The organism is Acidiphilium multivorum AIU301 (assembly GCF_000202835.1).
Classification (GTDB): domain Bacteria; phylum Pseudomonadota; class Alphaproteobacteria; order Acetobacterales; family Acetobacteraceae; genus Acidiphilium; species Acidiphilium multivorum.
Map to the genome: position 1 here is coordinate 226,467 of NC_015178.1, position 45,107 is coordinate 271,573.

The window sequence follows — 45,107 nt, forward strand, 5'->3', positions numbered from 1 at the left end:
GGGCGATGTCGTGCTGGGGACCGGCGCGCACATCCGTTGCATGGGCAAGGGCCGGAAGGAGCGCGCCACCCCGCTTCGCCGCGAGACAGCCAAGCTGCTGGCGACGTGGATCGGCAACGACAAAGATGAGGGCAAGCCGCTGTTCCCGTCGATCCGGGGCGAACGGCTGAGCCGTGACGCTCTTGAGCATCTGGTCCGCAAGCACTGCCTCACGGCGTCGCGCGCGTGCCCGAGCATCGGCACGAAACAGGTCACGCCACATACGCTGCGCCACAGCACGGCGATGGACCTGCTCCACCACGGCGTTGATCCTGCGGTGATCGCGCTCTGGCTTGGTCACGAGAACGTCGAGACCACCCAAATCTACATCCATGCCGACATGCGGATGAAGGAAAAGGCGCTCGCTCGCGTCGCCGCTCCAGCCACGCCGTCGGGCCGGTTCCGGCCCGACGATCAACTCCTCGCGTTCCTGGAAGGGCTCTGATTATGCCGAACAGCCGCATGGCCAATGCCGGGCTATCCGGCCTCCAGCGGAGGCCATGCGGCATAATCCGGATCGCGGCATTATGCCCCAGCTCATGCAGCGCCGTGATAAACCCCCCATATCCAAGCGCCGGCTTCCTCGGCCGGAGGCGGATCAAATCGCCTGGTGGCGTTCATCTGCTTTGCGATTTCGAAGGCGGCGGCCATCGGACGGCAGCGGCGATCATCAAGCGTGCTCATCAGCTGTTCCAATCACAGGTCGAGTTCAGAATGGGAGCCAAGGCGCACAAGGCGAAGCGTGCCAGCGTCGGGAAGCTGGTAGATCAGCACCAGGTCGGGCCTCACGTGGCAATCCCGATGGTCTTTCCAATCGCCGCTCAGCGCGTGATCGCGATGGCGTGGTTCCAGCGGCAGATCGGCCAGCAACGCGGACAGGACGGCGTGCAGGTCCGCGTCGAGCGTGGCGCGATGCCGACCCTTCTTCTCGCGTTTGTAGTCGCGCTTGAACTGGCCGGTATAGTCAGGCGTCCGCATTGAGATCATGGAACAGCGTATCGAGATCGGCCGCCTTCGTGACGCGGCCGGCTCGTGCGTCCTTCATCGCCTGAATCGTCGTCGCGTTCGGGATCAGCGGCTCGAAAGGCAGTGCCTTGTCCTGCGCCACCTTCGTGAGCAGCAGCCTGACCGCATCGGAGACGGTCAAACCCATGGCGGCCAACACCGTAGCCGCCTCCTCTTTGATCGCGCCATCGATGCGAGTTTGCACTAGCTGGTTGGCAGCCATGATGGTCTCTCCCTTTGGGAATGTTGTGAATGACAATGTAATTCACGGCATTCAGAAATGCAAGACTTTTGGAAACCGGATAACCCTCCCCTGTCGCGCTATTGGTCTACTTCCACCGTATCGGTGTCGGCACGGGGAATGGAAGAAAGGTCAGCGGAGCTGATGTGACGATTGTATCTCTAGCCGGGAAGTTGGCCGAGTTTGCGGTACTCCGTCCTCGATAGCGCGGTGCCCGAACGGATGTACAAGTCAGTTTAGATGGATATCGTCAGCAGAAAATTTTCGGATGATTGATTTCGCTTCTGTAGGATGATCACTCCCCCTAAGAAGAGATTTCCAAAAATCTTCATCGAAAGCACTATCCAAAAACATATATCGGCAGGCTATGAGTAGAGATACACGGTCCCATGTCGTACGGCCAGACCGGACTCTGTAATGATCTTCTAGCTGATAAAAGCTAGGCACTTCTTTCCCGAGCCCTCTATCTGATCGACTTTGTCGGGCTGGCGATGTCTCTTGCCGCGCTCAGGGTCATTCCCTAATTCCTGCTTCCGACAATTGCGGCCGCCTTCGCCAAGGCGCGGATGCGCTGGTTTTCGTCGGCCTGACGCCAGACAAGGCCGAGCGGCAGCAGTGGCATGTCGCGAAGCGGGATTGATACGATGTCGGGCCGTTGGAAGAGTGCGAGGCTGTCGAGGGTGATGTGGACGACTGTGCCCGAAGCGACCGCCTGGGCGATTTCGATCATCGATTTGACGGGGAGGATCCGCTGAATCGATTTCCCGGAGGGCGTGACCTGCGGATTGAGGACGTCCATCAGCGCAGCGGGAAAAGGCGCTTCGGCCCAAGGCACCCCATAGTCCGCAATGTCCTCGATCGACACAGATGATCTTTTCGCCAACGGATGGCGCGCTGCAACGATGACCACTCTCGGAAGAAGGTCGAGCACAGGTCCCGCGACCAGATCCGGTTCGTCGATGGCAAGCCAAGTGACCAGCACGTCGACCTCGCCGGCCCGCAAAGCGCGGTATGGGTCGAACGACTCGACTTCCGACAACATCAGCCTGCAGTTCGGAACGCGGCGCGCGAACGCCTCCATCAGCCGGGTCAGCACAGGCCCCGTGGTCGTGGCGAGCGCGCCAACGCGCAGAACGCCGTCGACGCCTCGTGCCTTGTCTCGAGCCTCATTGAAGGCGGTTTTGAGGTCCGCATAAGGCTGGCTGAGGGAATCGCGCAGGAGGGTGCCCAACGGTGTGAGCCTGACGCGCCGGCTGGTCCGCTCGAAAAGCGCGCCACCGACCTCATTCTCCAGCCCTCGGACGATCCGGCTGACTCTCGGCTGAGGCAAGCCCAGGCGCTCGGCGGTCCGCCCGAAATGCAACTCCGTGGCCAGCTTAAGGAAGACTTCGATGGCGGTGAGATCCATGGCATGACGTCCAGATCAATTCAATTTTGACCCCAGTTAAACAGCGGGTTTTCCTAAGCAATTGAAAAGGCGTGTGAAATCTGGCGTGCGCCGGAGCTGTGGCACTACAGGGCGGAATGCGCAGCCGGATCAGGTTACGGCTTGCTGGGGGGTCTGCAGACGGGGCGGCAGGGCGATGCGGGCGGCTTTGAAGGCTGTGGCCGCCGCAACGCCGGCTTCGGTGCGCAGCTGCCAGCGCTTGCCGTTCTGACTGATTTCGCCGTGCTGCAGTCTGTCGAGATCACGAAGGAGATCGGCCCATTCGACGCGCTTGCCGGCCCGGCGGAGTTTTTCGTCGAGCGCCTGGTGCAGGATCAGCGCGAGAAAAGAACAGAACACATGGCCGCGGATGGCGGCGTCGGAGGAATGGTAGATTGGCCGGGTGCGCATCGTCGCCTTCGCCACACGGAACAGCCGTTCGACATTCTGCAGGTCCCGGTAGCGGAGCACCGCCTGCAGCGGCGAGATCCTGGCATTGGAGCGCAGCACGAAGACGCCGTCGAAGCGGGCTTCCTCGGCGAGCTTGCCGGCGTCGATCTCGAACAGCTTGCTCTTGCGGCCGGGCTTTGCGTCACTGACCGGGCGCAGGAAGCGGCGATAGGCGGAGTTGCCGATCAGCGCCTTGTCGCCTCGCTTCAGCTGACGATCGAGGGCGGCGACCACCTGGCGCCTGGTCTCGGCCTCTTCGATGGCCACCGCCTCGTTGCGGCAGACGATATAGCGCTTGCCCGCGACCTTGACCTCCTTGATGAAGAGCTGTGTCTCGTCGCCACTTGCGCGCTCGAGGCAGAGCGGGATGTAGGGGCGCTCATCGGCCAGCACCACCTCGCGGACGATGCGGTCGGTGCGTTCCCTTGCGCCGAGGACGTATTCCAGCCCGCGCTCCTCCAGCGCGGCGATCGTCGCGGCGCTGATCATGCCGCGATCGGCGACAACGCAGACCCGGGTGATGCCGAAGCGCGACCGCAGGCGGTCGATCACCGGCACCAGCACCGAGACATCGGCGGTGTTGCCCGGCCACATCTCGGTGCAGATAGGCCTTCCGTCCTGATCGATCACCACGCCCAGGATCATCTGCGCGAGCTGTGGGCGGTAATCCTTGGAGTGGCCCCACGCGCCCAGCGTCTCGCCGCCGGCACCTTCGAAATACAGCGAGGTGGTGTCCATGAATACGACCGAGAGATCGGTGAACAGATCATGCCGCCGAGCGAAGAGCCGCTCTTCCACCAGATCCTTCACCGTCCGTGGCGCAAAGGGCGTGGCATCCGCCTGCTCTGCCTCCGGCAACTCCTCGCCAAGCCAGGCCATGGCGCGGTAGAGGTGATGCAGGCCGAGCTCCTCGGTGCTGGGAATGTCGTAATCGTCGAGCCATTTGTCGCAGGCGCGATCCGAGCCCGAGACCATAATCCGGTGGAGCACGGTGGCGAACACCGCGCGCTCGACCGGGAACTCGAACTGCCGCCCGGCCAGCAGCTCCTCGAACACAGCAGCGATCCCGCTCTCCTGCCACAGTCGGCCGAACAGCAATGGCGCGCCGAACCGGCGCATGCTCAGCGTGGTCGCCTCATTCTCCATGGCGGAGAGCAGCATCATCTGCTCGCAATGGCGGGCGCCGGAGGCCAGGAGCCTCGCGAGCTGGCCGCTTGCTTCGAGTTCGTCCATCCGGCCGATGGTCAGCCGCACAACCTGGCGGACCTTGCCATCGACCCGCTTGTTCTCGACGATCTGCAGGTAGCGACGGCCACCTGATGGTTTGATGCGGAAGAACATGACCCCGACTCCGGACACCACGCTACGGAGCCGATGCAAGCAAGATCAACACACAATCGCGCGATACGTGGCACTACGTTTTTAAAAGATCTTCAAACGGCTCCGAAAAAACCGTTATCTCCCAATCCTCTATCGTGCCGTTATCGTATCGTTCCGGGTTCCACTGTTGAAGTCGGGTTTGACATCGATCATTGCGCTCGGGCTCATTGATCCGCAAGCGGGATTCCGCGAGCGTTGCGGCACGGTAGGGGCCGCCTCCTCACGGTCCTCTCGCCCCCCGCGCATCTCCGACGTCAGAGCATGCTCTGAACGTGGTGTTCGCCAGCGACTTACCGGCCGAGGAGATCATTCATATTGGCGCCACAGGCGCTGGAGATTTTTGTCGTGAGTGCTGCACACTTCCCCATCGCGATCGAAGACAATGTGGCGATCCTGAAGCTCAATCGCGCAACGTGCCTGGACGTCGCGGGCAAGCATGCTTTGACGGAAGCCTTGGACATTCTGAAGGGGCGAGAAGACTTGCGCGCGCTCGTCATCGCCGGTGAACATCCGCAGGCCTTCCTGGTGAACGTGGCCGAACTCGCCGACATGTCGGCGCAGTCCGCGCGCAACTTCAGCGCCTCCGGGCATGCGCTTGCGGCGGCGCTGGAGGCCCTGCCGTTCCCAGCCGTGGCGGTGGTGGAAGGACCAGCGCTGGGTGGCGGCTGCGAAGTTGTGCTGGCCTGCGACATTGCCTTTGCAGGACGCGGAGCGAGCTTTGGGCAGATCGAGGCCTTGGGCGGGGTCATGCCTGCCTTTGGCGGGAGTTGGCGGCTCGCACGGCGCGTCGGCTACGCTCGTGCGCTGGAGATGATGTTCACCGCGGCTGTCATCGACGCTGAAACTGCCAAGGCCTACGGCCTTGTGCTGGAAACAGCGGAGCGTGGCGGCGCGCTCGACGCAGCCAAGGCCTTTGCAAGGCGGCTGTCGCCGACCCGGGCGGCCTCCGTGGCGGCGATCAAGGCCGCGGCGATCTTCGGTTGGAATCGTAGTCCGGCCGACATCAACAGGTTCGAGGAAGACCGCTTCGCAACCCTCTTCGGGCCCGAGCAATCGCAGCGCATGCACGCCTTCCTTGCCCGGCAACAGGAGCCGGCCAAGCCATGACCGACATGCTGTTCTACAACGTCTGGCGCACCGAGACTCCCGAGAACCAGGCACGACTGATCGAAGCGATGCGTGAGGAGGCGCCCAAACTGGCTGCCAAGCCGGGCTTCCTGTCCATGACGGTGCTCGAAAGCCAGGACGGACGTGTCCTCGTCGAAGGCCGTTGGGCAAGCCGCGAGGCATTCGATGCTGCGGTGAGTCACAGCGACGATGCGCAAGCGAGCCGCCGGAGTTTGGAGGCGTTCGGGACGGCGGAGCCCGGCGTCTTCACCGAGGCATTCCGAATCGGCCCAGTGGAGGCGCCGCCGGCTGACTATCCCAGCCCAACCTTCTGGGATCGATTTGCGCGACGCGAAGTCGTGGCGAACGGGCTGAAGCTCAGCGTCGTGGAGGGCGGCCAGGGCGAGCCAGTTCTCCTTGTGCCTGGCATGCTGGAAACGTGGGCGATATGGAGCCGCGTCATGCCCCGCCTGGCCGATCGCTACCGGGTGATCGCGCCGGACCTGCGTGGGTTCGGGGAAAGCGAGGGGACTGGCGCAGGCTATAACAAGGTAACCCTCGCTGCCGATCTGCTCGCGCTACTTGACGCGCTCAGTGTCGGCCGCGTGCATGTCGTGGGTCATGATTTCGGCGGTCAGGTCGCTTATGCGCTGGCCGCCGAACATCGCGATCGCGTCGCCACCCTCAGCGCGATCGAGGCCCTGCTGCCGGGTATCGCCGTCGCGCCCCGCGGCGACGAGGGCAAGTTCTGGCTGTTCCCCTTCCACATGGCGCCTGACGTGCCGGAGATGCTGACCGCCGGGCGCGAGCGCGAGTACGTGCGCGCACTCTGGGATCTCTTCGTCGAACCGGACAGCGAGGTCAGCGTTGAAGACCGCGCTGAGGTCGAGCGTGTCTTCGCCCAGCGGGGCGCCCTGACCTCCGGCTTCGGCCTTTATCGGGCGACACCTAAAGACATCGCCGACCTGACGCCGCACTACGCGAACAAACTCACCATTCCGGTCCTGGCCTTGGGGGGCGAGCACTGCTTCGAGCGCCGGACGCTGGAGACATTTCAGCAGGTCGCGACCGATGTTACCGGCGGCGTGATCGAGGGCGCTGCCCACTTTGCTCCGCTTGAGCGTAACGAGGCGACGGCCCGCCCGCTCTTGGAGTTCCTCGCAGCTCACCCGATCGAGACTGACGGCCGCAGCCAGGTCTGAAGACAACACCGGGAGGATCTCGAAATGTCGGTTGTCCGTATCTCGCTCGCCCGGTTTGACGCCAGCCAATACGACACGATCCGGCAAATGTTGGACGAGGCGCAGGCCACTCTGGCGCCGGCGATCCGGGCGCTGAAGGGGAACCTCGCTTTCTATGCCGGCATCGATCGCGAGAATTGCGCCATGCACAATGTCAGCGTCTGGGAAACATTGGACGACGCGAAGCAGATGGACACGCTACAGGTGATGCTGGACCTGGGGCCGCCCTTCGTGGCGGCCGGCGTGCGCTTCGAACGGCCGATCACCAATCACGAGACCTTATGGGCTCTGTGACGTCGAGCAACGATACCGACGTCGATCTTAGGTGTGGCGCGCCGAGCGCGATGCCAACCACCCGGCGGCCTCGTGTCGTCGCGACTTATATCGTGATCTCCGCCAGCGCGCTTTCCATCCGAATGCGACGTTCGATCAGTAGCGGCATCGCCAGGCGTCTAAAACATCGGCGGGGTCCGAGGCCCTGGAGGTGACGAGGGCTGCGTACTTGACGCCGCGCCACCGCCGAAGTGCCATACGCTAATGGCGAGCCGCCCCGCAGACACTACCCCTGCCCAAGTACCGGATCGCGAGGTCCTCGCTGGCCTGGTTGAGCGGGTGACGTTCCACAATGTCGAGAACGGCTTTTGCGTGTTGGCCCGAAGTAACGGATCGCCCCGCGCTGTAGCATAAGCGGACAAAGTGGGAACATCAGGCTGCGTGGGTGGTCGTGTCGGGGATTGGCCGGAGCGGCCGCAATCCGGCATGGTTTTCCGTCGATTTCTGATTGGCGCTCCAGATGTAGTCGCCGGTCAGGTTCACATGCTCCCAGCCGATCGGCGAGAGATGTCTGAGGAGGGTTCCGGGCACATCCTCGACCTGGCGTAGGGCCTGTATGGCTTGCGCGAGATAGCGTGTGTTCCAGAGGATGATGGCGGTGACCAGGAGGTTCAGGCCAGAGGCTCGATGTGTCTGGTTCTCGAAGGTCCGGTCGCGGATTTCGCCGAGCCGGTGAATGAAGACGGCGCGGGCCAGGCTGTTGCGGGCCTCGCCCTTGTTGAGTTCATGACTGCTTTCACGGCGCAGGCCCGGATCTTCCAGCCAGTCGAGGGTGAACAGCGTCCGCTCGAGACGGCCGAGTTCGCGCAGTGCCGCGGCAACGGCGTTCTGTCGTGGGTAGGCGGCGAGTTGTCGCAGGATCACCGACGCGGACACCGTGCCGGTGCGGATCGAGGTGGCGATCCTCAGGAGATCGGACCAATGGGCGCGGATGAGACACATGCCATTCCGACTATGTTTTCCGTACATGATTCGGCACGAAATCCGGGATTTTTCGGCGGGTCTCGGACCACCGACGGAAAACAGGTGTTTTCCGTCAGCGCGCGATTCCGGCCTCAGAACCGCGCTCTCCGCTCAAACCCGCAGAAAACCTCGATCCCAACCAATCAACGTTCCCACTTTGTCCGCTTATGCTACAGCGCAGGGCGTTTCGTTACTTCGGGCCACCTCGATCTCCGGCCGCCGGGTCGCGCGGGAACTGACCGGATTGATCAGGCGCCGCGGCAAGCCCGACATCATCGTTTCCGACCACGGCACCGAGTTCACCTCGAACGCCATCCTGGCCTGGTCAAAGGATTACCGGGTGGACTGGCATTACATCGCGCCCGCCAAGCCGATGCAGAATGGCTATGTCGAATCCTTCAACGGCCGCATGCGGGACGAGTTTCTGAACGAAAGCCTGTTCTTCGACCTCGATCATGCCCGCGGAGCCATCGCTGACTGGGTGAAGGATTTCAATACCGCGAGGCCGCACTCCTCGCTCGGCTACCAGACCCCGGCGGCCTACGCCGAGGTCCTCACCGCAACCGGCTCCAGCGCTGCGCTCCGCAATGGCTCCGCGCCTCCGCCGGTTGCTCACCCCGCGCCAAACGGCGTAACAAAATCGGTCGAGGCTCCAATCACAGCCGGATGAAAGTTCAGGGGCTGGTCAATCCGAATCCTCCCGAAAGTCGCCCGGGCGCAGTGCTAAGAAACCACGCGCACCTCGTATCTTGCTATTTTCATTGAATTATTTTCATACCGCTGTTCAAGTCGGGTCGGATGCCGGAGCGCCTCTGCTCGGTGCGACCGATTGGGCGCTCCGGCTGACCGAGCGCTTCGCAACCTGCTTCACCGATCGGCGCTCTGCCCGATCACATCGAGCACGACGTGCGGACGCTCCTGCTCCAGCAGGGTGGTCGGCATCGCGCTCGGCTACGAGGACCTGATCGATCATGACAAACTGCGCCATGATCCTCGGAGGCATCCACAATTTCAGTTCATAGTAAGAAGCTCGGAGCGGCTTGCGCGCCGTTCGGCGGAACTCCCAGGCACAGTTGACTGTTTGAACGAAAATCCGCCCTAACAGACAACTTCATCGTTTGCGCGCACTTTCGGGTGATCACGAACGTTTAATCAATTCAATCGTGATCATCTTTAACTGATGAGCAAAAGGCTGCCGTAAGGTCGGGCCGAATATCCGGCATATCAATTTCACCCCTCGTGGTCCTACTCTCGCTCTTTGAAACGTATGTTCCTGCAAGCACGTAGTAGCAAAGTCCTGCGACCACAATACCGGCTTCGAAGCTGCAGTCGCCGAGATGAAGTATCCCTGTCATTAGTGGACTTGCAAGTGTTGAAGAATTCGAAAAGAGAATGCAGGCACAAATTCCCGCGATAAATGACACTATGCCAGGCCAAAAAATCCCATTCCGGTACCAGTAGGCGCTTTCTTTCCATTGCATCATCCCGTCGCTGTCGTAATGTCCACGCCGCAGAAAATAATCTACGACCACGATAGCCGCCCAGGGCGCTATCCAATACGACATGTAAGCGAGAAAATTCTCGTAAGCCCCGACGAAATCACCAAGCAGCATTACAGCTACGCGAATTGCCAGCGTGAACAGAGCAATCACCAGGAGCGACGGCACCCGCTTGATCGGCATTCGTAACGCTAGAAGTCCGAGACCTGCCGTATAGCCATTCGGCACGTTGGCTGCGATGCCGCCAACAATGATCCCGAGCAGAAGCGGAACAACAAACCTTGCCTATCCGGTTGACTCCCATACCTACTAGATCTAGTGTTGGGCATGGATGTCCTGGCCCGTGAAGACCTGCCGTTCCCGCAGTCTCTGCCGGAATTCCAGCGTATTTTCCCGAACGACGCGGCCTGTGCCGCCTATCTCGAAAGCGCCCGCTGGAATGGAGGGTTCGCCTGCCCAAGGTGCGGCGTCGTTGGCGAGCCGTTCCGTTTCGAGGCGCGCCCGGGCGTTCTGCGCTGCCGGGCCTGTCGCAAAGACGTAAGCCTGATGGCTGGGACCGTTATGGAACGCAGTCACACGCCGCTGTCGACTTGGTTCTGGGCGGCTTACTTGATCGCCAGCCAGACGCCCGGAATGTCGGCCGTCCAATTTCAGCGGCAACTCGGCCTGTCGCGCTACGAGACCGCCTTCGGCATCCTTCATAAGCTGCGCGCCGGGATGGTGCGCCCCGAGCGCGACAAGATTGGCGACACGCCGCAAGAACACGTCGAAGTGGATGAAACGTGGGTTGGAGGACGAACCCGAGGCGATGGACGGGGTGTCCATCACAAGGTTCTCGTCGCCTGTGCCGTGGAGGTGCGCCACCGGAAACCGGGAACCAAGCTCGACAATCGGAAAGACGGTCGCTACGCGGGACGCGTTCGTCTCGCTGTTGTCCCCGACCGTAGCGCCAATTCGCTCTGCGGATTCGTCGAAAACGCCGTTGCTCCCGGATCGCTGATCGTTACCGACGACTGGAGCGGCTATGCCGGTCTCGGAAGGCGCGGGTTCGACCACCATGCAATCGCCGAATGCGGCGACCCGGAGGTGGCAGAAGAATTCCTGCCGATCGTCCACTTGGTCTTTACCAACCTGAAGACCTGGATCAACGGCATCCATCACGGGGTCAGCGCCAAACATCTACAAGCCTACCTCAATGAATTCACGTTTCGGTTCAACCGGCGCCTCTATCCCTTCAACGCGTTCCGCTCGCTGCTCGGAATCGCGGGTAGGGCAGCCGCACCAACCTTTGACGAGCTTTATTCCGGGGAATGGACACACCCTACATTTAGTGGGTGTGGGTAACAACCGGATAGGCAAGCAACAAACCATACCGGCAGAATATTCGCCAACTGAGCGACGGGATTTGCCGACAATCCGCCACCAACTAGGATTGCAACGAGGACGCCCAGGATCTCACACAGAACGACGGCTACGAACTGGCCGAGCCCAGCCGCCAGCGCGACCTTCTTCCAGCTCAACGTTTCAGGAAAATACCGACTATAATCCGATGCGTAGTTCGACCAACCGACCGGAAATGAAAACGCGAGGCTCATCGCGCTAAGCCAGTGAACCATTGAAAACACAGTTTGCTGTTGTGCCACAATATGTCCCACGGGCATCCCAAGAATTACGAAATAGGCCAAGACCGCAAAGATTACGGCAAGGAGGATCGCGATATATGATTCCATGAATATGATGGTCGCATGCCCATATATCGCAATCACGACTTCCAGAACCAGTATGATCGCCAAACCGATCCATGGGACGATCACGCCTGTAACGCCTGCCATCGCAAATAATTTATTGATAGCTTCAGTTGCCAGAATAGCGTTGATCGAGAACCAGCTCAGCGCAGTGATAACGCTCAGAATCTTCGGAAAAAATGAGCCTAGTTGTCCAAAGGACGTTCTGGATGTCACAATCCCCGCCGTACCAGTTCGCGGTCCCATGATGGATGCCATACCGACAATGATACAACCTAGAGCGTTCCCTACGAGGATCGCGGTTATGGCAGACGTAAGCGACAACCCGAACGACAAGATAAATCCGCCCGTCACCACTACGACGTAATTCGTATTTGCACCCACCCAGAGCTTGAACAACTCAAAGGCATTACCGTGACGGATATTTTGAGGTATCGGATCAATCCCGTGTACCTCAACATGCCATGTAGCGTCTGCTTTGATAGAACTTGGTGAGCTCGACATTTCAGATCTCCCTATCATCTTGTTTTTAATTGGATGGTTGTGCCGGACTACGGAGCCAGAGGTGAGAAAGGAGCCGCCCTGGCAATCCTGCTCTCCATAGTGTCGATCAATTCCTGGATTTTCGGCATAAACGCCTGCCAGCCTGGATCGGCGGCCAACGCAGCCCGCCGCCTTTCCCGCTCATCCAGACTCTCGTAGGCCCAAATGTGGATAATCTCGTTCAATGAGCCGATTTCGGTGTAGAAATAACCAACCAATGCTCCGAGATATGATTTCTGAATTGCAATACCTTCGTCCTCGACGAGATGAAGATATGCTTGAACTGTGCCGGGCCTGAGTCTGTAGGTACGTATCTCGTAGAACATATCAGTCCTTCAGCGCATGATAAACGGATCGGGAAACGGACAGGTCGAACTGTTGATCCAGACAGCCTTCGGCCGCGTATATTCCATAACCGATTCCCGACCGCCCTCGCGGCCCAACCCACTCCACCCAAACCCACCAAACGGAACAACCGGTGAGATCGCCCGATAAGTGTTCACCCAGACAACACCAGCTTTCACACTTCTGATAAGCCTATGGGCACGACGTAGATCGTTCGTGAAAATACCAGCTGCCAACGCGAAGCAGGTATCGTTTGCAAAGGCGATGCCATCGGCTTCGGTATCGAAACGCATCACGCTCAGGACGGGCGCAAAGAGCTCTTCGCGGCTACAGGGAATATCGTTGTTCGGGCACTGCAGAATCGTCGGTTCAAGATAAAATCCCCGCTCGTGTCCCGGTGGAACCTTCCCTCCAGCGGTGAGCACGGCGCCCGCCTTCACGCTGGATTGGATCACTTCCACAGCTTTCCGATGCTGTCGCGCGGTCGCGAGCGGGCCCATCTCGGTTGCCGGATCGCTGGGATCGCCAATCTTGATTTTCCCGACTCTTTCGGAGAGCATGCTAACTAGAGTGTCATGGATGCTGTTCTGGACCAGCAGCCGCGACCCGGCAACGCAGCTCTGCCCGCTTGCTGCAAAGATCCCGGCGATGATGGCGTTGCATGCATTGTCGAGATCGGCGTCATCGAAAACCAGCACGGGAGATTTGCCGCCAAGCTCCAGCGTTACGTGAGATAGATTTTCGGCACTGTTGCGCACGACGTGCCGCGCGGTTTCGGGGCCGCCCGTGAAGGCGATCCTGGAAACCAGGGGATGGCTTGTCAGACGTTGACCGCAAGGATCGCCGAATCCGGTAATGATGTTCACCACACCAGGAGGGAAGCCGGCCTGATCGACAAGTTGTGCGAACTCAAGAAGAGGTGCCGGCCCATCCTCGGATGCCTTGACCACAACAGTGCAACCGGCGGCCAGTGCGGGACCAATTTTGACCGCGGCCAGAAAGAGTTGGGAGTTCCACGGCACCACCGCCGCAACGACGCCGATCGGCTCCCGCCGTAGATATACCTCCATATCGGGTTTATCGACAGCAAGGTGCGCGCCTTCAATCTTATCGGCCAACCCGCCGAAGTAACGGTAGTATTCCGCGATGTAGGCGACTTGTGCGCTCGTCTCGCGAATGACCTTGCCGGTATCCCGCGTTTCAAGCTCGGCCAAGGCCTGAGCCTGTTCCTCCAGCAGGTCTCCCAGCCGGTAGAGGAGTCGCCCACGCGCGGTGGGGGTCAGCCCGCTCCACGAGAGGTCATGCAGAGCCCGATGGGCTGCAGTGACGGCACGGTCGACATCTGCCGCGTCGGCTTCGGGCATCAAGCTCCAAGCATCACCGGTGGCCGGGTCGATGCTCTCGAAACTCCGTGCCGCATCGACGAATTCACCATCAATATACTGCCGGAAACGTCGCATCATAGCGCCGGCTCTTCCGCTCGGGTCGGGGTTGACGTCGCGAAACGCGGCATAACCTCGTGAATGAAGCGCAGCAATGACGCCTTCTTGCGATCGAATGGCATGCCGCTGTCAATCCAGAAGCTGTACTGATCGTAACCCAGAGCCTCATAGTGCCGGAGGCGTTCCGTCACCTCATCCGCGGTCCCGATGACCAAGTTGCGTCTCATCGTCTCCGGTGCGTAGTTCGTCATAGCCTTGATCTCATCATCGTCGAGTTCGGCGATGAATCCTTCTCGCACCGGCCTCTTGTTGAGAAACCAGCTCCCGAAATAACAGTAGAAACGACTGAGATCCTCGGCAGCTCGCGTTACATCTGCTTCATTCTGACCGACATAGGTATGCATCAGAAGCATTATCTTTGGCCGGGGCAGATTCTGATGTGCCGTACAGGCCGCGCCGAAACGGGCGATCAGCGTGTCCACTTCAGTATCTCCCGACGCGAGGGGCGTCACTTGCACATTCCAGCCATTCGAAACGGCAAATTCATGGGAATTGGGATCTCGCGCAGCGACCCAGATCGGAGGCGCCGGCTGCTGCAAGGGCTTCGGAACCGATGTGCTCTTCGGGAAGCGCCAGAACTCGCCGTCATGCGCATAGTCGCCTGACCAGAGCTTCTCGACCGCTGGAATGAGTTCCCGCATGCGCTGCCCGGCATTCCAAGCATCCAGTCCCGGCATGAGATGGGGTAACGGGCCGGTCATCTGGAGATGACGGATTGGGTGGCTGTCCCTCAGAATGATGGTGTGAGTTTGAACGGAGTCAGGATGGTCCTGCTCCAAGCATCATCGAGGGACAACCATGGAGCATTATGCAGGAATTGACGTGTCGTTGGAAAGCTCGGCGGTATGCGTGATCGACGCGACGGGTCGGGTGGTTTGCGAGGGCAAGGTGGCGACGGAACCAGAGACGCTGATCGACTGGCTGCGACAATCAGATGTTGCTTTCGCCCGGATTGGCCTTGAAGCGGGCCCGCTGTCGCAATGGCTATATGCGGGCCTGCGGGAGGCGGGTTTTCCTATTGAGCTGCTGGAGACGCGGCATGTGCGGGCGGCGTTCAGGACGATGCCGGTGAAGACGGATCGCAAGGACGCCCGGGGCATTGCGCAGCTGATGCGCCTTGGCTGGTTCCGGCCGGTGCACTGCAAGTCGATGGCGGCCCAGGAGTTGCGGGCGATCTTGACGGCACGCAAGCTGGTCCAGGGCAAGCTGCATGACGTGGAGATGAGCCTGCGCGGCATTCTCCGCGGCTTCGGGCTGAAGGTCGGTCCGACGACACGGCGGACATTTGCCGACCGTGTCCGTGAGCTGGTGGCCGGACATCCGACCTTGCAAATGATCGCCGAAGCACTGCTGTCGGCCAGCGATGAACTGGGTCGTCAGCTTGGCCAGTTTGAGGCGCAGGTTCGGAGCCTGGCACGGCGGAACCCGAAAGCTCGGCTGCTGATGTCCACACCCGGCGTCGGCGCGGTCGTGGCGTTGACCTACGTGGCGGCAATCGACGATCCGGCTCGGTTCCGATCGTCACGAACGGTCGGGGCGCATTTCGGCCTGACGCCGCGGAAGTACCAGTCGGGCGAGACGGATGTGACGGGACGGATCTCGAAGATCGGTGACGTCGGTGTCCGCACCGCGCTCTACGAAGCGGCGAACGTCATTCTCACTCGGCCAGTGAAAGGATCGACGCTGAAGAGTTGGGCGATGCGCGTGGCCGCTCGCGCGGGGATGCGCAAGGCCAAGGTGGCCCTGGCCCGCAAGCTCGCCGTTGTGCTGCATCGGATGCTAGCCGGCGGCACTGCGTTCGACGCCACGATGGCGGCAGCGCCGCGGGCATAAGCATGAGCACAAAATAGAAGCAGGAGGAGATATCAAGTTCGGGCGAGGCTGACACCTCTCGTCCGGAGCAGGTCCCGTCGCCGGGACGATGGATCAGGCCAGGCCGCTATGAGCGCGGCAGCATCATTCGGTGACTGCGCATCTTGAGATTGGCCGACCGGTCCTCATCAGACCCCATGAAGCAGCGGACCAGCGCCGACTGCGGACAGAAGCAAGACACCGGCGATGGTACAGCTCTCAACGAGGGACTTGACACCCATAGGCCCGTTACAGAAGGCGCTCATACTCGAAGCTGTACGCGCCTCTGGCGATGCCCAGATCGAGCCGGCCGCCGCTGGCAATATCGAGCATAGCGGCTTCACCGGCCAGTTTGATTGGGTGCCAGAACGGCGCGATAACCGTGCCTGTCCCCAGCCTGATGCGTTCGGTGCGGGCGGCAAGATAGGCAAGATTCACGAACGGATTCGGAGCGATCGTGAATTCCATAGCATGGTGCTCACCGATCCACGCCGTCTCCATGCCTCCCTGCTCAGCAATGCGTACGAGTTCTTCCAGTTCCCGGAACAGACCAGCATGGGTCTGATTCCGATCAAAGCGCTCCATGTGAACGAAGAGAGAGAACTTCATGCGATTGCTTCCTCATCTATTGTGTGGACAACACCTTCGCTCGCTGTGCCTACGTAAACACCGAAACCATCGGTTCTCTCGCGCACGTAGCGTGCGAGCATGCTACGAGACGCGGGGTCGGCCACGCGTTCGAACGGGATCGCCGTCAGCGGGTGGGGTTCAACGTTGGCGCCAGCGATCCCGCCGCTCGCGGTGCCTCGGTAGACGATTCTCATCGCTGCCATGTCCGGATTTTCGAAGACGGCAAAAAGGAAATCCAACTGCGCCCTGAGACCGAACGTCTCGAGGAAGCCGTAAAGCGAAGTGGGGCTCGAGCGTGGGCCGAGGGTGGCGCCGCCGGGTAGAGCGAGGCAACCGTCCAGGCTTCGCAGCAGGAGCACGCGATCGTCGCGCTCCAAGATGGCCTCGACCCGGATTTCGCGGCCCAGCGCGGAAACTGCGCTTTGCGAGAGGGCGAAATCGACATAGGTTCCCCGGCAATAGCCGAGCGGCTCCTCGGGGGCATGACCATAATCGAGCACCCGGCCAAGTAGGATCACATGGTCCCCCGCATCGATCGCGCGTTCCCGCGCGCACGAGAACCAGGCAGCGCCTCCCTCGATCACCGGCAGGCCGGCGGCACCGGAGCGCCACGCGACCCGTGCGAATTTGTCAGCGTCCTTTGATGCGAACAGAGCGGAGATCGGCTTCTGGGTGTTTTTCAGGATAGTGACCGCAAAACCCTCCGCCGCCTCGAATACGCCGCGGCTCGCGGCGGCCTTGGCTATGCAGACCAGCACCATCGGCGGCTCGAGCGACACCGACGTGAACGAGTTGGCCGTGAAGCCCCTGGGTGTGCCATCCGGTTCGCGAGTAGTAACCACGGTGACGCCGGTGGGAAACGCGCCGAGGGCTCTGCGGAAATCGCGGGAATCGAACATCGTCGCCCCCATCATCCTGCCACAAGGGGAAGCGTGGCATCTTCCTCCAGAAAATCACGCAGCGCGGCGTTGACTGTCACGGGCGAAGCGAGACTCATCATGTGACGTTCTCCACTCAGGATAAGAGCGCGGGCATCGGGTGCCTCAGCTGCCATTTGCCTTGCCATTGCGGGGGAGGAGTTCCCGTCGAGTTCACCGGTTAGGAACAACGCTGGCAGGCGCAAGCGGCCGAGCCGGCCGGTATGCGCCGCATCAGCGGTCGCAAACAGGCGATAGGCACGGCGGTAGCCTTCCGGACGAAGACAGCCCAGCGCGGCGCGGACCCAGACCGCCGCAGGCATACATTGCGGCGAGATGCGGGCGCCAAACCAGCGATCCATCGCAGATTGCTGCCAGTCTGCCGGGTGATCGTCGTCCAACAACCGCACACGGCGCTCGACCGCCGCGCGCTGCTCGGGTGAGCGGCGGTAGACCGCGTTCATCGCAACCACGGCGCCAATTCGGTCTGGATGACGCAACGCCAAGTCAAGGGCGATAAGAGCACCCATGGAATGACCCACGACCTTCACGCGGCCGACGCCGAGCCCGTCGAGCAGGTCAATCGCCTGTGCCGCATACTCAGCGAGGGTTGCAGGGTCCGACGGCAGCGGGCTGCCGCCATGCCCTAGAGTGTCGTAGGCAATGACGTCCCATTCCGGCGAGAAGGCATTGATTTGCGGCGCCCAGAATCCGCAATTCATCCCGACACCGTGGATCAGCAACAGCACTTCTCCGGCACCGGCGCGGATGTAGTGAGTGCCCTTGTGCCAACCGGCGGACAGGCCCTGTTCAGCCATGAAGATCGCCCATTTCTTGTAGATCCTTATACCGATCACCGATGCGATGATGCGGTCGACCACCGATGGAGGCGCCAAGGGCGACGACGATCTCGTCCGGCCCCGGGGCATCGTCGATCGAGAACTGGACGGTTTCGTAATGCGAACGCATCCCTTCGTCGTGCTTGTGCATCAAGGGGATCTGGATTGAGGCACCCGGCGCTCCGCGTGTATTCGTAAATGCCAGATAGGATTTGGCCCCAACGGCGCGGCGATAATGGTTTCCGAAGCGTAGGGTATGGATTAGGGCAGAGCCGTGCTCGATCTCTCCATTCGATCCCGTGACCGCCGACTTTCCGTATCCTTCTACAGCTCCCCCACCTCCCGCCAACTTCAGAATTTCTTCGGTCAGCAGATGTCCGAGTTCCGGGGCTACTTCCCTTATCTCCGAAGCCAGATCTTCCACAAATCCGGAACCTGCCCAGGGGTTACGCAGGACCGCCGCGACAGCCATCAGTCGCGACATCTTAGGCACCGCTCTGCCGCCTTCAGTCCAAAGCACTTCCGTGTGGGTAACGAGTTTTCTCAACTCCAATGGCATCGATCGTCTCTCCCGCCGCAACAATATTATGGTATACCATAAGATGGTATGAAAATTGAGTCAAGCAGTCTATCAGCGACAGTCAAGCACCGTTGCGGTTGGCTAAGGTGGATCGTGAGGATGAGATGGGAACGGACGAAGGCAGCATGCCGGAATTAGGCGATGATACAATGCTCGTGAATCGCGCCACAAAGACTCTGCGGCAGCTTACGCTTGAAAAGGTCAGAAGCGCGATTCTCACTCTTCAGTTCCGACCTGGCGAACGCCTGGTAGAGCGAAAGCTCTGTGAACGTCTGGGCGTCAGTCGCAGCGTGGTTCGCGAAGTCCTACGAAACCTCGAATCCGAAGGATTGGTGGAGGTCATTCCCGGGCACGGTCCCGCGGTAGCGAGTCCAGATACGGCGAAAGTGCGGCAGATATATGAGCTACGTTCGATGCTCGAATCACTTGCAGCCCGCCATTGTGCCGAACATGCGACAGCAGAAGACGTCGAAGCCTTAGCTCGCGGGCTAGATCGCATTCGTGACGGCTATGCCGCTCATAATCCGGCCGCTGTTCTTCAAGCTACAACAGAATTCTACGAGATCATGTTCCATGCAGCTGGTCGATCGGTTGCATGGGATGTCGTTTCGGCTCTGAACGGACGCATCACCCACCTCCGAGCCACTACAATCGCCACGAAAGGCCGAAGCAAGTCTGGCGTTGCTGAAGTTGAGCGCATTTATTCGGCAATTGTCAGGCACGATGCCGACGAAGCGGAAGCCGCATCAATAGAGCATATCAACTCCGCCCTGCGGATTGCGTTGGAGCAATTGCAAATTTCGAAGCTTGTCGGTCATCAAGGCTCACAGTCATGATGTAGGCATGGCTGCTAAATGCTGATTTTTGATCTCGTGTAAGTCCGATGGTTCTGGCGCAAACTTTCGACGTTCTGAGCGCGCGTGATATTTTGGCGTTGTCAGAGAGTTAGCTAGTCGCCTGTGAAAAATCGAATTTTGCTGATCTTGCCGCGATGATTTAGCGGCGGGCGATATTGGGATTTGCAAGGTCTTGGAGACCTGAGTGGAAAAGCCTTGCAAAGCCGTTGGAGCGTTGCGCGGTGGTCGCGATCGTGATTCTCTCCCTTTGATGCCGAACATCATGTGTTTGGCGTGGAGGAAAGAATGCCGCCGAAGCTGAATGCCTCGCAGGATGATCTCGAACTGTTCCGCTCGCGGCTGGAGAACATCATCGACCAGCGGCATCCCCTGACGCGGCTGGCCCGGCTGATCGACTGGCGGGTCTTCGAGGAACGCTTTGGCGCACTCTACGCCGAGGCGGCGGGACGTCCGGCGCTGCCGACCCGCCTGATGGTGGCGCTGCATCTTCTCAAGCACATGGATAGGCTGTCCGACGAAGCGATTTGCGCGCGCTATCTCGACAGTCCGTATGTCCAGGCATTCTGCGGCGAGACGCATTTCCAGCACACGCTGCCCCTTGACCGATCCTCGATGACGCGCTGGCGCAAGCGGATCGGGGCGGAGCGGATGGAGGCCCTGCTCGCCGAGACGCTGGCGGCGGCCGAGCGGGGTGGGGCCGTTGCGGAGAAGCACTACGAGCGGGTCACCATCGATACCACGGTCCAGCCAAAGGCCGTGACGCATCCGACCGACAGCAAGCTCCTGCACAGAGGCATCGAGACACTGGCGCGGATGGCACGCCGGCACGGCATCACGCTACGCCAGTCGTATCGCCGGGTCGCGCGCTACGCCAGGCAGGAGGCGGCGCGCCTGCACCATGGTGGCAAACGCCACGAGGCCGAGGCTCGCGTGCGCAAGCTGCGAACCTGGCTGGGCCGGCTGGCTCGTGACATCACCCGCAAGATCGCAGGCAACGCTGAAGCGAAGGCCGCGTTCGCCGAAACGCTGGGCGTGATCAATCGCCTGCTTCGCCAGAAGCGCTCCGACCGCGGTGCCGACAAGCTCTATTCCCTGCACGCACCTGAGGTGGAGTGCATCGGCAAGGGCAAGGCCAGGACGCGCTTCGAATTCGGCGTGAAGGTCTCCATCGCCACCACCAACGCCGCTGCACCCGGCGGTCAGTTCGTTCTCGGCATGCAGAGCCAGCCGGGAAATCCCTATGACGGCCACACCCTGGCCGGCCAGATCGAGCAGGTCGAGCGGATCACCGGCGTTGCCGTCGCCCGCGCCTATCGCGGCCACGGCGTCGAAGCCGAGGGCAGAAGGATCTTCATCTCCCGCCAGAAACGCGGCATCACCCCCACCATCCGCCGCGAGTTGCGCCGACGCACAGCCATCGAACCCGTCATCGGCCACATGAAGACCAATGGCCATCTGGGGCGAAACTTCCTGCTCGGCGTCGACGGTGATGCCATCAACGCCGTCCTCGCCGGCGCCGGCCACAACCTCCGCCTCCTGCGCAGATGGCTGATCAGGCTTCTTTGCGCCCTCGTCGCATGGCTCTCTGCACCAAACCGCTCACCAAGCCCCGGCTTCACGCACCGCCAGATCACATAGTTCACAGGCGACTAGCTAGAGGCCGGCGACGTGATCGAGTTCAAGGGCGTGCACTATCCGAAGTCGGTGATCCTGTACGCGGGATTCTTCTACCTGCGCTACGCCGTCTCCTACCGCGACTTGGAGGAGATCCTTGGGGAGCGGGGGGTTACCGTCGACCACGCGACGCTGAACCGCTGGGTAGTGAAGTTCGCGCCGCTAATCGCGGCCCAGGCGCAAGCGAGGAAGCGGCCGACCGCCACCTCCTGGCGGATGGATGAGACCTACATCAAGGTGAAGGGCAAGTGGACCTACCTCTACCGTGCCGTGGACCGGGATGGCCAAACTCTTGATTTCATGCTCTCGGAGCGCCGCAATCTGGCCGCTGCCCGGCGGTTCTTCAAACGGGCAATTGCCGCCAACGGCGTGCCCGACCGGGTTGTCATCGACAAAAGCGGTGCAAATCTTGCGGGCCTGCAGGCGGTGAATGTGATCCTGAAATTCACCGGCGATGGACGCACCATCGAGGTCCGGCAGGTCAAATTCCTCAATAACATACTTGAACAGGACCATCGCTTCATCAAGCAGATCACCGGCCCGATGATGGGCTTCAAGGCGTTCCACTCGGCCGCAGCGACCATCGCCGGGATTGAGGCCGCCCACGTGATCAGAAAAGGCCAGATCCCGGCCAACGGCACCAGCGCGTTTCAGACCTTCGCGGAGCTCGCGGCATAATAGTGTCCCTAGCTCGGGCTACTCCGCCATCCGGAAAAGTTTGCGACGTAACCCTCTTCCGTCCTGTGGGCGTGCTGCGATCGAGTTGTACAACACCGGCAGGCCGCACAGTTCGCTCGGATATCGCCCGCCGCCCCCAGAAACCGCGACGCCGCCACGGCCGCCCTCCGGTTCCGCTTCGCTCCACCGAAGGCCGGCCATGGCGGCGGAGACAAGAATGCACTAACTTCCAACACGCACCACTCACTGGGGGCCGGTCAAGCCGTTTCGGAAGCGTTCCACCGGCAGGCAGTAAACCGGTCGTTTGATTGCCGGCACCCCAGCATTCAACCAACGCTCCGGTGCAATCAGCGTGGGCACGACACCGATGATTGCGATCCCAGTTGCAGCCGTTATGCGCCCATGTGCAATGATTTCGGGCCAGACCCCAAAAACCTGTTGCAATCATTCCGGGCACAGCCGCCCGATGATTGCGATCCCAAGCACCGATGATTGCAGTTCACTACACAAACCGATCCGGCAGGCCGAACCCCTCCAGCCCCACCGCACGATACGGCACCGCGTGCAGAGCGGCGATCGCTTCGATCATCCCGGTCTGGATCGCACCGCGACCAGTGCCGCCAGCCCCGGAATCCACCCCTCCAGATACGCGCCCAGTCGCACCGGATCGAGCCGATGCTGCTGCAGACCCTCGCCTAACCCCTCATCCATCCAGGTCCCTCCCGACCCGCACTGTCCGCGATCGCCGTGGACTGTCAAGCGCGGCCGAGGGCAGGATCAACTCACGGTGTCGCCCCTGACCGTGACCGGGCTGGTCGCCTCCGAAATCCGCTTGCCGACCTTCTCCACCTGGTTGCGCTGGCCCCCGGTCATGTCGCCGTCCATGTGAAAATCGACCACGCCGAGCAGCTTGCCGGTCTCTGCCACGAACAGCAGGTTCTTATGCGCGTTGCCGCCGACATGGATGTGGTTGATCCCACTCGTCCCCGGCGCGCTGCGCCCCACGTTGGCGCCGATCGCCATCCGTACCGCCTGCGCCATCAGCCGGTCGGTCCCCCTGATCTCGGTCGCACCGCTCACCGCGACCGTGCCGGTCGCCACCGTCTCTGGCTTCCAGAACTGCCCCCAATCGACCCCGGCCGACTTCGCGAGTTGCGCAATCGCCTCCTGGGTCGCCCGTCCATCCTTCGGAAACGTCTCGTCGATCGCGATCCGCAACTTGGTCTCGACCGTCGCCGCCGGCAATAACTCGCCCCGATCAGCCCGCTCGCGCAGCCAACAGAAGTTCGGATGCTTCTGCACCTTCGACAGTTGCTTAACAGTAAGCCCCATCGCACGATCCCCCGGTACCCACCGCCATCATAATGTTAGTCCGGTTCCCCCTCCCGATCAATCCGCTCCCGACATAGTGATCCAAACCAGTTATACGCCGCCAAGTCCGCAGTCAAAGCTCCGGTCTGCTCGGCCAGATATGCGATTGCAGCGTCCGGGAACTCGCTGGCAGCCCGGCCAAACCTTCCTGTCGCACGATACATCATGAGCTGCGCGGCAAAACCGAGCCAGGTGCCGGCCGGCTTGGCATTCAGGAACGCCAGGTCCTCAAAGCCCAGGCTCCAGCGAATGGCCAACGCCCCATCCGGCCGTCGGTGGAGTCCCGTGCATAGCCGTAAATCATGCCGGCACTATGCACCGGACTTATGCAACAGAAAGCCCCGCTTCCGGCCTACGGGGCGGGGCTGGTATGAAAATCTTGATTTTCGTGCAGACTCAGCGCATTTGGGGGAAACCAGACCTACGCGTCTTGCTGTCCTCGTGCGGCTAATTGATCGAGGGCTGACCCCTCAAGCACATAATAAATCTTGTCAGACCCGTTTGCGCCCAGCCCGTCATAGAGCGACCGCGCTGCCACGTTTTCTCTTGAGGTGGACCATTCGATCCTAGTGCTTCCTGCGGCCTTCGCCGCCTGTGCAATCCCAGCCATCAACTTCTGTGCGACGCCACGGCGGCGTGCAGCGTGGCCGACATAAACCTGCTGGACGTAAGTGAATGTGAGCAGGCCGGCGACGGGGTAGAGAGAGGTGAACGTGGCAAAGCCGAGAAGTCGAACATCGTCGTGGGCTACGATGATGTCCACCTGCCGGGCACGGCGAAGCACGTCCTCAGCGACTACCAGATCAGAACTGATAGTGGCTCCGTAGAAACCAGCCATCTCGATCATCAAGTCGGCTAGGGCCTGAGCATCTTTCTCGTCAAAGCGACGTATGCGGACCACCATTCACCCTTTCCCGACACAACCTGCTGCTTCGCTACATGGCCTACTTTTCTACCACCGCATACAAGGATGAGTTATGCATTACGCCCCATTCTGGGGCTGCCGGGGGTAGTTTTGTCTATTTGGAGAGGTGACTAATCCGCTTATGGTAAAGACATGAGCGATACCTCTGATTCCGTAGCCTTGATTGCAAATTGGATTTCCTTTGGCAGCTTCCTCCTTACAGTGGGGATTCTTATCGCCGCGTGGGCAGCACTAGGCACTTGGCGCGCGCAGGTGCTCGGCGGACGAAAAATTCAACTAGCCGAAGAATGCCTGTATTCGGCGCACGACTTCGCTGTGCAGGTCAAGCTATTACGCTTGGTATCTCCCAATAATCTTGACACCGAAAAGAAGATCGAAGAACTTCGAAAAACACTCTGGCAATTTCAGAGGTCATTTCTAATAATAAATTATTATCTTAAATCACCGATATCTGAGGAAATTCCGAAAGCGTTCATCGATTTCTTTGCCTCTCTCGACACGAATTTTCGAATTTTGAAGCAGTCTGATTTTCAACAGCCACCACTGGTTGTACAAGGTGCTTCTCTACTTGCCGCGGCAGCCGCATCTTCGAGCAGGCAACACTACGACAATGCTCTCGATATCTTCTACGGAAACCGCCAGAACGACCCAATCGAAGCAACGTATGGTGAACGTGTCAACGAACTACATGGCATTCTACAACCAATACTGACCCCCAATAGGGGGTGCCTCGGTTGGCTAATCGACAAAGCCGCTGCTGCGGTACAACAATCTTGATTTTCGAGACTTCAAACCAAAGGCGCAAATTTACCCCTTAACCGTCACTTCATTCATCTAATGTCAAACTTGTTAAAGGAAATACGCTTGATTCCATTTTTCCATTATTAAACCATTCACACCAGGCGCTTTGTACTCCAGAAGATACTCCAAATGACGCAGGTATATCGATTTTGTTGACGGTCATTGCAGGCGATCCTGACTTAAGTCTTACAACATCGCCAACTTTTATTTGGTTTGTCATAGCGTTTTTCATTCCCGTTTACGTCTACCTGACAAAATTATAGCTGGGTTTCGGACTCAGCCAAGAGGCACTCATTGCCCCAGAATTCTGCATTATGGAATTTCGGCAGAAGTCACCGTGAAGTCTTCAGATATATGCCGCGTAGGCCGGCAACCGACCCCATAGTAGACGTGCAACCGAGACTGTCAAAGCACCCCGCCAGAAGCGGGCGATGGCGGCGCGAATACTTGGAGCGAGCGAATGGCGGCGATCACGAAACCGATGAGGCAACGAACCGACGCCAGGTGCGGCACGGCCTGCAAGCCGTACGCGCAAGGTCACTGGTGGCGGGTACAAAAAGAGAACGATGACAACGGTCAGACCAGCGGGGGAGCCAACATTCCGGGGACCTAAACACAAGGAAAACCTTGGGTGAAATAGGTCTGATTGGCTGTCGTTTGTATCAAAATGAGAAATCCGGGGGATGTTATACGAACCCCCAAGACGGCCCTGAAGGGGCCGTATCGATCTCACGGTAATGCGTCACTGCGGTCCCTGGCACCATGCCAGATGCGGAGGATTCGAACAAAATCGGCGTTCATGTCGATCTCGTAGACGATCAGATACGGCCACACGGCCACCAGTTCGCGGGTGCCGGCAACCAGGCCGAGGCGGCCCCGGTTGGGAAACAGCGCCAGGCTGTCGCCGGCGAGGACCAAAGAGCGCAACAGATTCGCTGCCGCATGGGGGTTCAGAGGTTCGAGATAGGTGACGATGGAATCGCGGTCCGCCAAGGCGAGCGGATGCCATTCGACCCGCACGCTCAGTGACCGGAGATCTTCCGGTTCAGCCGTTCGATCTCACGCAGGAGATCGGCGCGCACCTCTTCATGCGGTACACCTGGACGAGGATCGGCCCGCGCCTCGGCGATGGCGGCCTCGAGAAGCCGGCGCTCGGCCTCGAGCTCGGGATCAATCTGGGGGACTGTCTGGTTCATTCGGCGAACTCCAGGTGTAACTTCTGACAGGCCAATCAGATCCTGCATCCATGTTGGTTGCACGCGCCAGAAGATTTGACTTCCGGACGACGGCCGGCTTCTCGGTGCACAGGAAACCGGTCGGGATGCAGTATCACCTATATCGTGTGCGGCGGGCAACCCGCCGATAGCGACAGCCGATGTCTGGAATAGGCGCTGATGTCCGGACAGGAATCTACCTGAACCACGACGAAGGCGCCGGCCGGAACCAGTGGGCGGGCGGCCATTTTTTCCCTGGGCTTTGGCTTCGCCTGGGACAGGCCGGACACCATGACCATCTTTTCCGGCCTGGTTGATTTAGCGTCACTCAGGATCATGCCGGCTTCCAAAACCCCATGTCCGCCGCAGATAGCGCGTTCTTAAGCCAAGATTTCAATGCGATGTAACGCCTTCTTGTCGTGGCCGCAGATGCGTTTCCAAAGCTATGCTGCGTCGCACAAAATTCATGTTGAAGCCTCTCTTGGCTGAGCTATATCTCATCACACGGGGCTCATGCCCCGTTGGACGTTTCCTCCCTAAACTTGGCGGCCGCAATGGTCGCCATTTTTTTTGCGCCGATCCGATTGGCTGGAAGTGTCCGCAATGACCGAACGCCATCCTCTATCCGCAAAAGTCCTTTGAGCCTGTCGTGGTCCGGCATTTCATCTATGGATATGGCCTGACGCACCGCGTGGATCGCCGGATAGGCCTCGGAGGACAGATTGTCGCTGGCCGGGATAGAAGCGGGTTTTTAGTTGGCAGATCCTCATGATTTACCGCCCTGCCGTTGCACGCCGTGCCTGCCGCTCCTGCTCGGGCTGTTCGGCTCGTTCCGCCCGCCGGATTTCCGCGCCGCTCTCAGCGGCCCGCTGCCAGTAACCACGCGCCTGCTCACCCGTCTGGCTGTCAGCCCGGCCAGTGATCTGCCCTGCCTTCTGCTCGGCTCGCAGCGCCATCAAATACCCGGAAATCTTCTCGGCATCGGCAGCCGCCCGGAAGATCTCTCGCGCGTCTTGCTGCAAGGCTTTGATCCAGCTTCCGACATAGGCCGCATGCTGGCCCGGATCATGGCCGATGCCCAGCTTGTCCGCGATCATCAGCGAGGCGATCTCCGCCCTTAGCTCCTCCCGCGCGTAGGCTTCCGATCCGAACGGCGTGCCGAGATCCGGCCGGTTCAGCCGCGAGGGGTGCCCTGTGGCGTGGCCGTTATGCCGATGTCGGCATAAGGGGCATAATGCCGCGATCCGGATTATGCCGCATGGCCTCCGCTGGAGGCCGGATAGCCCGGCATTGGCCATGCGGCTGTTCGGCATAATCAGAGCCCTTCCAGGAACGCGAGGAGTTGATCGTCGGGCCGGAACCGGCCCGACGGCGTGGCTGGAGCGGCGACGCGAGCGAGCGCCTTTTCCTTCATCCGCATGTCGGCATGGATGTAGATTTGGGTGGTCTCGACGTTCTCGTGACCAAGCCAGAGCGCGATCACCGCAGGATCAACGCCGTGGTGGAGCAGGTCCATCGCCGTGCTGTGGCGCAGCGTATGTGGCGTGACCTGTTTCGTGCCGATGCTCGGGCACGCGCGCGACGCCGTGAGGCAGTGCTTGCGGACCAGATGCTCAAGAGCGTCACGGCTCAGCCGTTCGCCCCGGATCGACGGGAACAGCGGCTTGCCCTCATCTTTGTCGTTGCCGATCCACGTCGCCAGCAGCTTGGCTGTCTCGCGGCGAAGCGGGGTGGCGCGCTCCTTCCGGCCCTTGCCCATGCAACGGATGTGCGCGCCGGTCCCCAGCACGACATCGCCCCGCGTGAGGCCGACCAGTTCGGAAGCCCGCAGGCCTGTCTGGACCGCAAGCAGGAGCAGAGCGTGATCGCGCCGCCCCGCCCATGTTGTACGATCCGGAGCCGCCAACAGCGCCGCCATTTCCTCGGCATCGAGGAACGTGACCGCACGCTTCACATAGCGCTTATTGGGCATGGCGAGGATGCGCTGGCAGTGCAGCAGCCAAGTCGGATCGGTCATCGCGACGAAGCGGAAGAACGATCGGATCGCGGCGAGCCGGGTATTACGGCTGCGAGCGCTATTACCCCGCGCGGTCTCGGTGTGGGCGAGGAAGTCCGCGACCAGATCGGCGTCGATGTCTTCGACCGTCAGGTTGACCGGCGGCTTTTTGCGGCGGGCGCTCGCATATCTGAGCAGCAGCCGGAACGTATCGCGATAGCCGGCGACCGTATGTCGGCTCGCCTCCAGTTGCGTGCAAAGCCGGTCGGTGAAGAAGCGCTGGATCAGCGCGGGCAAGGTGACGGCGTTCATTGTGCCATCTCCCCGCCGCTCGCGGTGGCACGGGCTATCGCCAGATCGAGCAGTTCCGGGACCGCCTCCAGATACCAGTATGTTCGGGAAGGGCTGCTATGACCCAGATAGGTCGTCAGCCGGATCATCTCGCGCGCCGGATCCTTGCCGGTCCGGTACCAGTCGATCATCGTGCGCACGGCGAAGGTGTGGCGCAGATCGTGGATGCGTGGCCCTCGGCCATGCCGATGGTACTGCTGCTCGGATCGCAAGCCGATCTGCTGGCACGCCTGCGCGAAGTTGTAGCGGGCCGTGCAGTCGGTGAGCCGGGTCGCCTTGTCGGTTACGAACAGCGGCACCGCCGGATGACCGATCAGCCGATCGCGTTCGATGCGATAGTTGAGCAGTCGCTCGACGGTGCTGGGGTCGAGCGGCAGCAACCGCTCCTTGCCGTTCTTGCCCTGTCGGACGCGCAGCACACCATTATCGGCGTCGAGGTCGTTCCCATCGAGCGCGAGCGCCTCGCTGATGCGCAAGCCCGTGACCGCGATGAGCGCGAACAGTGTCGAGCAAGTCAGCCCGCGCAACCCGCAGATCGACGGCAGCGCCTTTGCGGCCGCGATAATCGAAGCGACCTCGGCATTGCTGTAGATATGCGGACGCGAGCGCATGACAGTGTCCGGCAACAGGCCCCGTGGTGGGGGTTCATGCGCCGGATCGAAGCTGCTCAGCCACTGCGCGAAGAGGCGCACGGCGGTAAGCCGCGCCGCTCGCGTCATGCCGTTGGCCTCGCCGAGCGTAGCGTGCCAACGCAGGAACAGCGCCGTGTCGATATGCGTCACACGCTCGCTGTCGGCGAACCGCGTGAAGCGGCGAAGGATGCGCTCGCTGGTGCTCAGGTCGTAGCCGAGGCGGCGCCGCACAGCCAGATAGCGGTCGAGTTGGAAGGTGAGGCTCATTGCGCGCCTCCCGCCACGGGCCAAGGCATTGCCACTGACCGCAGCCCATCGATGTCGAGACGGGCATATATCATCGTTGATGTGCGTGAGCGGTGCCGCAGCACATCGCCCACCTCGTCGAGCGATGCACCCGAGTTCACTAACTGGGTGGCAAGGCTATGACGCAGCAGGTGCGATCCCACATAGGGCGTTACCGGCTTCTGGCCAGTCGCCTTCAGCGCATCCTTGAGAACGGCGTTGACGATCTGGCTGTCCTTGAACGGACGGTACGGCGCGCGATGGGTGACGAACATCGTGCGACAGGACGCGGGTCCGCGTTCCTCGCGCAGATAGCGGCAGAGGGCCTCGCCAACCTCCGCGCTGATCGGCACGCGATCGTGGAGCTTCCCCTTGCCACGCACCAAGAGTTCGCCCGCGCGCCAGTCGATGTCGTCCAGCTGGATCGCGATGACCTCGGCAGCGCGCAAGCCGAGCCGGGCCATGATGAGCAGCATCGCATAGTCCCGAGCGCCGTGCCGGGGGCTGTCGCGCACGCAGGCGAGCACCGCCTCGACGCCCTCGGGCGACAGATGGCGCGGCAGTCGTGCGCCCCAGCGCTTCGCCGCCCTAGGCACGCTCAGCGCCAGATTGGTCGCTGTCGCGCCGCTGCCGAACAGATATTGCAGGAAGATACGAACATGCGTTGCCACCGTTTTGTCGCGACGCGCGCCTGCCAACACATGCTCGATGAAGCTGATCACGTCGGCAGGCCGCAACCGCCCCGGATCAACTATCGCATCACCAAAGCGATGATCGAGGAACCGGTTGGCGAACCGCAGCGTGTGATAGATCGTCCGCGGACTCAGGCCGCGATGCTTGACCAGATAGGTCTCGAAGTTCGCCAGCAGGGTCGCGCGCGCCTGCTGCGCCTCGGTCAACGGCACCGGCTGCGTGACGCCGATATCGAGCAGATGCTGCGCGAACCGGCGGGCCAACCTATACGGCCATACCGAGCCCGTCTTCTTGCGCGGCACCTTGCGTCCCAGATGCTCGGCCATGTCGAGCGTCAACGCCGAAGGACTGATGCCCTCGACATCCATCGCGTGCCCCACCTTCCGCAGGATCGATTGGTAGGTCTTGACCGTGCCGGCGGTGTAATTCTCCGCCGCAAAGCTCTCGGCGAACGAGTCCAGATACGGCTCGATGCAGGTCTGCAAATATTGAGGCATGATCGTCGTGCTCCATGTTGTTGGAGCGATGAAGATTATGCCGAATGGGATTGGTGCGATCATACCGCCAACCGCGCCCTGCCGAGCAGATGCGGCATAATCCGGATCTCGGCATTATGCCCCAGTTCATGCAGCGCCGTGCTGTAAAATCGATCCGCCGTCTTGAATTGGTCGCGCTCCGGCATCGTGACCCGATCTTGCGCCAGGGTGTAAAAGGCCCGGTCGCCGGGCCGGTAGATGATCGGCACCCCGGAATTGCTCATGATCTGCTCGGCTGCGGCGTGCCGTTCCCATTCCGCCAGGGCGGGCCGGGCCTCGATCTTCGGCATGCCGGCGATCTGCTCGGCATTGAACACCACGGCCGAAAACACCCGCGGCCGTTCCAGCTCGACGCTGCGGTAAACCTGATTGCCTTCGGCATCCTTCACCGGCCGTCCCTGCTCGTCCTTCACCGGCACCCGGTCAAACTTCTTGAAATACTGGATCAGCGTGCCCTTTTCGCCCTTCATCACCTGGGCATCGAGGCTCTGCGCCTGCTTGTAGGTGGTCCAGCGCGGATCGCTGTAGCCCTTCATCTCGGCCACTGCCATCAGCCAGATTGCGTTGCCGCCCTGGTAATCCTTGCCGGTGATCGCGTTGTAGGGAATGAACCGGAGGCCGCTGGGCTCCCACGGCTTCACCCAGGGTGCGGTGCCATCCTCCAACTGCTTGACGATCGAGGCGGCAACCGTCTGGGCATAATCACCGGCCATGGGTGGCCTCGTTGGTGTTCTCCACGTCCGCATTGGACTCCCAGGCATCCGCCTCATCGAGTGCCGTTTCCTCAACCAGTCCCAGCTGCTCGACCTCAGCCGGGTCGATCTCCACCATGACGCCCGGCCGCATCAGATCGGCCAGATCGCGCGAGATGATTGGTGGCTTCGGGTCCATCGCTGTCCTCCTTCTCAACGTGCTCTGTATCGTCCGGCGCAATCGGACGGCCCTACCTCGGCCCCCTACCCTTCCCCGGCACGCGCGGGAGGGCTGCGCAAACCAACCTTGTTGCACAGGCCATCGGTCAGATCGGGCTCATAGGATATGTCCGGACCAGTGTTGCGGTGCGGCTCGGGATCTTCCGCCATCCCCACAAACCGAACCTGGGGCATTAGCGCCCGGCCCGGATCGCGGCGATCATCCGGCGATCCAGGCCCGCCATGTCGATCTCACCCCGAATGCACCGCTCATTCACGGCCTCAAGCTCCGGGTGATGAACATAACCCTGGCGGTTATTCGCTGCATGGGCCTGCTCGATCGCGCGCCAGCGCTGCATCATCTCGGATTCCGAAATTTTGCTGACCAGCCGGTCCATCCCGCGGCGCCTCTTTACTACCGGAAGTAGAGGTTAAGGGGGTCACCGCACGATCTGTTCAAAATCGTACGCTAAGCGGCGCGGGGTATGAACGGAGCGCGAACATCGCGTAGCGGCCTGAAGCTGGCATTGGGATTGGCGGGATTCCAGACATAATCGCCGGTCAGAGCGATGTGTTCCCATCCGAGCGGCGCGACATGCGCCAGGAGATCATCGGGCACTGCCGTACCCTGGGCCCGCAGGTGCTGGACGGCCTGGTCGAGATAGATGGTATTCCAGTGGACGATGGCGGCGGTGATGAGACTGAGCCCGGAGGCCCGGAAGCTCTGATTTTCGAAGGTGCGGTCGCGGATTTCACCCTGGCGATGGAAGAATACGGCGCGGCGCAGGGCATTGCTGGCCTCGCCCTTATTGAGCCCGGCATGACTGCGCTGGCGCAGAGCGGGATCGGACAGCCATTGCAGGGTGAACAGGGTGCGCTCGATCCGCCCCACAGCCCGTAACGCCCTGGACAGAGTGTTTCCTCCACCGGCGGCGGCCAGCTTCCGCAAGATGACGGAAGGCAGAACAGTGCCGGCATTGATGGATGCCTTTAACCGCATCAACTCCGGCCATTGCCCGAGGATGGCGGTGGTTTCGACGGCGTCGCCGATGAGCGGCACCAGCAGCGGCCAGGTGCCTGGCTTTTCTATCGTGTAGAGCTTGCGGTCCCGGAGATCCTTGATCCTGGGGGCAAACCTGTAACCCAGCAGATGGCAGAGACCGAAGACATGATCGGTCGCGCCGGCGGTATCGGTATAATGCTCGGCGATGCGCAGATCGGTCTGGTGGACATGATGCAGCAGCCCGTCGAGCACATAAGGCGCCTCGCTCATCGTCGCGGAGATGACGCGCGTGTGGAACGGTCCGTATTGACCGGAAACATGGGTGTAGATCACCGCGCCCGGCTCGATGCCGTATTTGGCGTTTACCGAGCCGCCGGCTCCGGCGCGGCCTGCGGCCCGGAAATATTGCCCGTCCGAAGACGAGCTTGTCCCATCATCCCAGATTGCCGCCATGGGGTGTGCATGGTGCGCATTGATGATGGCGGCGCGGGCGGCGACATAATTGTCATCGCTGATGTGCCATTGGGCCACATTGACCAGGTGGTGATAGCTGAGACCGCGCGAGGCGTCCGCCATGCGGGCAAGGCCAAGATTGGTGCCGTCAGCGAGCACCGCTGCCAGCAGGGCCGCTTTGTCGGTGACGGGGTTACCGGTGCGCAGATGCACGAACCTGTCCGTGAACCCGGTCCAGGCATCGACCTCGCTCAAAACCTCGGTGATCCGCACCCGCGGCAGCATACTGTTCAGCCGCAGCGCCAGATCGCGAGCCGCGTCGGGCACGGTGGGCGGCGTGCGGGCGATAAAAAGTTTGCCGTCCTCAATCTCCACCCCGTCGAGGTCGCCCTGCGCGGCCCGGGCGGCCACGAAGGTCAGACGCTCGCGCAGCATCTCTGCCCGGCTTGCGACGTAACGATCGGGATCGGCCTCACCATCGATGCCGGTGGCCGCACCCGCCCCGGCCGGAAGCAGATAGGTCTCGAACGCCTGGTAATCGCGGCTGCCAGCGACCCAGATATTACTGCCCCGCAGCTTGTCGCGCAGCACGGCCAGCACCGCTGTTTCATAGAGCCGCCGGTCGGCTGTGCCGCCGGCAAAAATCAATTTCCGCCACTGCGGCGGCAGGAACGTGGAGGGCGGCCGCTTGGGCAAGCTGCGGATCGCGCCACGGTTCAGGGCGCGGAGAAGTTCGATCGCGGCCAGAACGGGATCGTTCGGCATATTCGACCGGAAATCGAAGGCGGCCAGGAAGCGGGGGCTGAACCGGCGGAGCACCGTATATCGCTCGGCCGCCGTGACCAAAATATCCTGATCCGCCACATCGGCGACGGCGCCGATGATCGGCAGCACATCTTCGAGCTGGTTCATGCCGATCTCGCGCTCGATGGCGGTGATCCCATCTTCTCCGGCCTCCTTCGCCTGGCGAAGGGCGGCGATCGTCCGGCGGAACAGCAGTAGCGCCTTGGCGACATCGCGCCGCGTGGCCTGAAACCGACGCTCATCGCGGTTGCGCGCCCGGCTGAACAAAGTGCCGACATATTTCTCGAACATGGCAAGCGTCGCGTCCGTCAGACGGGTTTCCAGGCTTGCGATCTGGGCAATGAGAATGGCTGTGCGCCGCGCCGGCTCCAGATCGGCGATGTGCTGCACGGTCATGAGCGCCCCCTCGTCGGTCAGCCGGACCAGGCGGGCAGCATGGATACGACCAGCCCGTGCGGGATCAATGCCCATGGCGCGGACATATTCGAGGCGATCGAGCAGGGAGACGATGTTGGAGGGAGCTGGTGATTCCGAATAATCCCGCAGCCAGGCAAAACGGGAGCGACGCAACTCGGGATCGACCGTCAGCAGCTCGGTCAGAGCACTGCGCTCCGCATCGGCCATCCCGGCTGCCAGCACCTCGAATGTTTTCTTGCGTGCTCGGACACGGGCGGCCAGTCCAATTCGCTCCAACACTGTCGCCGAGGGAAGCAATACCCGGCTTTCTCTCAGATGAACGAGCATAGCCTGGATGATGGGTTCGCCGCGATCTGTGGCCCAAGCCGTATCCGCACCAGCATGTAGGCAGGCGCGCCAGTCATCGAGGCCAAAACTACGCAGACCAGTGAACTTTTGGAGCTCGACCAAATGCTCCCGACGGGTTTCAGCACGGCGCGCGTATTCCGCAAACAACAAAGGATCGACACCGATCTGTTCAGCAACAAAAGCCAGCGCCGGCGCCGGTGGATATTCCGATGGATCCAGAGTGCGGCCTGGGAAGCGGAGAACACAGAGTTGCACGGCAAAGCCGAGCCGGTTGCTTGCCCGGCGTCTGACCCTGACCATAGCGAGGTCAGCAGCATCCAGTACGTAATGCCGGCTCATGGAGGCCATGTCCGTTGGAATTGAAAACAAACGGGCTCGTTGTTCAGCGGATAAAAGAACGCGGAGTGGCATATCGGGTTCCGGTTGATGAGAAAATTAGCGCCCACCGTGCGTCCGCAAGAGGATCGTTCAACGGACAGATGTAACGGCCTGGCACTGGTGGCTGTTTCCCTCGGCAACGGATGGATCATTTAACTGGTACGATATCTTTTGCAATGAAGGGGGGTCATACGTTACAATTCCGCATGGCCCACACCCTGATCGGTTACGCCCGCTGTTCAACCGACCGGCAAGATCTCGCCGCGCAACGCGCCGAACTCGAACAGCTCGGGGTAAAGCCGGACCGCATCTATACGGACCATGGCCTCACAGGCACCAATCGTGCCCGCCCCGGGCTTGCTCAAGCCTTGGCGGCGGTGCGTAAAGGCGACACCCTGGTCGTGCCAAAACTCGACCGCCTTGCACGCTCCGTTCCAGATGCCCGTGCGATCGCCGATGAACTCATTACCCGCGGTGTCAAACTCGCGCTCGGCGCGGCCGTCTATGACCCAACCGACCCAATGGGGAAGATGTTCTTCAACATTCTCGCCACCTTCGCAGAGTTTGAGGCCGACCTGATCCGGTTACGTACCAGAGAAGGCATGGCCATCGCTCGCGCCAAAGGAAAATTACGCGGCAAAAGGCCGACGCTATCCGAAAGACAACAAAAAGAACTGCGCCGCATGTACGACACTGGCAATTATTCCATCACTGATCTCGCAGACCTATTCTCCGTCTCCCGCCCAACCATCTATCGTACCCTCGCCAGGCAGCCCGCCAACGCTTAGCGTACGATTTTGAACAGATCGTGCGGTGACCCCTTAAGAAGAAGCGCAGCGAAGTTCAAGGAACCTCAAAGGTTCATTTCGGCGCGGCGAATGTCTGTCTTGGAAAAATCATCACCTTTGAACAGCAGCGCTGCCCGATAAGATTTGGCGGCGCCATAGGCAAAGCAATCGCCTATATTCAAGGCGGCCGGATGCCGCCCCTTCCCGAAATCGGCATAAGCCTGGATTGCCAGATCATATTCACGCTCACCAAGAGAAATGACCTCGATCTCGAGCGCGCTCATAAAGCTCTTCACCTTTTGCCGGGCACCGTCCATCGAAAGGCCGAAGCTGCGGCAGAGCCCGGCCGTCGCCTCCCACATGGCAACCGGCGAGACGAGACGGGTGCGTTCCTGGGCCAGAAGATCCGCCAGCATGTCGGCATCCTCCTCGCCGGCGATCATCGCGATCAGGGCCGAGGCATCGATGAAGATCATTCCCCCTCCCCCGACAGATCATCGAAAAACGCCTTGTCTGCCTTCAACCCTGTGGGCGGCGGCAGCGGATTGGCTTCGCGCCACTCACGCAGGCGCTCGCGCAAGGGCTTGGCTTCGCGGGTTCGGTCAAGCTCGGCCTGCACCGCAAGCCGCACGGCATCCTGTTTGGTTAAACCCCGCTCTTTCGCCAGTTTGGCGACAAGCTCGGCGGTCGCATCATCGCGGATATAAAGGGGCATGGGCGCCTCAAGATATTCAAATATCTGATTAAAGATATCTCGATATTCAGCCTGGAGCAAGGATATCCACCAGAACATCGCCTGCTCGACATATGCCTACGCCCCGGAATGGATTTCCTGGCTCCTCTCATTGCCAGTGCTACCTTCACCGCCGAACGGCTTCCATGTGACCGAATGCCAGGAACTTGGCTTTTAGTTCCCACCCCCCACACCGAGTGACGCCGCGATATCGCTGATCGAGCGGAGCAGGACCAACGGATCGTCCCTGGATTGCTCAAAGCCGCGCCGCTGCCAGAATTCGGCGGCTTCCTTATCGACCGCGTTGACCATCAAGGCCCGACCGCCAATAAGCGAAGCCGCCTGAACGCAGCGCTGAAGGGCGTGCTTCACAAGGCCTGTGCCGATGCCCAACCCCGCCCACCTGGTGTCGATCGCCAGTTGACCGAGTAGCATGCATGGAACCGGATTGGGTGGCTGCCCTGTCCGGATCGAGCGGGGCAGAACTGTCGGCACGATAGCGGTGGGAGCAAGGCCGTAATATCCAACAACACGACCAGCCTCATGCACAACGACGACGGCGGTAAAGCCCTTCTGCTGGTTGGAAAGCGCGCGCGATTTGAGCCAGTGATCGAGCGGCGATTTCCCGCAGGAGAACTCCGATACATCGTGAGCAGCGGTAAGTGGTTCAGGCTCCGACAGCGGCAAATAGCTCACCGCTTGGCAACGTAACCGGGCTCCCACGGCGCGGGTCGCTTCAGGACTTCCACCATCTCCGGCACCGGAGCGGCGGGACGCGCCAACACATCCATGAATTCGGCGAAGCCTTCCGCGCTCATCCGGATCAAGCCCTGCTCCATCACAACCTCTTCTGCCGCACGCACAGCGGCGTCGCGTACGAAATCCGTGCGCGAACGCCCGCGCAAGCTCGCAGCGCGATCGATCATTGCAACATCCGCCTCGGGCAAGCGCATCGAGATCGGGTATTCCTTGCGTTCAGCTACTGTGGCCATGGCTAATCTCCTTGCCTGCCATATAGCGCACCGTATCGCAAAATCCAATACATAAAGCTCGACACCATCACCAACGATCTCATGAGGAGAGGCGCAGGATGACGATGCAAGCGCAAGGTTCTTAAAAACCTGGCTCATCAGGGCACCAGCCGCCTCGGCTTACTCGCTCCCCCTATCAATCATCCCGACATCACGCTTCATTCTTGAGCCTACGGATCTGGGTGGCACGGGCATAGCCTCTTTGTTAGACTTTGCCGGCTATGAACTCCTCTCAGCAAAATATCGAGGCACCCAGATCCAGTCAGATATATCGACACGCCTCGCTGCAACCTGGTCATCTGCAATATTCCGCATCTGACGCGTGTCGTGCGACAGAAAGGGATTTCAAATCGATGCAGTTGGCTCTGTTCCCAGAGCAAATCAGACTCATCCGGGTCCGACCCGAACACAACGAAAAGCGCTACTACCAGATCGAGATCGTTACAGACCTGTTCGGTGCCGTCGGCCTCGCACGAACCTGGGGGCGGATCGGACGTTCCACACACTCCCGGTTTGACCCCCTCCCCGATCTCGGCACCGCCATCGATGCCCTCCGCCGTCTGGCTCGCGCCAAACGTCGCCGCGGCTATCAGGACTATCCATCTACAGGGTGGTTCTGACAAAAATACAGTTCCGCGACAGCCAAGCTCAGGCGCATTCGAAGAGCCAAGTTCCGATCGATCAGGCCTTTGTAGCCGAGCGCGATGCAAACCACGCGGCTGTATTGCAGACATTAGATCGAGCGCGACGCGTCACATGCGTGCGACCTTGGTGGCCGCGGCATCCCGCTCGCTGCCCGGATCCCCCAGATCGATCGCGCCAGGTTCAGCTCGCCGGCCCGCGCCCGGGCCACCATCCCGTGGAAATATCCACCCGGCGAGCCGCGGAAGTGGTCGCTCGGCTTGGTCGAGACGATGGCCAGTGCCACCGCCGCCTGTTCGCGCCCCATCGCCAGGCATGCATCCCCCCATAGCGGCTTCGAGACACCGAGGTCATGACGCAGCCAGTCGGCCGCCTCCACGATCTCCGGCCATCCGGGCGAGGATTTCGCCAGGTAGGCCCGCAACCGGGGCGCCAGCCTGACCAGCTCGTCCGGCGTCATGCGGAACACCGTGCCGTCCGGCGGGATTTCAGGCTTTATCGCCCGACTGCCGGTTGGCCGATGCCCGGCTTCCTTTCCATCCCCACTCCTGCCGGTCCTCGTCGAGCCTCCAGCGCTCGTGCCCGCGCCACCCGAGGTGGAGCTACGCTTTCTCAATGCAGATACGTGATCCGCAGGATCAAGAGTCTGGTTTGTATATGTAATATGAGGCTCATCCGTGAGCCCCTTGGGGTTCATATTTGTTGATTCGACACCACCCAGCGCGGCCTCCTTCAGCGTGTCGATCGCTGCCTCAAGCCTGCCGCGAAGGTCCGCCTGCCGGTTTTCCAGCGTCGTCACGCCGAGCGTCACCTCGTCCAGCTCCTCGATGCGACGGATCCGCGCGACCAGACGCCTCGCCTCATCCGCCTGGCGGGCCCATCCTTCGGCGATCCCGAGCTCTGTCGCCGTCTCCACGATCTGCTGGATCCCGCGCACCGCGATCGTCGCCCGACGACGCAGCTGCTTCAGCGCCTCGAAGCGGGCCCGGCCACGCTCGGCGATCTCCCGGAACTCGGCCTGGCGGACCGCAATGGGCGAGAGATCGAAGCCATACGCCTCGACGATCCGGCCGCGCGGATCCCGGCGGCCGTAGCGCTTGCCGTTCGGACTGTCGCGCATGGTGATCAGCCCGAGATGAGCGAGCAGCCGGTTCAGCCGCTTCACCTGCGCCTCGCTCAGGCACAGCGCCTCCATCTGCATCGCCGCCGACGGCCAGACAATCGGCCGCGCGCCCTCCTGCCAGTCCTGCACCTGGGTGAAGCGGAACAGCCAGTCGATCGCCTGCGTGACCCGCGGACCAAACCGCAGATACGGCGCTGCCGCCTTGAAGGCGGCCAGCACCCGACCGGGGTCGACCTGGCCACCCTCGCTCACCGTACCGAAATCATCGGCGAGTCGCTCTGTCGCAACCATCCCGAGCGTGAGGCGCCGCGCGCCGCGCACGCCTCGTCTTTTGGGACCCGGCCCCGATTCGGGGCGGAAATTCTCCATCTTGATCCTCCATCAGTGTCGGATCGCGACGGGCATAGCCCTCCCGTGAGCGGAAACGGCAATTTCCGCTTGGCAGGATGGCTTCCGATGAGTATGTTCGGGATTGCGAAATCACCGAACGGCTCTCGGAGCCCGTAGCGAATTTAGCGAAAGCCCGCCCGGCAAGGCGGGCTTTCGCGCGTCTGGGTTATAAAGTTCTGGGTGAGGCCGCCCTCCATTCCTCAATGAGCTGCTGGAGCGCTTGGCCGCGGCTGCGCAGACCTTTTCGCTCCTTGATGGTGTCGATCAGGCTGATCGTCTCGTTCGGAAGGTGGACGAGCACACCTGTAGCGCCGCGCGCGCGTTGCCTGCGCCTGTAGCGTGCGCTCGCATCATCACCGGCGGTACGTGTGTTCGGCATCCTGTTCACTCCACCATCTCTATGGCTAGTCAGTCACCATTCAGAGATTCACGGAGCGAGTCCACAGTTTCTTGCGCCCGAGTCGCGCTTAGCGGCTGATATGAAACGCTTTTTCCTAAAATTTTTCTTTGCACCCCCGAGTCGCAGACGGCGTAGATGGCTAGCCTGAGAGCGCCGGGCGCATGCGACTCGGGACCGGCAGTCCGACCTGCTGGATTTTGTCCGCCATCCGCAAACCACGGTCAGGGGGCAATTAGCCTGGTCCTGGGATCTTGTCCGGCTCTGCGGCACCGTGGCCGCTCGCTGCCGCAGTTCCTTAAACTGCCGCTACTGCATAGTTTCGGAATTTTCCTCGGGCCATAGGCCGACATTGTCCTTGCTGCTCCGGCCGATCGTGCAGTGACGCCCACTCACTCCCATTGCCAATTGGCACATCGCTATAATATAAGTGCCAGAGGAGAGAGGTTGTGAAATTCGCCACGGTTCAGCCACTCACGGCACGTCCTGACATTCCCGTTATCACAGATGAGGAAGCAACGGCGCTAGCTCGAGCTACCGTCAATCTTTTTCGCGCCTGGAGCCTGACCGATCAGGAAGCCCGAGTGCTCCTTGGCGAGATGGCCCAGCGGACATGGGCGCGCTGGAAGGCTGGTGACGTCGGCCGTATCGACCGTGACCTGCGTGCCCGGATGGCGATACTTATGGGGATCCATAAGGCGCTGCGCTATCTGTTCACCGACCCTGCCCGCGGATACGCGTGGATCCGCAAGCCCAACGACGCCTTCGAGGGTCGAAGCGGCCTGGATTTGATGTTGCGCGGAGAGATCACCGATCTGATGGACCTTCGGAAATACCTGGATGCAGAACGGGGCGCTTGGTGAATGTACCGATCCGCCGGGTGATCTGGCCGCGCACCATACGCATTATCCGCTCTATCTATCCGCCGATTGATCTCTTTGAGGACATTGCCGACCCGGCGGACTGGGATGCTTTGGTCTCGGCGGAGGCCAAGTTCAACCCGCGCATCCGCGATAGCATCGGAGATCTGTCCAAGGTGCCAGTGGCGCGGCGCGTAACCGGGCCGGGCGCTAGTTGGGTTATGGCACCATTCGTTCATTGCTCACCTCTACGGCCTAGCCGATTCTCAGATGGCAGCTTCGGACTCTACTACGCGGGCGACCGCACGGAAGTCGCGATAGCCGAAACCATCCACCACCACGCCCGCTTCATGCGCGCCACCAACGAAGACCCCGGCTGGACCTCGCAGTTCCGCGAACTTGTCGGAACCATCGAGGTAGATCTGGACGACGCGACCGGCCGTGCCGACCTCCTTCATCCCAATGAATATGTCGCCTCGCAGACCTTCGGAGCCGAACGACGCGCAGCAGGATCAAACGGCATCATATGGCCAAGTATCCGCTATCCGGACGGTCAGTGCATCGCTGTTTTCTGGCCCGACGTCATTCCGATTCCCATCCAGGGCGCGCATTATGCCTATCACTGGAACGGCAGCGCGGTGGATTACATCAAGCGTCTCGACGATGGCGTGGTCTGGGAGGTGGCGTAGCCGGCAACACCGCCCTGCACGTGGCCACCCTCAGACACTCCGGACTCTTCCACCGCGGAGCCCCCCCCCGCGCCGCACATCACTCGCGTCACCAGGCGGATGGTATGGAGAAGGCTGAGGGGGGCGCGACCCGCTCCCCCGGGAGGTCCTCGGTTTAAGGTTTGCCAGTTCTCTCAAGCAGGAGCCAGGCAATAGGGCCGGCAAGGTTCGAACGAGCAGAACATTGGCATTTTGAAAGAGTATCAGGCGGGCTTGTCTGCGACTGATCTGTGCAGCAAGCACCGGGTTTTCCGTTTGCTCATGGGCTGATTTCCGGGCCATTGTCGTCCGGCGCCGCGCTTGACATCGCGTCATTCAGCATGCCGCGCACCCGATCGATCCGATTGGTGCCCATTTCGCCTGGTGAAGACCCGATCCCCTCACCAGAGTCCACGGGCTCATGCCGAAATCACGCTTCAAACCAGCGTCTGCTCCCGGTGCAATGCCGAGGTACCCATTCGGCACAAACCGTGGACTCTGGTGATATGCTTGGACCATTGCTCACTAAAGTCCACGGTTTGTGCCCAGAGTCAGGATGCAAACGAGTGTGGATTTTGGTGAGAAGCAGCGTTGGTGGGTGTGCAACCAGCCATATGGACCCTGTCAGCTGACAAGGGTGAGCGGCGGATAAGCCTTTGATCTCGTGATGTTGGCCTTGCGACCACAAATGATTCCGGATCTCGGCAAAAGCTCGACGACTAGGCCGTGGACTCTGGTGAGGGGATGATGGGGAGGCACAGGAAATCTGAACCGAGGCGTGGACTCTAGTGAGTTGCCATAGAACCGGCACCAGGGCGTGGACTCTGGTGAGATGCCATAGGACCGGCACCAGGGCATGCACTCCGGTGACATGCCAAGAAAACAGAGATCAGGATGTGGACTTTGGTGAGGAAATCGAGCCTGGCGTGCTGGCGTGGACTCTGGTGATGCCAGCCTTAATGCGGAACAGTAGGTGTCTATCGGATCGATTGCACGCGAGGACGCACCGGTGGCCGGCTTGATTTCAGAATTACACCCTCGTCCACGATATCCACCTGCGCATCTGGATATACCGCAAGAGCCAGCTTCAGCGCACTCGGCCAGCGAGCCTTGAAATGATATACTTCTCGATAGCCACAGCCGAACTGCGCCTTCAGAGCCTTCCAGGTGACTAGCTTTGCGGCGGGCAGTGCGTGCAGGCGGTAGGCCAGCCAGAGGTAGCAATCCAGCGCCCCGGGGTTGTTGTTGATGGCCTTGATGGCAGCTTCCTCAAGCGGAACCGGATGCTTTTGCAGCTGCTCGAAAAAGCCCTCCGAGAGTCGCGCCATTGAGAGCATCGGCTTTCCGCTGCCCTCCTCGGTATCTTCGACGAACAGGGCGCCGTCCATAATCGACTGGTTGATCAAACCGACTGATTTGCCGCCCTGAATGTGAAATGTCAGGCGGCAGCGGCTGATCCTCTCGGCCTGATCCTTGACCAACTTCGCTGTCTTGCCGCCGACGCTTACCCCGATTCGACTCAGCCAGTCCCGCAAAGAGCGCCCGAGCTCGATTTCTCTCGACCCGGTCCTGATCGCCTCGGTCTGAAGGTAGAGAAGGATAAGTCGTGCATGTGCCCCAAACGGTACACCGACGAAATCTAGAGGGCCTTCTTCGCTCCTGGGCTTCCGACCAGGCTCGACGACAAGCCTTGTTCTTTCAATGCTGATTTCCCATGGTTGATCATCCGCCAGCCTGCGATGAGGGAGGGCGCACTGAGCCCAACCCGAATAGGCAAAGCTCAGGGTCGTGTCCTCGTCCCCCATATACTGGGCCGCAGCTTCAACAAAACTGCGCTCGATACCGGCATCAAGCGCCCCTGCCCTTCCCCTCGCCTCGATTAGATTATGGATTTCTCCCATCGCATTTTCCTTGCCTATCCGGTTGACTCCCATACCTACTAGATCTAGTGTTGGGCATGGATGTCCTGGCCCGTGAAGACCTGCCGTTCCCGCAGTCTCTGCCGGAATTCCAGCGTATTTTCCCGAACGACGCGGCCTGTGCCGCCTATCTCGAAAGCGCCCGCTGGAATGGAGGGTTCGCCTGCCCAAGGTGCGGCGTCGTTGGCGAGCCGTTCCGTTTCGAGGCGCGCCCGGGCGTTCTGCGCTGCCGGGCCTGTCGCAAAGACGTAAGCCTGATGGCTGGGACCGTTATGGAACGCAGTCACACGCCGCTGTCGACTTGGTTCTGGGCGGCTTACTTGATCGCCAGCCAGACGCCCGGAATGTCGGCCGTCCAATTTCAGCGGCAACTCGGCCTGTCGCGCTACGAGACCGCCTTCGGCATCCTTCATAAGCTGCGCGCCGGGATGGTGCGCCCCGAGCGCGACAAGATTGGCGACACGCCGCAAGAACACGTCGAAGTGGATGAAACGTGGGTTGGAGGACGAACCCGAGGCGATGGACGGGGTGTCCATCACAAGGTTCTCGTCGCCTGTGCCGTGGAGGTGCGCCACCGGAAACCGGGAACCAAGCTCGACAATCGGAAAGACGGTCGCTACGCGGGACGCGTTCGTCTCGCTGTTGTCCCCGACCGTAGCGCCAATTCGCTCTGCGGATTCGTCGAAAACGCCGTTGCTCCCGGATCGCTGATCGTTACCGACGACTGGAGCGGCTATGCCGGTCTCGGAAGGCGCGGGTTCGACCACCATGCAATCGCCGAATGCGGCGACCCGGAGGTGGCAGAAGAATTCCTGCCGATCGTCCACTTGGTCTTTACCAACCTGAAGACCTGGATCAACGGCATCCATCACGGGGTCAGCGCCAAACATCTACAAGCCTACCTCAATGAATTCACGTTTCGGTTCAACCGGCGCCTCTATCCCTTCAACGCGTTCCGCTCGCTGCTCGGAATCGCGGGTAGGGCAGCCGCACCAACCTTTGACGAGCTTTATTCCGGGGAATGGACACACCCTACATTTAGTGGGTGTGGGTAACAACCGGATAGGCAAGGCATTTTCCAGTGACTCGGTGATCGGACAAATCCGATATAGCAAAGTTATCAACATCTGTCGCTGTGGACTTTGGAGAGGAAGCTATTTGGTAGAATATTAGATTCCTATTATTAGTTTCATCGCAAGGGTCCACGGGATAATCCTGTTAAGTTGTTGATTTTCCACTTAGGGTCTCTCTCAAGAGTCCACAGATTTTATCACTGAAGTCCACAAGAGAGGCTCACGACCTGTGGATAAGATCGTGCTGACCGAATCCGACTCGGGGTGCCTCCCCCCGCGAATCGCGGAACGCTGGCTCACCAACAAAATGGATAGAACCGCATCTCAAGCACTTAATGGCAGTTCTTCAGCTATCATAAGAAGCCGAATTTTCTGGACAACAAGTTGCAAGGCCCATATGACATGACGGGTAACGCCTGTCAGGGCGTATTTTTGCCGTCAGATCGAGGCTTCATTTAGTCTTCGGAGGGTTTCAATCATA

At 60.8% G+C, this 45,107-nt stretch carries 49 protein-coding genes and 6 pseudogenes (1 of these 55 only partly in view); 18 read left to right on the forward strand and 37 right to left on the reverse strand.

Features of this window, described 5'->3' with window-relative positions:
* Positions 1 to 484 carry the 3' end of a tyrosine-type recombinase/integrase gene (locus tag ACMV_RS18175; RefSeq protein WP_011930443.1) on the forward strand. It extends 509 nt beyond the left edge of the window, so 484 of the gene's 993 nt are visible here — the last part of the coding sequence; its start codon lies off the left edge, out of view; its stop codon occupies positions 482 to 484.
* A 92-nt stretch (positions 485 to 576) separates the two neighbouring features.
* On the opposite strand, the gene ACMV_RS21010 is transcribed toward ACMV_RS18175, so the two are convergent.
* The 5 genes from ACMV_RS21010 to ACMV_RS18195 form a co-directional block, all read right to left on the reverse strand.
* The gene (locus ACMV_RS21010; protein WP_154653557.1) at positions 577 to 723 is read right to left on the reverse strand and encodes a hypothetical protein; all 147 of its coding nucleotides are present in this window, start codon (positions 721 to 723) and stop codon (positions 577 to 579) included.
* A gap of 12 nt (positions 724 to 735) precedes the next feature.
* Positions 736 to 1,017 carry a type II toxin-antitoxin system YafQ family toxin gene (locus ACMV_RS18180; RefSeq protein ID WP_013635040.1) on the reverse strand — a complete coding sequence of 94 codons (282 nt, stop codon included), beginning with the start codon at positions 1,015 to 1,017 and terminating at the stop codon, positions 736 to 738.
* A complete protein-coding gene (locus ACMV_RS18185) occupies positions 1,004 to 1,267 on the reverse strand; it encodes a type II toxin-antitoxin system RelB/DinJ family antitoxin (RefSeq protein WP_013635041.1) in 264 nt (87 codons plus the stop codon). Before ACMV_RS18185 ends, ACMV_RS18180 begins: the two co-directional genes overlap by 14 nt.
* Positions 1,268 to 1,805: 538 nt before the next feature.
* Positions 1,806 to 2,693, reverse strand: a complete 888-nt coding sequence (locus tag ACMV_RS18190) for a LysR family transcriptional regulator (protein ID WP_013635042.1) — start codon at positions 2,691 to 2,693, stop codon at positions 1,806 to 1,808.
* Between the two features lie 129 nt (positions 2,694 to 2,822).
* Complete coding sequence (locus tag ACMV_RS18195; protein WP_013635043.1) at positions 2,823 to 4,502, reverse strand: IS1634 family transposase; 1,680 nt, start codon at positions 4,500 to 4,502, stop codon at positions 2,823 to 2,825.
* Positions 4,503 to 4,856: 354 nt separating this feature from the next.
* Between ACMV_RS18195 and ACMV_RS18200 the strand changes: the two genes are divergently transcribed.
* The 3 genes from ACMV_RS18200 to ACMV_RS18210 are packed head-to-tail and all read left to right on the forward strand — an operon-like array spanning position 4,857 to position 7,183.
* Positions 4,857 to 5,648 (forward strand): enoyl-CoA hydratase/isomerase family protein, encoded by a 792-nt coding sequence (locus ACMV_RS18200; protein ID WP_048858261.1) that lies wholly within the window; start codon positions 4,857 to 4,859, stop codon positions 5,646 to 5,648.
* Positions 5,645 to 6,850, forward strand: coding sequence for an alpha/beta fold hydrolase (locus ACMV_RS19415; RefSeq protein WP_013635045.1), 1,206 nt, complete (start codon positions 5,645 to 5,647; stop codon positions 6,848 to 6,850). The genes ACMV_RS18200 and ACMV_RS19415 overlap by 4 nt, the downstream gene beginning before the upstream one ends.
* Positions 6,851 to 6,874: 24 nt before the next feature.
* Positions 6,875 to 7,183, forward strand: coding sequence for a hypothetical protein (locus ACMV_RS18210; RefSeq protein ID WP_013635046.1), 309 nt, complete (start codon positions 6,875 to 6,877; stop codon positions 7,181 to 7,183).
* A 411-nt stretch (positions 7,184 to 7,594) separates the two neighbouring features.
* Here ACMV_RS18210 and ACMV_RS18215 read toward each other — a convergent pair.
* Positions 7,595 to 8,155, reverse strand: a pseudogene (locus tag ACMV_RS18215) (Tn3 family transposase); the annotation flags it as partial.
* Positions 8,156 to 8,384: 229 nt separating this feature from the next.
* Between ACMV_RS18215 and ACMV_RS18220 the strand changes: the two are divergent.
* Positions 8,385 to 8,855 (forward strand): annotated as a pseudogene (locus ACMV_RS18220) (integrase core domain-containing protein); the annotation flags it as partial.
* Positions 8,856 to 8,973: 118 nt separating this feature from the next.
* A pseudogene (locus ACMV_RS22120) lies at positions 8,974 to 9,179 on the forward strand (transposase); the annotation flags it as partial.
* Positions 9,180 to 9,342: 163 nt separating this feature from the next.
* On the opposite strand, the gene ACMV_RS20280 reads toward ACMV_RS22120, so the two are convergent.
* Positions 9,343 to 9,912, reverse strand: a complete 570-nt coding sequence (locus ACMV_RS20280; protein ID WP_013635049.1) for a cytosine permease — start codon at positions 9,910 to 9,912, stop codon at positions 9,343 to 9,345.
* Positions 9,913 to 10,011: 99 nt separating this feature from the next.
* Between ACMV_RS20280 and ACMV_RS18225 the strand changes: the two genes are divergently transcribed.
* Entirely contained in the window at positions 10,012 to 11,028 is a 1,017-nt protein-coding gene (locus ACMV_RS18225) for an IS1595-like element ISAcr1 family transposase (RefSeq protein ID WP_007421341.1), read from the forward strand.
* Here the strand turns inward: ACMV_RS18225 and ACMV_RS20285 are convergent.
* The 4 genes and pseudogenes from ACMV_RS20285 to ACMV_RS18240 form a co-directional block, all read right to left on the reverse strand.
* On the reverse strand, positions 10,983 to 11,933 hold the full coding sequence (locus tag ACMV_RS20285; protein WP_172637355.1) for a purine-cytosine permease family protein: 951 nt from the start codon (positions 11,931 to 11,933) through the stop codon (positions 10,983 to 10,985). The genes ACMV_RS18225 and ACMV_RS20285 overlap by 46 nt on opposite strands.
* A 47-nt stretch (positions 11,934 to 11,980) precedes the next feature.
* Positions 11,981 to 12,298, reverse strand: coding sequence for an NIPSNAP family protein (locus tag ACMV_RS18230; protein ID WP_013635051.1), 318 nt, complete (start codon positions 12,296 to 12,298; stop codon positions 11,981 to 11,983).
* A gap of 9 nt (positions 12,299 to 12,307) precedes the next feature.
* Entirely contained in the window at positions 12,308 to 13,780 is a 1,473-nt protein-coding gene (locus ACMV_RS18235; RefSeq protein ID WP_013635052.1) for an aldehyde dehydrogenase, read from the reverse strand.
* Positions 13,777 to 14,499: pseudogene (locus ACMV_RS18240) on the reverse strand (LLM class flavin-dependent oxidoreductase); the annotation flags it as partial. The gene ACMV_RS18235 and the pseudogene ACMV_RS18240, both read right to left, overlap by 4 nt.
* A gap of 118 nt (positions 14,500 to 14,617) precedes the next feature.
* Here ACMV_RS18240 and ACMV_RS18245 point away from each other — a divergent pair.
* Positions 14,618 to 15,652: an IS110 family RNA-guided transposase gene (locus tag ACMV_RS18245; RefSeq protein ID WP_013635054.1), complete on the forward strand. Its 1,035-nt coding sequence runs from the start codon at positions 14,618 to 14,620 to the stop codon at positions 15,650 to 15,652.
* Between the two features lie 270 nt (positions 15,653 to 15,922).
* Here the strand turns inward: ACMV_RS18245 and ACMV_RS18250 are convergent.
* The 4 genes and pseudogenes from ACMV_RS18250 to ACMV_RS20290 all read right to left on the reverse strand — a co-directional run.
* Positions 15,923 to 16,279 (reverse strand): annotated as a pseudogene (locus ACMV_RS18250) (LLM class flavin-dependent oxidoreductase); the annotation flags it as partial.
* Complete coding sequence (locus ACMV_RS18255; RefSeq protein WP_199436942.1) at positions 16,276 to 17,199, reverse strand: flavin reductase family protein; 924 nt, start codon at positions 17,197 to 17,199, stop codon at positions 16,276 to 16,278. The pseudogene ACMV_RS18250 and the gene ACMV_RS18255, both read right to left, overlap by 4 nt.
* A gap of 11 nt (positions 17,200 to 17,210) precedes the next feature.
* Positions 17,211 to 18,098: an alpha/beta fold hydrolase gene (locus ACMV_RS18260; RefSeq protein WP_049796648.1), complete on the reverse strand. Its 888-nt coding sequence runs from the start codon at positions 18,096 to 18,098 to the stop codon at positions 17,211 to 17,213.
* A complete protein-coding gene (locus ACMV_RS20290; protein WP_013635058.1) occupies positions 18,028 to 18,615 on the reverse strand; it encodes an amino acid synthesis family protein in 588 nt (195 codons plus the stop codon). The genes ACMV_RS18260 and ACMV_RS20290 overlap by 71 nt, the downstream gene beginning before the upstream one ends.
* A gap of 125 nt (positions 18,616 to 18,740) precedes the next feature.
* On the opposite strand from ACMV_RS20290, the gene ACMV_RS20295 reads away from it, so the two are divergent.
* The 4 genes and pseudogenes from ACMV_RS20295 to ACMV_RS21655 form a co-directional block, all read left to right on the forward strand.
* On the forward strand, positions 18,741 to 19,472 hold the full coding sequence (locus ACMV_RS20295) for a GntR family transcriptional regulator (protein WP_199436944.1): 732 nt from the start codon (positions 18,741 to 18,743) through the stop codon (positions 19,470 to 19,472).
* 306 nt (positions 19,473 to 19,778) lie between these two features.
* The gene (locus ACMV_RS18265) at positions 19,779 to 21,131 is read left to right on the forward strand and encodes an IS5 family transposase (RefSeq protein ID WP_013635060.1); all 1,353 of its coding nucleotides are present in this window, start codon (positions 19,779 to 19,781) and stop codon (positions 21,129 to 21,131) included.
* A gap of 30 nt (positions 21,132 to 21,161) precedes the next feature.
* On the forward strand, positions 21,162 to 21,845 hold the full coding sequence (locus tag ACMV_RS18270; RefSeq protein WP_013635061.1) for an IS6 family transposase: 684 nt from the start codon (positions 21,162 to 21,164) through the stop codon (positions 21,843 to 21,845).
* Positions 21,846 to 21,933: 88 nt separating this feature from the next.
* Positions 21,934 to 22,071, forward strand: a pseudogene (locus ACMV_RS21655) (IS3 family transposase); the annotation flags it as partial.
* Between the two features lie 276 nt (positions 22,072 to 22,347).
* On the opposite strand, the gene ACMV_RS21895 reads toward ACMV_RS21655, so the two are convergent.
* From ACMV_RS21895 to ACMV_RS18285, 4 genes are all read right to left on the reverse strand, one after another.
* Positions 22,348 to 22,482 (reverse strand): hypothetical protein, encoded by a 135-nt coding sequence (locus tag ACMV_RS21895; protein ID WP_013635063.1) that lies wholly within the window; start codon positions 22,480 to 22,482, stop codon positions 22,348 to 22,350.
* 140 nt (positions 22,483 to 22,622) lie between these two features.
* Positions 22,623 to 23,177 carry a hypothetical protein gene (locus ACMV_RS18275; RefSeq protein WP_013635064.1) on the reverse strand — a complete coding sequence of 185 codons (555 nt, stop codon included), beginning with the start codon at positions 23,175 to 23,177 and terminating at the stop codon, positions 22,623 to 22,625.
* Between the two features lie 35 nt (positions 23,178 to 23,212).
* Positions 23,213 to 23,473 (reverse strand): DUF4158 domain-containing protein, encoded by a 261-nt coding sequence (locus ACMV_RS18280; protein WP_013635065.1) that lies wholly within the window; start codon positions 23,471 to 23,473, stop codon positions 23,213 to 23,215.
* Positions 23,474 to 23,637: 164 nt separating this feature from the next.
* Positions 23,638 to 24,120 carry a GNAT family N-acetyltransferase gene (locus tag ACMV_RS18285; protein ID WP_013635066.1) on the reverse strand — a complete coding sequence of 161 codons (483 nt, stop codon included), beginning with the start codon at positions 24,118 to 24,120 and terminating at the stop codon, positions 23,638 to 23,640.
* Positions 24,121 to 24,273: 153 nt separating this feature from the next.
* Here ACMV_RS18285 and ACMV_RS20310 point away from each other — a divergent pair, with 153 nt between their 5' ends.
* Positions 24,274 to 24,918 (forward strand): hypothetical protein, encoded by a 645-nt coding sequence (locus ACMV_RS20310; RefSeq protein WP_148361029.1) that lies wholly within the window; start codon positions 24,274 to 24,276, stop codon positions 24,916 to 24,918.
* A gap of 49 nt (positions 24,919 to 24,967) precedes the next feature.
* On the opposite strand, the gene ACMV_RS20315 is transcribed toward ACMV_RS20310, so the two are convergent.
* The 12 genes from ACMV_RS20315 to ACMV_RS18335 form a co-directional block, all read right to left on the reverse strand.
* A complete protein-coding gene (locus ACMV_RS20315; protein WP_231844540.1) occupies positions 24,968 to 25,105 on the reverse strand; it encodes a hypothetical protein in 138 nt (45 codons plus the stop codon).
* A 566-nt stretch (positions 25,106 to 25,671) separates the two neighbouring features.
* The gene (locus ACMV_RS18295; protein WP_007424918.1) at positions 25,672 to 25,962 is read right to left on the reverse strand and encodes a type II toxin-antitoxin system RelE/ParE family toxin; all 291 of its coding nucleotides are present in this window, start codon (positions 25,960 to 25,962) and stop codon (positions 25,672 to 25,674) included.
* Positions 25,963 to 25,964: 2 nt separating this feature from the next.
* Positions 25,965 to 26,138 (reverse strand): hypothetical protein, encoded by a 174-nt coding sequence (locus tag ACMV_RS21265; protein ID WP_013635068.1) that lies wholly within the window; start codon positions 26,136 to 26,138, stop codon positions 25,965 to 25,967.
* A gap of 137 nt (positions 26,139 to 26,275) precedes the next feature.
* Positions 26,276 to 26,494, reverse strand: a complete 219-nt coding sequence (locus tag ACMV_RS20320) for a hypothetical protein (RefSeq protein WP_013635069.1) — start codon at positions 26,492 to 26,494, stop codon at positions 26,276 to 26,278.
* A 435-nt stretch (positions 26,495 to 26,929) separates the two neighbouring features.
* A complete protein-coding gene (locus ACMV_RS22055; RefSeq protein ID WP_013635070.1) occupies positions 26,930 to 27,469 on the reverse strand; it encodes a zincin-like metallopeptidase domain-containing protein in 540 nt (179 codons plus the stop codon).
* A gap of 2 nt (positions 27,470 to 27,471) precedes the next feature.
* The gene (locus tag ACMV_RS18305) at positions 27,472 to 28,464 is read right to left on the reverse strand and encodes a tyrosine-type recombinase/integrase (protein WP_011930443.1); all 993 of its coding nucleotides are present in this window, start codon (positions 28,462 to 28,464) and stop codon (positions 27,472 to 27,474) included.
* A complete protein-coding gene (locus ACMV_RS18310) occupies positions 28,461 to 29,402 on the reverse strand; it encodes a tyrosine-type recombinase/integrase (protein WP_011930444.1) in 942 nt (313 codons plus the stop codon). The genes ACMV_RS18305 and ACMV_RS18310 overlap by 4 nt, the downstream gene beginning before the upstream one ends.
* Positions 29,399 to 30,610, reverse strand: coding sequence for a tyrosine-type recombinase/integrase (locus tag ACMV_RS18315; protein ID WP_011930445.1), 1,212 nt, complete (start codon positions 30,608 to 30,610; stop codon positions 29,399 to 29,401). The genes ACMV_RS18310 and ACMV_RS18315 overlap by 4 nt, the downstream gene beginning before the upstream one ends.
* 59 nt (positions 30,611 to 30,669) lie before the next feature.
* A complete protein-coding gene (locus ACMV_RS18320) occupies positions 30,670 to 31,362 on the reverse strand; it encodes an ArdC family protein (protein ID WP_013635071.1) in 693 nt (230 codons plus the stop codon).
* The gene (locus ACMV_RS18325) at positions 31,352 to 31,540 is read right to left on the reverse strand and encodes a hypothetical protein (RefSeq protein WP_013635072.1); all 189 of its coding nucleotides are present in this window, start codon (positions 31,538 to 31,540) and stop codon (positions 31,352 to 31,354) included. The genes ACMV_RS18320 and ACMV_RS18325 overlap by 11 nt, the downstream gene beginning before the upstream one ends.
* 214 nt (positions 31,541 to 31,754) lie before the next feature.
* A complete protein-coding gene (locus ACMV_RS18330; protein WP_013635073.1) occupies positions 31,755 to 31,958 on the reverse strand; it encodes an antitoxin VbhA family protein in 204 nt (67 codons plus the stop codon).
* Between the two features lie 71 nt (positions 31,959 to 32,029).
* On the reverse strand, positions 32,030 to 34,996 hold the full coding sequence (locus ACMV_RS18335; protein WP_013635074.1) for a Tn3 family transposase: 2,967 nt from the start codon (positions 34,994 to 34,996) through the stop codon (positions 32,030 to 32,032).
* A gap of 173 nt (positions 34,997 to 35,169) precedes the next feature.
* On the opposite strand from ACMV_RS18335, the gene ACMV_RS18340 reads away from it, so the two are divergent.
* Entirely contained in the window at positions 35,170 to 35,751 is a 582-nt protein-coding gene (locus tag ACMV_RS18340; RefSeq protein ID WP_013635075.1) for a recombinase family protein, read from the forward strand.
* 65 nt (positions 35,752 to 35,816) lie between these two features.
* Here ACMV_RS18340 and ACMV_RS18345 read toward each other — a convergent pair whose 3' ends face one another.
* The 4 genes from ACMV_RS18345 to ACMV_RS18360 all read right to left on the reverse strand — a co-directional run bounded on the left by ACMV_RS18345 (position 35,817) and on the right by ACMV_RS18360 (position 37,476).
* Complete coding sequence (locus ACMV_RS18345; protein WP_007424916.1) at positions 35,817 to 36,227, reverse strand: type II toxin-antitoxin system VapC family toxin; 411 nt, start codon at positions 36,225 to 36,227, stop codon at positions 35,817 to 35,819.
* Positions 36,224 to 36,526, reverse strand: coding sequence for a type II toxin-antitoxin system VapB family antitoxin (locus tag ACMV_RS18350; RefSeq protein ID WP_231844541.1), 303 nt, complete (start codon positions 36,524 to 36,526; stop codon positions 36,224 to 36,226). Before ACMV_RS18350 ends, ACMV_RS18345 begins: the two co-directional genes overlap by 4 nt.
* A gap of 132 nt (positions 36,527 to 36,658) precedes the next feature.
* Complete coding sequence (locus ACMV_RS18355; RefSeq protein WP_039889251.1) at positions 36,659 to 37,171, reverse strand: GNAT family N-acetyltransferase; 513 nt, start codon at positions 37,169 to 37,171, stop codon at positions 36,659 to 36,661.
* A gap of 5 nt (positions 37,172 to 37,176) precedes the next feature.
* Positions 37,177 to 37,476: a type II toxin-antitoxin system TacA family antitoxin gene (locus ACMV_RS18360; protein WP_007424913.1), complete on the reverse strand. Its 300-nt coding sequence runs from the start codon at positions 37,474 to 37,476 to the stop codon at positions 37,177 to 37,179.
* Between the two features lie 392 nt (positions 37,477 to 37,868).
* On the opposite strand from ACMV_RS18360, the gene ACMV_RS18365 reads away from it, so the two are divergent.
* Positions 37,869 to 38,135, forward strand: coding sequence for a WGR domain-containing protein (locus ACMV_RS18365; protein WP_011930438.1), 267 nt, complete (start codon positions 37,869 to 37,871; stop codon positions 38,133 to 38,135).
* 113 nt (positions 38,136 to 38,248) lie between these two features.
* Here ACMV_RS18365 and repC read toward each other — a convergent pair whose 3' ends face one another.
* Positions 38,249 to 39,649: a plasmid replication protein RepC gene (repC, locus tag ACMV_RS18370; protein ID WP_007424912.1), complete on the reverse strand. Its 1,401-nt coding sequence runs from the start codon at positions 39,647 to 39,649 to the stop codon at positions 38,249 to 38,251.
* A gap of 867 nt (positions 39,650 to 40,516) precedes the next feature.
* On the opposite strand from repC, the gene ACMV_RS18375 reads away from it, so the two are divergent.
* Together ACMV_RS18375 and ACMV_RS18380 are read left to right on the forward strand one after the other, a co-directional pair.
* A complete protein-coding gene (locus tag ACMV_RS18375) occupies positions 40,517 to 40,930 on the forward strand; it encodes an MbcA/ParS/Xre antitoxin family protein (protein ID WP_013635079.1) in 414 nt (137 codons plus the stop codon).
* Positions 40,924 to 41,616, forward strand: a complete 693-nt coding sequence (locus ACMV_RS18380; RefSeq protein WP_007424910.1) for an RES family NAD+ phosphorylase — start codon at positions 40,924 to 40,926, stop codon at positions 41,614 to 41,616. Before ACMV_RS18375 ends, ACMV_RS18380 begins: the two co-directional genes overlap by 7 nt.
* 995 nt (positions 41,617 to 42,611) lie before the next feature.
* Here ACMV_RS18380 and ACMV_RS18385 read toward each other — a convergent pair.
* Positions 42,612 to 43,535: a replication protein RepA gene (locus tag ACMV_RS18385; protein ID WP_013635080.1), complete on the reverse strand. Its 924-nt coding sequence runs from the start codon at positions 43,533 to 43,535 to the stop codon at positions 42,612 to 42,614.
* 56 nt (positions 43,536 to 43,591) lie between these two features.
* Here ACMV_RS18385 and ACMV_RS18390 point away from each other — a divergent pair, with 56 nt between their 5' ends.
* Positions 43,592 to 44,608 carry an IS1595-like element ISAcr1 family transposase gene (locus ACMV_RS18390; protein ID WP_007421341.1) on the forward strand — a complete coding sequence of 339 codons (1,017 nt, stop codon included), beginning with the start codon at positions 43,592 to 43,594 and terminating at the stop codon, positions 44,606 to 44,608.
* Positions 44,609 to 45,107: the final 499 nt, after the last annotated feature.

Bases quoted from the DNA above. Each gene is read 5' to 3' on its own strand.
- ACMV_RS21010 (WP_154653557.1), bottom strand. From the start codon at position 723: ATGAGCACGCTTGATGATCGCCGCTGCCGTCCGATGGCCGCCGCCTTC.
- ACMV_RS18180 (WP_013635040.1), bottom strand. From the start codon at position 1,017: ATGCGGACGCCTGACTATACCGGCCAGTTCAAGCGCGACTACAAACGC.
- ACMV_RS18185 (WP_013635041.1), bottom strand. From the start codon at position 1,267: ATGGCTGCCAACCAGCTAGTGCAAACTCGCATCGATGGCGCGATCAAA.
- ACMV_RS18190 (WP_013635042.1), bottom strand. From the start codon at position 2,693: ATGGATCTCACCGCCATCGAAGTCTTCCTTAAGCTGGCCACGGAGTTG.
- ACMV_RS18195 (WP_013635043.1), bottom strand. From the start codon at position 4,502: ATGTTCTTCCGCATCAAACCATCAGGTGGCCGTCGCTACCTGCAGATC.
- ACMV_RS19415 (WP_013635045.1), top strand. From the start codon at position 5,645: ATGACCGACATGCTGTTCTACAACGTCTGGCGCACCGAGACTCCCGAG.
- ACMV_RS18210 (WP_013635046.1), top strand. From the start codon at position 6,875: ATGTCGGTTGTCCGTATCTCGCTCGCCCGGTTTGACGCCAGCCAATAC.
- ACMV_RS18225 (WP_007421341.1), top strand. From the start codon at position 10,012: ATGGATGTCCTGGCCCGTGAAGACCTGCCGTTCCCGCAGTCTCTGCCG.
- ACMV_RS20285 (WP_172637355.1), bottom strand. From the start codon at position 11,933: ATGTCGAGCTCACCAAGTTCTATCAAAGCAGACGCTACATGGCATGTT.
- ACMV_RS18230 (WP_013635051.1), bottom strand. From the start codon at position 12,298: ATGTTCTACGAGATACGTACCTACAGACTCAGGCCCGGCACAGTTCAA.
- ACMV_RS18235 (WP_013635052.1), bottom strand. From the start codon at position 13,780: ATGATGCGACGTTTCCGGCAGTATATTGATGGTGAATTCGTCGATGCG.
- ACMV_RS18245 (WP_013635054.1), top strand. From the start codon at position 14,618: ATGGAGCATTATGCAGGAATTGACGTGTCGTTGGAAAGCTCGGCGGTA.
- ACMV_RS18255 (WP_199436942.1), bottom strand. From the start codon at position 17,199: ATGTTCGATTCCCGCGATTTCCGCAGAGCCCTCGGCGCGTTTCCCACC.
- ACMV_RS20290 (WP_013635058.1), bottom strand. From the start codon at position 18,615: ATGCCATTGGAGTTGAGAAAACTCGTTACCCACACGGAAGTGCTTTGG.
- ACMV_RS20295 (WP_199436944.1), top strand. From the start codon at position 18,741: ATGGGAACGGACGAAGGCAGCATGCCGGAATTAGGCGATGATACAATG.
- ACMV_RS18265 (WP_013635060.1), top strand. From the start codon at position 19,779: ATGCCGCCGAAGCTGAATGCCTCGCAGGATGATCTCGAACTGTTCCGC.
- ACMV_RS18275 (WP_013635064.1), bottom strand. From the start codon at position 23,177: ATGGGGCTTACTGTTAAGCAACTGTCGAAGGTGCAGAAGCATCCGAAC.
- ACMV_RS18285 (WP_013635066.1), bottom strand. From the start codon at position 24,120: ATGGTGGTCCGCATACGTCGCTTTGACGAGAAAGATGCTCAGGCCCTA.
- ACMV_RS20310 (WP_148361029.1), top strand. From the start codon at position 24,274: ATGAGCGATACCTCTGATTCCGTAGCCTTGATTGCAAATTGGATTTCC.
- ACMV_RS20315 (WP_231844540.1), bottom strand. From the start codon at position 25,105: ATGACCGTCAACAAAATCGATATACCTGCGTCATTTGGAGTATCTTCT.
- ACMV_RS21265 (WP_013635068.1), bottom strand. From the start codon at position 26,138: ATGAACCAGACAGTCCCCCAGATTGATCCCGAGCTCGAGGCCGAGCGC.
- ACMV_RS20320 (WP_013635069.1), bottom strand. From the start codon at position 26,494: ATGATCCTGAGTGACGCTAAATCAACCAGGCCGGAAAAGATGGTCATG.
- ACMV_RS22055 (WP_013635070.1), bottom strand. From the start codon at position 27,469: ATGCCGAACAGCCGCATGGCCAATGCCGGGCTATCCGGCCTCCAGCGG.
- ACMV_RS18305 (WP_011930443.1), bottom strand. From the start codon at position 28,464: ATGAACGCCGTCACCTTGCCCGCGCTGATCCAGCGCTTCTTCACCGAC.
- ACMV_RS18310 (WP_011930444.1), bottom strand. From the start codon at position 29,402: ATGAGCCTCACCTTCCAACTCGACCGCTATCTGGCTGTGCGGCGCCGC.
- ACMV_RS18315 (WP_011930445.1), bottom strand. From the start codon at position 30,610: ATGCCTCAATATTTGCAGACCTGCATCGAGCCGTATCTGGACTCGTTC.
- ACMV_RS18320 (WP_013635071.1), bottom strand. From the start codon at position 31,362: ATGGCCGGTGATTATGCCCAGACGGTTGCCGCCTCGATCGTCAAGCAG.
- ACMV_RS18325 (WP_013635072.1), bottom strand. From the start codon at position 31,540: ATGGACCCGAAGCCACCAATCATCTCGCGCGATCTGGCCGATCTGATG.
- ACMV_RS18330 (WP_013635073.1), bottom strand. From the start codon at position 31,958: ATGGACCGGCTGGTCAGCAAAATTTCGGAATCCGAGATGATGCAGCGC.
- ACMV_RS18335 (WP_013635074.1), bottom strand. From the start codon at position 34,996: ATGCCACTCCGCGTTCTTTTATCCGCTGAACAACGAGCCCGTTTGTTT.
- ACMV_RS18340 (WP_013635075.1), top strand. From the start codon at position 35,170: ATGGCCCACACCCTGATCGGTTACGCCCGCTGTTCAACCGACCGGCAA.
- ACMV_RS18345 (WP_007424916.1), bottom strand. From the start codon at position 36,227: ATGATCTTCATCGATGCCTCGGCCCTGATCGCGATGATCGCCGGCGAG.
- ACMV_RS18360 (WP_007424913.1), bottom strand. From the start codon at position 37,476: ATGGCCACAGTAGCTGAACGCAAGGAATACCCGATCTCGATGCGCTTG.
- ACMV_RS18365 (WP_011930438.1), top strand. From the start codon at position 37,869: ATGCAGTTGGCTCTGTTCCCAGAGCAAATCAGACTCATCCGGGTCCGA.
- repC (WP_007424912.1), bottom strand. From the start codon at position 39,649: ATGGAGAATTTCCGCCCCGAATCGGGGCCGGGTCCCAAAAGACGAGGC.
- ACMV_RS18385 (WP_013635080.1), bottom strand. From the start codon at position 43,535: ATGGGAGAAATCCATAATCTAATCGAGGCGAGGGGAAGGGCAGGGGCG.
- ACMV_RS18390 (WP_007421341.1), top strand. From the start codon at position 43,592: ATGGATGTCCTGGCCCGTGAAGACCTGCCGTTCCCGCAGTCTCTGCCG.